51 protein-coding genes, 1 pseudogene and 2 riboswitches (2 of these 54 only partly in view) are annotated in these 55,881 nt (G+C 68.3%); of the genes and pseudogenes, 17 read left to right on the forward strand and 35 right to left on the reverse strand.

Annotation, left to right across the window (positions count from 1 at the left end):
- The 21 genes from SGCZBJ_RS12575 to SGCZBJ_RS25650 form a co-directional block, all read right to left on the reverse strand.
- Nucleotides 1–133, reverse strand: partial view of a hypothetical protein gene (locus SGCZBJ_RS12575; protein ID WP_101718337.1) — the beginning only. Its footprint begins 287 nt before the window's first position; only the first 133 of its 420 coding nucleotides appear in the window; it begins with the start codon at nt 131–133; its stop codon lies off the left edge, out of view.
- 198 nt (nt 134–331) lie between these two features.
- Nucleotides 332–748, reverse strand: coding sequence for a GTA-gp10 family protein (locus SGCZBJ_RS12580; protein ID WP_101718338.1), 417 nt, complete (start codon nt 746–748; stop codon nt 332–334).
- On the reverse strand, nt 748–1,206 hold the full coding sequence (locus SGCZBJ_RS12585) for a phage tail tube protein (protein WP_101718339.1): 459 nt from the start codon (nt 1,204–1,206) through the stop codon (nt 748–750). The genes SGCZBJ_RS12580 and SGCZBJ_RS12585 overlap by 1 nt, the downstream gene beginning before the upstream one ends.
- Before the next feature lie 78 nt (nt 1,207–1,284).
- Complete coding sequence (locus tag SGCZBJ_RS12590; RefSeq protein WP_101718340.1) at nt 1,285–1,710, reverse strand: DUF3168 domain-containing protein; 426 nt, start codon at nt 1,708–1,710, stop codon at nt 1,285–1,287.
- Nucleotides 1,703–2,041, reverse strand: a complete 339-nt coding sequence (locus SGCZBJ_RS12595) for a phage head completion protein (RefSeq protein WP_101718341.1) — start codon at nt 2,039–2,041, stop codon at nt 1,703–1,705. The genes SGCZBJ_RS12590 and SGCZBJ_RS12595 overlap by 8 nt, the downstream gene beginning before the upstream one ends.
- Before the next feature lies 1 nt (nt 2,042).
- Nucleotides 2,043–2,255 carry a hypothetical protein gene (locus SGCZBJ_RS12600; protein ID WP_101718342.1) on the reverse strand — a complete coding sequence of 71 codons (213 nt, stop codon included), beginning with the start codon at nt 2,253–2,255 and terminating at the stop codon, nt 2,043–2,045.
- 24 nt (nt 2,256–2,279) lie between these two features.
- Entirely contained in the window at nt 2,280–2,570 is a 291-nt protein-coding gene (locus SGCZBJ_RS12605; RefSeq protein ID WP_101718343.1) for a head-tail connector protein, read from the reverse strand.
- Nucleotides 2,570–3,031 carry a hypothetical protein gene (locus SGCZBJ_RS12610; RefSeq protein ID WP_101718344.1) on the reverse strand — a complete coding sequence of 154 codons (462 nt, stop codon included), beginning with the start codon at nt 3,029–3,031 and terminating at the stop codon, nt 2,570–2,572. Before SGCZBJ_RS12610 ends, SGCZBJ_RS12605 begins: the two co-directional genes overlap by 1 nt.
- Before the next feature lie 61 nt (nt 3,032–3,092).
- Nucleotides 3,093–4,346 carry a phage major capsid protein gene (locus SGCZBJ_RS12615; protein ID WP_101718345.1) on the reverse strand — a complete coding sequence of 418 codons (1,254 nt, stop codon included), beginning with the start codon at nt 4,344–4,346 and terminating at the stop codon, nt 3,093–3,095.
- Nucleotides 4,347–4,417: 71 nt separating this feature from the next.
- Complete coding sequence (locus SGCZBJ_RS12620; protein WP_101718346.1) at nt 4,418–5,134, reverse strand: head maturation protease, ClpP-related; 717 nt, start codon at nt 5,132–5,134, stop codon at nt 4,418–4,420.
- Nucleotides 5,100–6,380: a phage portal protein gene (locus SGCZBJ_RS12625; RefSeq protein WP_101718347.1), complete on the reverse strand. Its 1,281-nt coding sequence runs from the start codon at nt 6,378–6,380 to the stop codon at nt 5,100–5,102. Before SGCZBJ_RS12625 ends, SGCZBJ_RS12620 begins: the two co-directional genes overlap by 35 nt.
- Nucleotides 6,380–8,161 carry a terminase large subunit gene (locus tag SGCZBJ_RS12630; RefSeq protein WP_205685377.1) on the reverse strand — a complete coding sequence of 594 codons (1,782 nt, stop codon included), beginning with the start codon at nt 8,159–8,161 and terminating at the stop codon, nt 6,380–6,382. Before SGCZBJ_RS12630 ends, SGCZBJ_RS12625 begins: the two co-directional genes overlap by 1 nt.
- A 1-nt stretch (nt 8,162) precedes the next feature.
- Nucleotides 8,163–8,789 carry a P27 family phage terminase small subunit gene (locus SGCZBJ_RS12635; RefSeq protein ID WP_101718348.1) on the reverse strand — a complete coding sequence of 209 codons (627 nt, stop codon included), beginning with the start codon at nt 8,787–8,789 and terminating at the stop codon, nt 8,163–8,165.
- 108 nt (nt 8,790–8,897) lie between these two features.
- Nucleotides 8,898–9,125, reverse strand: a complete 228-nt coding sequence (locus SGCZBJ_RS25875; RefSeq protein ID WP_205685378.1) for a hypothetical protein — start codon at nt 9,123–9,125, stop codon at nt 8,898–8,900.
- A gap of 261 nt (nt 9,126–9,386) precedes the next feature.
- Nucleotides 9,387–10,157, reverse strand: a complete 771-nt coding sequence (locus SGCZBJ_RS12645; RefSeq protein WP_101718349.1) for a hypothetical protein — start codon at nt 10,155–10,157, stop codon at nt 9,387–9,389.
- 312 nt (nt 10,158–10,469) lie between these two features.
- The gene (locus SGCZBJ_RS12650; protein ID WP_165799312.1) at nt 10,470–12,023 is read right to left on the reverse strand and encodes a DNA primase family protein; all 1,554 of its coding nucleotides are present in this window, start codon (nt 12,021–12,023) and stop codon (nt 10,470–10,472) included.
- Nucleotides 12,024–12,082: 59 nt separating this feature from the next.
- The gene (locus tag SGCZBJ_RS12655) at nt 12,083–13,882 is read right to left on the reverse strand and encodes a bifunctional DNA primase/polymerase (RefSeq protein ID WP_101718351.1); all 1,800 of its coding nucleotides are present in this window, start codon (nt 13,880–13,882) and stop codon (nt 12,083–12,085) included.
- A complete protein-coding gene (locus SGCZBJ_RS25400) occupies nt 13,879–14,709 on the reverse strand; it encodes a hypothetical protein (RefSeq protein ID WP_133149249.1) in 831 nt (276 codons plus the stop codon). The genes SGCZBJ_RS12655 and SGCZBJ_RS25400 overlap by 4 nt, the downstream gene beginning before the upstream one ends.
- On the reverse strand, nt 14,706–14,909 hold the full coding sequence (locus SGCZBJ_RS12665) for a hypothetical protein (RefSeq protein ID WP_101718353.1): 204 nt from the start codon (nt 14,907–14,909) through the stop codon (nt 14,706–14,708). Before SGCZBJ_RS12665 ends, SGCZBJ_RS25400 begins: the two co-directional genes overlap by 4 nt.
- A 30-nt stretch (nt 14,910–14,939) precedes the next feature.
- A complete protein-coding gene (locus tag SGCZBJ_RS12670; RefSeq protein ID WP_101718354.1) occupies nt 14,940–15,377 on the reverse strand; it encodes a hypothetical protein in 438 nt (145 codons plus the stop codon).
- Complete coding sequence (locus SGCZBJ_RS25650) at nt 15,374–15,652, reverse strand: hypothetical protein (protein WP_165799313.1); 279 nt, start codon at nt 15,650–15,652, stop codon at nt 15,374–15,376. Before SGCZBJ_RS25650 ends, SGCZBJ_RS12670 begins: the two co-directional genes overlap by 4 nt.
- A 117-nt stretch (nt 15,653–15,769) precedes the next feature.
- Between SGCZBJ_RS25650 and SGCZBJ_RS25265 the strand changes: the two genes are divergently transcribed.
- The gene (locus SGCZBJ_RS25265; protein WP_205685379.1) at nt 15,770–16,444 is read left to right on the forward strand and encodes a S24/S26 family peptidase; all 675 of its coding nucleotides are present in this window, start codon (nt 15,770–15,772) and stop codon (nt 16,442–16,444) included.
- Between the two features lie 82 nt (nt 16,445–16,526).
- On the opposite strand, the gene SGCZBJ_RS12680 is transcribed toward SGCZBJ_RS25265, so the two are convergent.
- Complete coding sequence (locus tag SGCZBJ_RS12680; RefSeq protein ID WP_101718356.1) at nt 16,527–16,913, reverse strand: hypothetical protein; 387 nt, start codon at nt 16,911–16,913, stop codon at nt 16,527–16,529.
- 197 nt (nt 16,914–17,110) lie between these two features.
- Between SGCZBJ_RS12680 and SGCZBJ_RS12685 the strand changes: the two genes are divergently transcribed.
- Nucleotides 17,111–17,431, forward strand: coding sequence for a hypothetical protein (locus SGCZBJ_RS12685; protein WP_101718357.1), 321 nt, complete (start codon nt 17,111–17,113; stop codon nt 17,429–17,431).
- Nucleotides 17,432–17,554: 123 nt separating this feature from the next.
- Here the strand turns inward: SGCZBJ_RS12685 and SGCZBJ_RS12690 are convergent, their stop codons facing one another.
- Complete coding sequence (locus SGCZBJ_RS12690) at nt 17,555–17,914, reverse strand: hypothetical protein (protein WP_101718358.1); 360 nt, start codon at nt 17,912–17,914, stop codon at nt 17,555–17,557.
- Nucleotides 17,915–17,946: 32 nt separating this feature from the next.
- On the opposite strand from SGCZBJ_RS12690, the gene SGCZBJ_RS12695 reads away from it, so the two are divergent.
- From SGCZBJ_RS12695 to SGCZBJ_RS12720, 6 genes are all read left to right on the forward strand, one after another.
- Nucleotides 17,947–18,267 carry a hypothetical protein gene (locus SGCZBJ_RS12695; protein ID WP_133149252.1) on the forward strand — a complete coding sequence of 107 codons (321 nt, stop codon included), beginning with the start codon at nt 17,947–17,949 and terminating at the stop codon, nt 18,265–18,267.
- A 173-nt stretch (nt 18,268–18,440) separates the two neighbouring features.
- Entirely contained in the window at nt 18,441–20,348 is a 1,908-nt protein-coding gene (locus SGCZBJ_RS12700) for a ParB/RepB/Spo0J family partition protein (RefSeq protein WP_101718360.1), read from the forward strand.
- Nucleotides 20,349–20,351: 3 nt separating this feature from the next.
- On the forward strand, nt 20,352–20,546 hold the full coding sequence (locus SGCZBJ_RS12705) for a hypothetical protein (RefSeq protein ID WP_101718361.1): 195 nt from the start codon (nt 20,352–20,354) through the stop codon (nt 20,544–20,546).
- Nucleotides 20,536–20,871 (forward strand): hypothetical protein, encoded by a 336-nt coding sequence (locus SGCZBJ_RS12710; protein ID WP_101718362.1) that lies wholly within the window; start codon nt 20,536–20,538, stop codon nt 20,869–20,871. The genes SGCZBJ_RS12705 and SGCZBJ_RS12710 overlap by 11 nt, the downstream gene beginning before the upstream one ends.
- Entirely contained in the window at nt 20,868–21,209 is a 342-nt protein-coding gene (locus SGCZBJ_RS12715) for a helix-turn-helix domain-containing protein (RefSeq protein WP_101718363.1), read from the forward strand. Before SGCZBJ_RS12710 ends, SGCZBJ_RS12715 begins: the two co-directional genes overlap by 4 nt.
- A 9-nt stretch (nt 21,210–21,218) precedes the next feature.
- Nucleotides 21,219–22,382, forward strand: coding sequence for a tyrosine-type recombinase/integrase (locus tag SGCZBJ_RS12720; protein ID WP_101718364.1), 1,164 nt, complete (start codon nt 21,219–21,221; stop codon nt 22,380–22,382).
- A gap of 113 nt (nt 22,383–22,495) precedes the next feature.
- Here SGCZBJ_RS12720 and SGCZBJ_RS25405 read toward each other — a convergent pair whose 3' ends face one another.
- Nucleotides 22,496–23,044 (reverse strand): hypothetical protein, encoded by a 549-nt coding sequence (locus SGCZBJ_RS25405; RefSeq protein ID WP_133149253.1) that lies wholly within the window; start codon nt 23,042–23,044, stop codon nt 22,496–22,498.
- Nucleotides 23,045–23,407: 363 nt separating this feature from the next.
- Between SGCZBJ_RS25405 and SGCZBJ_RS12725 the strand changes: the two genes are divergently transcribed.
- From SGCZBJ_RS12725 to SGCZBJ_RS12735, 3 genes and pseudogenes are all read left to right on the forward strand, one after another.
- Nucleotides 23,408–23,722 (forward strand): hypothetical protein, encoded by a 315-nt coding sequence (locus SGCZBJ_RS12725; RefSeq protein ID WP_101718365.1) that lies wholly within the window; start codon nt 23,408–23,410, stop codon nt 23,720–23,722.
- Between the two features lie 231 nt (nt 23,723–23,953).
- Nucleotides 23,954–24,712 carry a hypothetical protein gene (locus tag SGCZBJ_RS25880; protein WP_205685380.1) on the forward strand — a complete coding sequence of 253 codons (759 nt, stop codon included), beginning with the start codon at nt 23,954–23,956 and terminating at the stop codon, nt 24,710–24,712.
- 186 nt (nt 24,713–24,898) lie between these two features.
- Nucleotides 24,899–25,267 (forward strand): annotated as a pseudogene (locus SGCZBJ_RS12735) (autotransporter outer membrane beta-barrel domain-containing protein); the annotation flags it as partial.
- Between the two features lie 79 nt (nt 25,268–25,346).
- On the opposite strand, the gene SGCZBJ_RS12740 reads toward SGCZBJ_RS12735, so the two are convergent.
- From SGCZBJ_RS12740 to SGCZBJ_RS12750, 3 genes are all read right to left on the reverse strand, one after another.
- Nucleotides 25,347–27,296, reverse strand: coding sequence for a S9 family peptidase (locus tag SGCZBJ_RS12740; protein WP_101718368.1), 1,950 nt, complete (start codon nt 27,294–27,296; stop codon nt 25,347–25,349).
- A 159-nt stretch (nt 27,297–27,455) separates the two neighbouring features.
- Nucleotides 27,456–30,164 carry a TonB-dependent receptor domain-containing protein gene (locus tag SGCZBJ_RS12745; protein WP_101718369.1) on the reverse strand — a complete coding sequence of 903 codons (2,709 nt, stop codon included), beginning with the start codon at nt 30,162–30,164 and terminating at the stop codon, nt 27,456–27,458.
- A 137-nt stretch (nt 30,165–30,301) separates the two neighbouring features.
- Nucleotides 30,302–30,393, reverse strand: a riboswitch (glycine riboswitch).
- A gap of 3 nt (nt 30,394–30,396) precedes the next feature.
- A riboswitch (glycine riboswitch) is annotated at nt 30,397–30,485 on the reverse strand.
- Between the two features lie 252 nt (nt 30,486–30,737).
- On the reverse strand, nt 30,738–31,829 hold the full coding sequence (locus SGCZBJ_RS12750) for an ABC transporter substrate-binding protein (RefSeq protein ID WP_101718370.1): 1,092 nt from the start codon (nt 31,827–31,829) through the stop codon (nt 30,738–30,740).
- 57 nt (nt 31,830–31,886) lie between these two features.
- On the opposite strand from SGCZBJ_RS12750, the gene SGCZBJ_RS12755 reads away from it, so the two are divergent.
- Together SGCZBJ_RS12755 and SGCZBJ_RS12760 are read left to right on the forward strand one after the other, a co-directional pair.
- A complete protein-coding gene (locus SGCZBJ_RS12755) occupies nt 31,887–32,549 on the forward strand; it encodes a response regulator transcription factor (protein ID WP_101718371.1) in 663 nt (220 codons plus the stop codon).
- Entirely contained in the window at nt 32,546–33,910 is a 1,365-nt protein-coding gene (locus tag SGCZBJ_RS12760) for a sensor histidine kinase (RefSeq protein ID WP_101718372.1), read from the forward strand. Before SGCZBJ_RS12755 ends, SGCZBJ_RS12760 begins: the two co-directional genes overlap by 4 nt.
- Here the strand turns inward: SGCZBJ_RS12760 and SGCZBJ_RS12765 are convergent.
- From SGCZBJ_RS12765 to bcsA, 5 genes are read right to left on the reverse strand one after another with little or no spacing between them, the layout of a single operon-like run.
- Nucleotides 33,907–34,233: a hypothetical protein gene (locus SGCZBJ_RS12765; RefSeq protein WP_101718373.1), complete on the reverse strand. Its 327-nt coding sequence runs from the start codon at nt 34,231–34,233 to the stop codon at nt 33,907–33,909. The two genes, SGCZBJ_RS12760 and SGCZBJ_RS12765, sit on opposite strands and share 4 nt — an antisense overlap.
- A gap of 32 nt (nt 34,234–34,265) precedes the next feature.
- A complete protein-coding gene (locus SGCZBJ_RS12770; protein ID WP_165799315.1) occupies nt 34,266–35,264 on the reverse strand; it encodes a family 8 glycosyl hydrolase in 999 nt (332 codons plus the stop codon).
- A 10-nt stretch (nt 35,265–35,274) separates the two neighbouring features.
- Entirely contained in the window at nt 35,275–35,748 is a 474-nt protein-coding gene (gene bcsD / locus SGCZBJ_RS12775; RefSeq protein ID WP_101718375.1) for a cellulose biosynthesis protein BcsD, read from the reverse strand.
- Entirely contained in the window at nt 35,745–39,701 is a 3,957-nt protein-coding gene (locus SGCZBJ_RS12780; RefSeq protein WP_133149254.1) for a cellulose synthase subunit BcsC-related outer membrane protein, read from the reverse strand. Before SGCZBJ_RS12780 ends, bcsD begins: the two co-directional genes overlap by 4 nt.
- Nucleotides 39,702–39,715: 14 nt before the next feature.
- A complete protein-coding gene (gene bcsA / locus SGCZBJ_RS12785; protein WP_165799316.1) occupies nt 39,716–44,044 on the reverse strand; it encodes a UDP-forming cellulose synthase catalytic subunit in 4,329 nt (1,442 codons plus the stop codon).
- A 539-nt stretch (nt 44,045–44,583) separates the two neighbouring features.
- Here bcsA and kdgD point away from each other — a divergent pair.
- The 3 genes from kdgD (at nt 44,584) to SGCZBJ_RS12800 (ending at nt 48,181) form a co-directional block, all read left to right on the forward strand.
- A complete protein-coding gene (gene kdgD / locus SGCZBJ_RS12790; protein ID WP_101718378.1) occupies nt 44,584–45,501 on the forward strand; it encodes a 5-dehydro-4-deoxyglucarate dehydratase in 918 nt (305 codons plus the stop codon).
- A 151-nt stretch (nt 45,502–45,652) separates the two neighbouring features.
- Nucleotides 45,653–46,561 (forward strand): LysR substrate-binding domain-containing protein, encoded by a 909-nt coding sequence (locus tag SGCZBJ_RS12795; RefSeq protein ID WP_165799317.1) that lies wholly within the window; start codon nt 45,653–45,655, stop codon nt 46,559–46,561.
- 54 nt (nt 46,562–46,615) lie between these two features.
- Nucleotides 46,616–48,181, forward strand: a complete 1,566-nt coding sequence (locus tag SGCZBJ_RS12800; protein WP_101718380.1) for a carboxylesterase/lipase family protein — start codon at nt 46,616–46,618, stop codon at nt 48,179–48,181.
- 167 nt (nt 48,182–48,348) lie between these two features.
- On the opposite strand, the gene SGCZBJ_RS12805 is transcribed toward SGCZBJ_RS12800, so the two are convergent.
- The 3 genes from SGCZBJ_RS12805 to SGCZBJ_RS12815 all read right to left on the reverse strand — a co-directional run bounded on the left by SGCZBJ_RS12805 (nt 48,349) and on the right by SGCZBJ_RS12815 (nt 53,145).
- A complete protein-coding gene (locus tag SGCZBJ_RS12805) occupies nt 48,349–49,863 on the reverse strand; it encodes a right-handed parallel beta-helix repeat-containing protein (protein ID WP_101718489.1) in 1,515 nt (504 codons plus the stop codon).
- Between the two features lie 121 nt (nt 49,864–49,984).
- Nucleotides 49,985–51,829 carry a DUF8034 domain-containing protein gene (locus SGCZBJ_RS12810; protein ID WP_101718381.1) on the reverse strand — a complete coding sequence of 615 codons (1,845 nt, stop codon included), beginning with the start codon at nt 51,827–51,829 and terminating at the stop codon, nt 49,985–49,987.
- Nucleotides 51,829–53,145, reverse strand: coding sequence for an MFS transporter (locus SGCZBJ_RS12815; RefSeq protein WP_101718382.1), 1,317 nt, complete (start codon nt 53,143–53,145; stop codon nt 51,829–51,831). Before SGCZBJ_RS12815 ends, SGCZBJ_RS12810 begins: the two co-directional genes overlap by 1 nt.
- Before the next feature lie 339 nt (nt 53,146–53,484).
- On the opposite strand from SGCZBJ_RS12815, the gene SGCZBJ_RS12820 reads away from it, so the two are divergent.
- On the forward strand, nt 53,485–55,881 hold the 5' portion of the coding sequence (locus SGCZBJ_RS12820; RefSeq protein WP_101718383.1) for a TonB-dependent receptor. It continues 390 nt past the right edge of the window; the window shows 2,397 of its 2,787 coding nt (coding positions 1–2,397); the start codon lies at nt 53,485–53,487; its stop codon lies off the right edge, out of view.

Consider the following 55,881-nt stretch of genomic DNA (forward strand, 5'->3'; position numbering starts at 1 on the left):
CGGCCCTCTTTTGCCGCCCCACCAGCTGGTCGACCTTTCGATAGAGCCTGCTGTCGACCTCTTCCTTCACAGCCGGCGGCAGGCGCTTCATGCGCGCCAGCGCCCGCTCGATGTTCTTCATGCGGCGCGGCATGGCGTCATCCCCACTTGGCCATAAGGGCGTCGTGCTCTTCGGGTGTGGGCGGCTTGGGTGGTTCTTCACCGCAATTGGCCGCCTTCCAGCCGGAGATGGCGGCGGCCAGTTCCCATTCGGTCAGGTCGTCGACCTGACGCGGCGAAAGGCCGATGACAGCGCCAAGGCCGTACAGCTGGGCGAAGTCGGTGAGAGCGGTCAGGTCGCGGGGCTCTCCCCCGCCATCGGCTCCCCCGGCTCTTCCTCCTCCGGGGCTTGCCGCGAAGCCCAGAGGACCTCCAGGGCGGTCGTCGCGTGGTCGAGCAGCCCCTGGATCCCGCGCTCGTCGATATCGAGGCGAACCAGGTTCGTCGCGTCCTTGCTGGTCATGCCGGCCCCCAGGAGGCCCTGGTAGATCGGCGCCCGCACGTCCTCGGCGTGGAACTCGACGCCGGCGGCCAGCGCCTCGATGCCCGAGTATTTCGAGAGGGCGAAAACGGCCCGAGCCAGCCGGCGCAGCACTTCGCCGATGCCCGTTCCACAGGCTTTCTCGATGCGGCGGATCTCGCCGAGGCGGATACGGAAGTCCCGCTCCTCCCCGGCGAAATCGGCGGTGCAGTGACCCGAGCCGTCCATCAGCTGCCCGCCTGGATCACGGTCATGGTGATCTCGCCGTCGGAGGCCAGCGTCATGGACGTCTGGGCCTTCTCGCCGACGTTGCCGGTCACGGAGAAGTTGGACAGATGATAGAACCCTTCCCACAGGACGCCGCCGTCAGCCGCCGGGACGTCCATGATGATCTGGCACTTCACCGGGTCAGGCGACTTCAGCCAGGTCCACATGCGCGGCAGGTCCGGCAGGTTGAGAATGCCGGCGCCGGTGAAGGCGCTCGACAGCGACACCTTCTCGCGCACCAGCCAGGACAGCAGATCGGTGTCGGTGCAGTCGGGCAGGTTGAAGTCGTTGGTCGCGGCCTCGAAGGTCAGTTCGCGCTCGGCGTTGATCGAGCAGATCCCTTCGAAGGTTTCGGGGTTTCCGCCCGCGCTGACCTTCAGCACGAGCTTCACGCCCCGCGCATGTTTAACGCCCGCCATGACGGGGCCTCCTATGAATGTTGGTGGACGCCCTACCCGGGCCAGGATCGGGGCGAGCCCCGGATGTCACGCGCCTGGTCAGTCCAGGGCGGTTGTCTCGTAGCGATAGGCGACGCGGCCCCGGCTCGATTGGTCGGGGTCGGTGCCGTAGGTCTCGGGCGTTTCCATCTCGGCTAGCACGACCGCGTGCCCCTCGATCTCCAGGGCCTCGCCCAGGGCCTGGACGATCGCCGCGCCCATCAGGCGGGCCACGTCGGAGCCAGGCACGCCGGCGACGATCTTGGTCCACCATTGCACGGTCGAGACGATCTCATGCGCCTCGCCGCAGCCGTCGGACTGATCGTCGATTTCGTGCTGGCCGAGGACCACGTAGGGCAGCGGCGCGTTCGTCGGCACCTCGGTGTAGAGCCTCACCTCGGCGAGGCCCATGGCCGCCTTCAAAGCGGCCGATGCCCGCAGCGCCGCCTCCTCCGCGCGCTTGAAAGGAAGGGCCGGGCTAGCCATCGGTCCCTCCGGTGTCGCAGGCGAAATCGAGGACACGAGCGCGGCGATCGAGGATCCTAGAGCGGATCGCGAACACGTCGCCCGTGCCCAGGTCGACGACGCGGAACGCCGTCGTCACCGTGGCCAGCAGCTGCGAGATCCGCACCCGCACGACGACGGGCTGCACGCCCTGGAGGCGGGCGTTGATCGCGGTCTCACCGCCGCGCAGCCAGGTGAAACCGGCGGCGGTCTCGAAGGCCGGATCGGCGACCCAGTCGCCCAAGCGGTCGCCGTTCCGGTCGAGGCCCCGCTGTTCGAAGCGGACCCGTTCGGGAAATTGTCCGGCCCGCATGTCAGCCCTCGCGAACCGGGTTCGCCTGGATCAGGCTGACGGGCTGCTGGCCGCGCCGGGGCGTGGCGATCCGATGGGCCTTGCCAGCGGCGATCGCCGCCGTCGCGCAAGGCGTCGTGACCAGCAGGATATGCCCGGGAAGGTAGACGGTGGTTCGCCGGCGATCCTTGGGCGGCGTCCAGTCGAAGCGGGCGGTGAACTCGACCCACGGCATGGCACAGCCTCCTGGTGCTGGCGGTCAGAAATTGGGGCGTGCGTACTTGCGCAGCAGGTTGGCTACCGTGGCCGCGCGCTTTTCCCCGTCGCTCATCGCCGGATCGAAAAGCTCCTCGACCTTGAGGAGCACGGCGGCCTGAACGGCCGGCGGCGGCGGGCTGGGGATCTCGTGGCTAGCGCGGACGTCGTCGCTGGCGGCGTTGAGGTACAGCGTGATCAGGGCGTCGTGGTCGCCGCTGCACACCGCCAAGTGGACCTTGGCCATGTCCAGAGAGACGAACGGCCCGGCCGAGGGTTCGACCGGGTCCGCCATCAGCCTTGCCCTTCGCCGGCGGCCGTCAGCGCGGCCAGCTGGCCCGCCAGACGATCGGCCGTGGCCTGGACGTTCTCCAGATCCTCCAGCGCCGTCAGGCGCTCTTCCTTAGCCGTGGCGAGGTCCGCCTTCAGCGCCTCGACTTCGGCCGCCAGGGCCTCGTTCGTGGCCTTGGCTTCGGCCACTTCCGCAGCGGCCGCTTCCAGCCTGCCCGAGACGGCCGAGAGGTCGGCCCGCAGCGCGATAAGCTCGCCCTCGGCCGTCTTCAGCTTCTTCACCGCCTCTTTGGCGACGCCCGCCTGCCTGGTGGCCTCGGCCTCCAGCACGTCGGACGGCTTGGTCTCTTCGGCAAGGCCGGCTTCGATCCAGGCGCGGCCGATAGCCGACTTCACTTCGACCACGTCCCCATGGCCATACGAGAACGAGGCTCCGGCCATGGCCGTGAGCATTTTGACGTACATGGCGTCTTCCTGTTCTTGGGAGGGGGCCGGCCAGGATCAAGTCCCGGCCGGCGAGCCGCGCTTAGGCGGCGGCGTTGACGTATTTGCGGATCGACTCGTTGGAAGCGTCGATCAGGTCGCCGTCGTGACGCGACCAGGCCAGGAAGCCGATCTGCCCCTTCTCCAGGTACTTGGAGTCAGCGAAGCGGAAGAGCGTCACCGCCATCACGTCGCGGATCTTGTACTTCTTGAAGTCGCCGAACAGCAGCGAGGTCGCGCCGGCCGCCATCTGCGCCATGTGCTGGTTGATGGTGTAGCCGTAGCCCAGGATGTCGTTGGGATCGCCGCCGGTGACGCCGGGGCGCCACAGCGGGCGGCCCTGGCCGTCCTTCAACTTCTTGATCGCCTTCAGCGTCTGGTCGTGGAACATCCACGTGCCGTTGCGGCGATAGGCCGGATCCAGCGAGTGCTCCATGTCGACGAAGTCGTCATAGGTGATGCTGGCCGTCTGACCGGCGGCGCCGGTCTTGCCCAGCGCCGCCGCGACCGCCGCGCCGCGCGGCTTGTTGTTCCCGTCCCCGACCGTGGTGTGCCGGTTGGTGATACGGGCGATACGCTCGGCCAGGGCGCCGTTCACATAGGCCTCGATGTCGACCCGGGCGTCTTGGATCAGTTCGATCGGAACGGTCACGACCTTCGAGCCGTACTTGTAGGCGCCGATGTCGGTGGTGCCGAAGGTGATGTCGCCACCCGTTGCCGCCGTGCTTTCGCCGACCAGTTCGCCCTCCTGGCCGCTCTCGTCCACCGTCGGGAAGTCGATGGAATTGCCGCCATCGGTCTGGAACACGTCGGCGACCGCGCGCATCCCGCCGTAAGCGGCCATCTTCTCCAGCAGGGTCGCCGAGAAGTCGCGCGGGACCAGGAAGCCGCCCTGCGCGCCGGTGCCGACCGACTGCGCGCCGTAGAGGCGTCGGCCCTCCTCCCGGCGGTTGGCCACGTACTGGCGCTGTTCGTCGTCGAGACCGTCCAGGCCGCCCCGGCACCAGGCGTCGAAGATCGCCTTCTCGGTGGCGACGTTGTTGGTCTCCTCGTCGACCGAACGGCCCGAGCGCTCCGACCGGCCGGCGCCGCGGCCTTCCAGGCTGTCTTCGATCTGCAGGGCACGCTCGAAGCGCTCGATCTGGCCGTCCAGGTCGTCGATCTTGGCGTACAGGTCGTCGACCTGCTTGGCGGCCTCGGGGGTCCAGTCCTTGCCGGTCTTGGTGTCCAGGATGTTCCGGGCTTCCTTGGCATGGGCCGCGCGTTGTTCCCGCAGGGCCTGAATGGCTTTCGCCATGGGTAGTCTCCATGAAAAAAGCCGCCGGGAGATCCCAGCGGCTTGAGGGGTGGCGCCCTTGCGGGGGCGGGCTAGGCGGCGCGCTCGTAGAGGGCGAGCCGGGCTTCGTAGCGCTGGCGGTCGTTGGCCATCGCGTCGAAAGTCGTCTCCGGCGGCTCGGTCAGAGCCTTCGGGGTATTGCTGTAGGCGGTGAGGTCGAACGCCGACAGGCGGGCGTCGACCTTCGGCTTTTCGGCCAGTACGTCGGCGAAGCCATGGTCGATCGCCTCGGCCGAGGTGAACCACGTTTCGGCCGCCATCCACGCGCCCACCTGATTGGCGTCCTTGCCGGTCTTGGCCACGTAGTCGTTGACGATCGAGCCATCGACCTTGTCGAGCAGATCGGCGGTCTCGCGCATCTCCCGGGCGTTGCCGATCGCCAAGCCCCAGGCGTTATGGATCATCACGAACGCGCCGTCGGCGATCCGCACCTCGTCGGCCGCCATCATCAGGAACGACGCAGCCGAAGCCGACAGGCCGTCGACATGGGCGATGACCTTCGCGGGGTGTTGCTCCAGCGCGACTTTCATCGCCCTGGCGTCGAACACGTCGCCGCCGGGCGAGTTGATGCGCAGATGGATGGTCGAGGCCTTGACCGCCTTCAGGTCGCGGACGAAGTCGCCCGCCTCGATCCCCCACATGCCGATCGCATCGTAGAGATAGACCGTGGCTTCATCGCCGGCGGTCTCGGCCTTGGGACGCGAGCCGCGATCCTTATTGCTGGCCAGCATCTGGATCAGCTTTCGCATCACCTTCTTCCTTCTTCTGTTGAGGGCCTGCCCAGGCGGTCAGCTTGTCCGCGTTGGGGTCGGTGCTGCGCGGCAACTTGCGCCGGCGACGCACCTCGTTCTGGGTCTCGACGCCGGGGCCGGACGATCCGCCCAGCGCGATCCTGTCGGCCTCCGACCGGGTCTTGGTGTCGGCGCGGTCCAGCGCGGCCGGGTCGTGCTCGCAGTAGATGTTCCACGGGCCGAAGAGCTTCCAGCTGCACTCCTCGTTGATGGCCTTCCAGTGCGGGTCCAGGGTGTGGGTGCGGAAGAACACGTCGAGCACCAGCGTGCCCGTGCCCCAATTCGTGCCGTCCATGGCCAGGTGGGGGCGCGGCACACCGAACAGCCGGCCGATGTCCTCGACCGAGAACTTTCGTGTCTCCAGCAGCTGGGCGTCCTCGGCGGTGATCTCCAGCTGCTTGATCTCGCCGCCCTGGTCGAGGACGGCCGGCCCGGAATGCCGGTTCTTTCCGCCGAAGCGGTTCTTCCAGTACGTGCGGATCTCGTCGGCCTGGCCCGAAGCGTTGGCGAACTTCTCGGGGTAGCTGATGTAGGTCGGCGGGGAGGCGTCGTTCTCAAAGAATGCCTCCGCATAGCGGTCGGCCTCGAGGCCGATCCGCACCGACCTGGCCATTGCCTGGATCGGCGTCTTGCACTTCAGGCCGTCCCACTCGACCGACCCGGGGAAGTGCAGCACGTCGTCTTGGTCGGCGATCACGATCTGGCCGTCGTCGAGCGTCATCTGGTAGCGCAGACGCCCGTTGCGCAGGCTGATCGCCACCCGGCTGAACGGGATAGGCCACAGCGCCAGCGGCTGGCCCGACGGCTTGCGTTCGATCCAGGCGATGCCGTTCCCGCGCAGCAGCATGTTCGCCACGATCTGCCGCCAGAAGATGGTCGGCGTCATGCGCGGGTTCGGTCGGTCCTTAAGCAACCGCGCCGTCGGATGATCCAGCATCACCTGGTCGAAGCCGTCGGCGCCGCGCTGATAGGTCAACAGCGGGGACATGGCCGTAGCGCCAGCGATCAGCGCGACGCAGCGGTAAACCGCCCCGTGGCGCATCGCCGTGTCCGGGCTTACGCCCGAACCGAGATCCGGGAAGACGCTATGCCAGGCCTCCTGGTCGGACGACACGAAGGTCGTTCCAGCCTGGGGCCGCCCCTCGGGGTCACCGAGGACGAGGGGCTGATAGCCGCCGGCGGCGGACTTGGGTCGAAGGCGCATCAGACATCCACCACGCCGCCGGTGATCGATTTGTCCTCGGGCTCCTCATGGAAGGCCAGGACGCAGCCCATGACCGCAGCCACGATGCCGTCGATCTTCTCGCGCGACTTCTTTTTCGCCGGAGCGAAGTTCATGTTTTCGTCGAAGCGGACGACGGTGTTTTTCGCCATCCAGCGCAGGACGGGGTTGCCCCCGTGGTCCATCTCGCCGGCGTACACCAGGCGCTCGAAGTGCTTGGTGCCTTCGCCGAGCGAGGGGATGCCCTGGCGGATCTCAACGAACTTGTCGGGATCCACGCCGTCGCGCTGCAGGTCGGTGACCAGCTTGCGGGCGTTCCAAGGGTCGAAGCCTATTAGCTCAACGTCGTAGTCGCCAAGCGCTTCCTGGATCGCCAGCATGACGACGTTCTGGTCGACGTAGTCGCCGTCCGTGGTCTCAAGCGCCTTGGCGGCGACGAAGCGGTCATACGGGACGCGGGCGTCGCGAACCCGGTTCGCCATGCTCTCGGCCGGAACCCAGAAACGACAGATCAGCTTCCACCGCTCGCCCGGCTTCTCCGGCGGGAAGGTCAGCACCAGGGCGGTGATGTCCTGCGTCGACGAAACGTCGATGGTCAGGAAACACCGCCGGCCGCGCAGTTCCTTGGGGAACCTCTTCCAGGCCGCCTTGTCCTTGGCGCAGGCGTCCCATCGCTTGATGTTCAGCCAGCTGACGAGGCTGTCGACCCACTGGTTGAGGTGGTAGCGCCGGAAGTGCGCCTCGGCCCGTGGGTTGTCCTTGGCCAGGGCCGCCTCACGGCGAAGGAAGGCGATCGTCGGCGACAGGCCCAGCGACGGGTTAGCCCCCGGCCAGTTCTTTTCGTCGAACGGGTCGGCCTCCGGGTCGGCCGCGAAGATCACGACCAGCGTGGTCGGATCGTCGATCCGGCCGTCCAGGATCCCCTGGCTCTCCTCCCACAGGCTGTATCCGACGACCTTGTCCTTCAGGCCGGCGGTCGAGGCGTAAAGCTCGATGGGCTGAAGGCGGGCGCCGGTGCCCTGACGAAGCGTCGTCTCTAGCTCCCGGCTCTCCCATTCGTGCATCTCGTCGCCGACGATGACCGTCGGCGAGCGCCCGTGCTTGCCCTCGGCCTTGCCGGTGAGCAGTTCGAACACCGCACGCAATTTCGGGATGAACAACGACTTCTTGAAGCCGTGAACGTCCTTGGCCAGGGGCGGCTTTTTCTTGTCGAGCCGCTCGCCGAAGATCATCGCCTTCATCTTGTCGAAGACGATTTTCCCCTGCTTCTCGTCGCGGGCGAACGCGAAGCCCTGGCCCGCCATCGTGCCGTCGAGCACGAAGAACAGCAGGGCCAGGGCCGACAGGAACTCGCTCTTGCCGTTCTTGCGCGGCACCCAGAGCATGAGCCGGCGGTAGAGCCGGACGTGGATGACCGTGGGCTGGCCGGTGAGCGCGTCCTTGACCTCGGCCGGGATCTTCCAGCCGACCAGCAGGCGAACGATAAGCTCCTGCCAGAGCACCAGGCGGAACGGAGTTCCGGCGAAACGGTCCTCGGTGAGGGTGAAGATCGTCGGCCAGAGGTCTACCGCGCTCTGGGCCTTGGCGTAGTCGAACCACGCGCCGGGAACGGCGGCGGCTCGCTTCCACTGTGTGACGAAGCCGGCATAGGTCGGATCGTCCTGGACGGCCTTCAGCCAGTCGGGCAGCGGCCACAGGCCCTCGCCGTGGCCAGCCTGCATCGCCGCCGACGAGACGTCGGCCGGCGCGCTATCGGCGCTCATGTCAGTGCGGACGCGGCGGCGCCGAGTCCATGCGGCCGAGGATCCCGATCGGGTCTTCCGTCGGGGTGGCCGCCGCAGGCTGTTCGGGTGGCGGGCCTGCGCCGGCGGCCGATTGCGAGCCACCGAAGAGGCCCAGCTGGACAACCGTCTGCTGGGTCTTCATCAGGGCGTACTCGTCCTGCGGCGTGAAGCCGAAGTGCTCGGACAGTTCCATCACCGCCGAGAAGGCGGTGGCCCGACGAGCGACCGCTGGGCGGTCAACCTCGCGGTTGGATCCCGAGACATTCCTGATCACCTGGGTCGGCCCCTTGGTGATGATCTCTTCGTTCGCGGTGACCCACTCGCCCATGTAGACGCAGAAGAGCGCGAAGGTGTGCCGGTGCATGTCGCCCAGGCGGTTCGTCGCGGCCAGCTTCGGCGCGTACTCGCGCCAGATCACCAGGGCCGGGGCGAAGCGCTCATCCAGGAACGCGGGCGGGGCCAGCGGATCTTCGCTCGACGCGGGCGCGGCGGCCATCAGGCCGGCGATCCGCTCGCTCTCTTGCCGCTGGCGATCGGCTTTCGACAGGCGCTTGCCGGGATTGCCCTTGGCGTGTTGCTCGGCCGCGGATTGGGGGCGTCTGCCCATGCGCGCCTCCCTCTAAAAAAAACTTCCTGGGAAAAAATATCGCGGAGTTTTGCGCGTCCTTAGCGTGCCGGAGTCCACCGTTTAGGCGGCCCAACTTTTCGCCCCCCCCTACCCCCGAAAGGGCAGGGAGGGGGTCGGCCCGCGCCGCTTCGCGGCGGCCTCATCTGCCTGCTTGGTGCTGTCGTGGCACCGCTTGCAGAGCGACTGAAACGGCCCCGCGAAGAACCGCTCCTCGTCGCCCCCGTGCCGCTCGACGTGGTCGCAGACCGTGGCCGGGGTGACCCGCTCCTCGCGCTCGCAAAAGGCGCAGAGCGGGAAGTCACGCAGCTGGCGCACGCGGATCTTGTGCCAGCGCGCCGTCGAGTAGAACCGACGCCAGGAATGCCGCGCTTGGCGGGTGGCGTCGTACTCGCGGCGGGCTTCAACACGCGACCTCGCGCCGCCCGGTCGAAGGACACGGGGACGAGACGGCATCGAACAGACCTCGGGAAGGCCGCCAGGAAGCGCGCACGAAGAAGCCCGCCACGGCGGGACCGGGCGGGCTCAAGGCGCATCTCTGTGCGTGGGCAAATGGCTACGATTAAAGGCCCGTTATTGTCAATCCTGGGCATCGTAGAAAACCGACATGCGCTCCAGGGCCGCTTCGACGATCAGGGCGGTAGCCGTGCGCATGTCCTTCTCGCCATTGGCCGGGCCGCGCAGGCTGTCGCCGATCAGAGCCCAGCCCACATCGGTCGCGGTCATGCCCAGGACGAGGAAGCCCCAGGTCGCCGCTCGCTCCTTGCGGGTCAGGCGCTCTAGCGCTCGGCCCAGGCGGTCCAGGGCCTGGAGGATACGCAGCGGCTCGGCCGTGGCGTTACCGCCGCCGCCGCTCTCGCCGTAGGAGGCCGTCAGCCGGCCGATCGTGGCCCGCTCGACGTCCATGGCGAACATCTCGGCCGTGCGCGCCAGCTTCTTGTCGACGCCCGTCGCTACCAGCACCTCGGCCATCGTCTTTGCCCGCATCACCGGCCGGACGGTGAACTCGCCCGCGTCGGCCACCTGGACCGAGGCGACGGCGATGTCCTCGCGCAGCAGGCGCTCCAGGGTCGGGACCACGCCGTCCTTGCCGCCCAGGCGAGCCCCGGTCTGGCGAAGGGCCACAGCGCGTCGAACCGTGTTCGCCTCTTCCTTGGTCGCCTCGCGGGCGATGACCTCGCGAACGGCGGCTTGGCGACCCCGGTCCAGATCGGCGGGCAGCGGGGCCTCGATCGCCCGCAGCGCGGCGCGGCTGATCGCCAGCCGGGCCTCGGCGGCCGACAGTTCCCGCAGCCCACTGGCCTTCCGGCCAGGCTTACCCTTGGTTTCTTTCTTGATGGATTTGATCATCTCAATTCTCCCGACTGACACCCAAAACGCAGCGCCAAAACGCACCGCCGAACACCCGAACAGATACGCAGCCTACGCACCCACAAACGCCACGCCTGCCCGCACCCACCGCATGGACCCCGAACCCCGCCCAACTAGGCCAACTGTTCGGAACCGTTCAGACCCCACACCTTTTCAATGACTTACACTCCGAACAGTCTGGAGGGTCTGAAGGGTTCGGACTGTTCGGGCGGCCCTTGTTCGCGCCCCGCGACTGTTCGAACTGTTCAGGACTGTTCAGAGACCGGGTCGACGCGAGGCCGCCCGCGACGGCTAGTCCTCCTCGTCATCCGGCGGCAAATCGAACCCGCCTGACGGCGGGTACTGCTGGCCACCGGCGTCGCCGTCCTTCGTGTCCACCACGTCGGCGGCGCGCTCCGCATCAGTCTTCAGACGGCCGCCCGAGCGCAGCACGCGGCCGACGCCGTCCCGGCCGCCACGGATGACCTGGAGGTCGGCCAGCGCCCGCCCGAAGGCCGTCTGGGACATGGGTTTTTCATCGCGCTCGGTGATGAAGGCCTTGTAGCTGGCGTAGAGCTCGGACGCCGGGGTCGAGGCCCCTTTGTCGAGCACCAAGTAGTCGCTGACCCATTCGGCGAACGGCGAGGCCCCCTTGCGATACTCGTCGATCGCCTCAAGCACCCGAGGCGGATCCTGAAGCCCCTCGACCATCCAGCGCTGCACGCCCTCCACGATCCAGTTCAGGATCCCGGGCCACTCGGCCGCCAGCTTGCGAGGCAGTTCCTTGTCCTCGGTCCCCTTCTGGATCTGATTTTCCCAGAGGAGCAGCTTCAGACGTCGCCAGATCCCTTCGTCCGAGCCCTGGGGCTGGGGCCGGGCGTTACATTCCATGAAGACCTTGCCGACGGGCTCAAACTCGAAAATCCCCTCCCGGAGATGCCGCGCCGTGATGTTGCCGCCGCCGGTGAAGCTCTTGATCCGGTCGTCCGACAGCTTGGCGTTCTTGGGCGGCTCGGCGGTCGAGACCAGGCGCGTGTCGCCGGCCAGACGGGCCAGATCGGGGCTGGCGTCGCCGCCGCCCTTCATTCCAGTCTCCAGGAAGGTCTTCACGTCGGCCGTCGCCGCGTAGCTGCCGAACAGCTTGCGCAGCATGTTCATGAACGTCGATTTGCCGTCCCGACCCTTCCCCTGGAAGATGATGAAGGCCTGTTCGGTGGTGTCGCCCGTCGCGCCGTAGCCGGTCAGCACCTGGAGATAGCGCCGCAGCGCTTCCTGGGGCTGCCACGTGGCCAGCACGGCGTGGAACGTCGGCGCCTGGGCGGTCTTGTCGTAGGACACGTCCGCCATCCGGGTCAGACGATCGGCCGGGTCGTGGCGGTCCTTGAACGTGACCTCGGCGCGAACGACCTTGCCCTGGGCGTCCCGAACGCGGCGGAAGAACAGCGTGCCGTTCTTGACGTTCAGAGCGAAGGGATCGAGGTCGAAGCTGTCCAGCTCGACCTCCAGATACGTCTTGGCCACCTTCAGCATGGCGTCCATGCGCCCGCTGTTGCCGCAGCTTTCGGCGAAGTCGTAAGGGGCGTCGATTTCCTTCTTCGCCAGCTTCTTCTCGATCGCCTCGTCCGACAGGATCTTGGCCTGGTCGTGCATTCCCCGGGCGACCTTGGCCGCCCATTTCCGGGCCAGGCCCTCGCCGGCCTTCAGGTCCCAATGCTGGCCGTTGAACCCGACCCAGCCGTGATTGCGGACATAGAGGACGGTCGCGGCCGACAGGTCGCTGACCTCGCCGTCCTTGTCGACCTGGCCGCCTACGTTGCGGATAAACCGCAGGGCGTTGCCGAAGTCGTTCAGCGGGTACGCGCTCAACTCTTTTGCCGACGGGCCGCCGCTCAACGGCGACGCGCCCAGAAACTCACCATCGGCCACTAGGATTGCCCTCCTGTGTTGAAGCCGGCGCTACTCGCCGGGGCCACGAGGCGAACCCGGTTCGCCGCCGTGAAATCGGTGGAATTGGTCGACCAGGCCTGTTCAGCCAGGCCGCCGAAGAAGCGGGCCGCTGCGTCGCCTTCCAACTGGAAGGGTCGCGTCCCGCCGGCGAAGGCCCGCGCCCGCATCGGCGGTCCACGAAGATCCCGGCGAACGGCCAGGACGACGTGCGACTGGCCGCTGGCGCGCCACGGCGGAGCCGCAGGATCCAGCGCCGGCGCATCGGGATTGACCCTGCCCCAGCGATCCCCCAGGGCGACGCCGGCGAAGGTCGACAGGCGCGGCGCCACCACGGCGCCGGCGTCCATCTCCTCGGCCCAGGCGTTGGTCAGCAGGTGCCAACCGTCCTGGATGTCGATCGCGACAATCAGCACGTCGGGTCGGCGATCGGTCGACAGCGGCGTCAGGAACGCCACCTTGCCATCGGTGTCGCCGACCAGGTTGGTGAAGCGGTCGGCCTCGAAAGGCAGGACCGCCAGGGCCTCGACGGGATCGCCGTCGGCCTTCAGCAGCGGGACCAGAAGCGCAGGGCCGTTGCGGCCGTCACCCAGCGGCGCGGCCGGATGAACCCGAAAGCGGGTCAGCACGTCGGTACTGCCGCCGGGGGTGCTGGACAGTCCCCGCGCCTCGAACCACTTCGCCGAGGCCTTCACCCACGGCGATCCGGCCGAGGCCCACAGCCGAGCGGCGAACTCCCGCTGGCTCAAACCCTCGTCTACCCCTTCGGCCGCCGGCGCCCCCCCGCCTTGAGGCGGCGACGGGCGGCGAGCCCGATCCTGGGGCGCGCGATCCGGCGCAGAGCGCGGTTGGCCCTCTCCCCACAACAGGGCGCGGTCGACCTGGCGCTCCAGCTGGGCCGCCGTCATGGCGTCGGGAACGTGCGCCATGCCGGCGTCGATCAGCGAAGCCCGTGCGTAGTCGCGGTCGATTTCGCCGCCGGCGACGAGACAACCGATCGAGCACGCGCTTCGATAAACGGTGGTGTCGCGTTGGCCCTTGGTCGCGCCGAGGATGGTCCTGACCGCGCCGTCCAGGGCGGCCTCGCCATAGGGGCTTGCTCGACCAGCCGCCGGCGCACGGGGTTTCACCGGTTGGCGCGGGGCCACCGGCTCAGGGGGCGGGCAGACCAGATCCAGCAGCCAGGCCGGAGCTGGAGCGAAGTCGATCTCCAGCGGCGAGCGGCCTGGCGTCCAGGCGTAGAGCCGGCCTGGGGGTATGCCCTCCTCGGGCTTGCCGGGGTGAACCGACGGCGGCGCGACGATGTAGCCGCCGTCGCCGCGCACGTCGATCTTGGCCCCGATCCGCTCTTGGCTGCGCTTGCTCATGTTGCGCACCGGGAAGTCTGGGTTCCAGGCGAAGCACAGGTGACGGCCCCGGCCCGTCGATTGCTGGACCGTCGCGGGCAGCGCGCCGTGCTCAGCTTCCAGGCGCGCGATCGCGGCCTCGGCCTCCGGCCCATCCAGGTCCAACACCCAGAAGCCGGAGACTGCGCCGGTGGCGATCCCGATGTTGCTGTCAGGCCGCGCGCGGACCGGCCGCCGGTCCTTGGCGGCCGGCTTCAGGTCGAGTGGGCAGTTGCCGCGCCACCAGTCGCCGACCACGGCCGGCATGGACGACGCGCCTTTGAAGCCCGTCGTCCGGGCGTAGGGCTCTTTCGTCCGGGGGCGCAGCGGGAACACCGCAACGCCGCGCCGGCCATAGGCCAGGGCGTGGTCGATCAGGCGAACCGGGTTCGTCATTTCGCGCCACCTATGGTAGCGCTTGGGCCATGGACGAAATTGCTTTCGTAAAGTGGATTGGCGGCAGCTCGGCCCTGGCGTCTTGGGTTCAGGCCGTAGGCTCGATCGCCGCGATTGCCGCCACCGCTCTCGTGACGATCCACGGTACGCGAGAGACCCGTCGGGCGATATGGCGAGAACAGCGCGACGCCGTTTCCCGCCATATCGATGCACTCGATTTGTTGGGTAACAAGCTGTTTTCCCCCACCGGCCAAAGAGCCATCAGATCGCCCATCGGCGGCATCATCATCATTCTCGTGCACCTGATCTTCAAAGCAGCAGGCACCTCGGGGCGAATTGATCCTCGAGAAAAGGTGAAACTTAACCAGTTTATTGATGTCGCAAACGAGCACTGCGAGGCGGCCGAAGGATACAACTTTCCATCGCACTACGACCGCATGAGAGCAGTATCTACACTTCAGCGTTTCGCAGCCAGAGCTCGCGCCATTATCTATGACATTGAGGTCGGCACTTACTCTTCCCGCGATGGTCAACACTATATTTTCGTCGACCTGATTGAAATTTGCGTCGATATTAACGAAGAGCGCAGGGCGTTCAGGGCGCTCCTTCGGTCCATGCGCTAAACTATCCGGCGCCCGGACACCGTGCTCGATCAACACATCCTCGACGTTGGCCACTACGACAGCGGTCGCCATCGAGTGGTTCCGCCAGTTGCCCGTATTGTTGGCCGCATCGCCCAGCGACCGCACGCCAGCCCAGCGCAACACAGCGCGCGAGCGGTCGGCCAGGTCAGCGATGTCGTCGATGTGCAGGTTACGCGAAATCATGCGGCCTCCCGCCGCTTCATGGCTTCCAGCGCTTCGGCCGGGGTCCTGCCCAGCAGCATCCAAAGCGCCCAATCGATGTCTCGGCGGGTCGTGCCCAGCATCTCGGCCAGCTGGTCGAGATCGCCGCCCAGACGGTTCAGCTGGCGCAGGTGATCCAGCGCCGCGACCGTCCAACCGGAACTGTGTGTGCCCCCCGCCATGCCCCTATCCGCCCGTGCTCAGCTGCTGGATCATTCGGCCGCCCCCGGCTTCAGGGCGGCGGCGGCGTCGGCCAGTCGGGTCGCGTGGTCGGCCAATGACCGGGTGACCTTCTGGACGTCGCGGATCTCGCCGGGGTCGCGGTGGCCGTCGGCGTCCATCGTGTGGACGCTCTCCAGAGCGGCCGCGCTGGCCGCGACGGCGCCAACGGCGGCCGCCACGATCGACGAAGGCGTTTCGCCGGTGATCGCCCGGCTCGCCGCGCCAGTGACGATGTCACGACCCGCGACCGCTTCCAGGGCGCAGATCTGAAGCATCGTCATCTGGTCGTCGTGCCGGATGTTCTGCAGGGTCGAGACGCGCTGGACGGAGACGCCGAGGATAACGGCCGCGGCCTCCAGGCCACCGACGGCGGCGACCAGTTGGCGCACGTGCGCCTTCAACTCGCCGGGCGTGAGCGACCGGCTCATTGAATTTCTCCTCTTTTCTCAATGGTGGAGTTCGGTTCGGTATCGGCGAGGTTGTCCCCCGCAATCGACGGGACGGTGGGGGGCAATTGGGGACCGAGACCTTGGGCGGCCAGCAGTTGGTCGAGGTGATGCCGCGCGGCCTCAAAGTTACGCAGGGTCGGCGACACGGCGCCGATCTGCCAGCGACGCCAAAGGGTGGGGTGGATCCCAGCGCCCTTGAGCACAGCCGTGGGCGCCACGCCCGCACGGGCGCAATCAACTTCGAACTCGGCCAAGAGGCCTGGGCGTTCCGAGACGGTCATAGTGAGCTTGAATGCTGCATTAATGCTGTTCGCGCAAGTGCATTCATGCTGCTACCTCGCACAGCATTCCCGCTGCATGGTCCGCCGCGCATGGACGCGCCGCAAAAAATCCGGGAATGGCTGGAAGAGATCATCCACAAGACAGGATGGTCGGCCGCGCATTGGGCGTCCGAAGCTGACGTAGCCGCGTCTACGGTTCAGCGGGCACTGAAGCCCGAGTACCCCTTTGTTACGTCCAGTAGAACGCTTTCCAAGCTTGCCGCCGCCGCCGGCGTTTCGCCGCCCGACCTTGTCGATCCCGCGCCCAACGCAAAGCCCGCGACGTTCCTTGAGATCCGCTACGAAGTCGGCGCCGGCATGTGGCGGCGAGTGGATGACGTTCAAGAATCATACGGGTCTGGCCCCGTAATGGCCGACCCGACCTTCGCCGGCTTTCCCCAGTGGCTTGAGCGGGTAGTCTCCGACAGCATGGACCTGGAGTACCCGGTGGGGACGCTCCTTCACGTGGTCGATGCGATCCCCATCCACTACTCGATCCGCCACGGCGACCATGTAGTGATCGAGCGTAAGCAGATGGGCGGATCGATGGTCGAGCGGACGGTCAAGGAAGTCGTCGTCACGCCAAAGGGCGGCATTCAGTTCTGGGGGCGCTCGCGGAACCCCAAATGGAACCAGGCCCTGCCGATGAATGGCGATGGTAGCGACGAGACAGAAGAGGTGTCGATCGCCGCGCTCGTGCTGGGAAGTTACCGCCCACGCAGGTGAGCACCACGCGAGCAAAAATGAGAAAGGCCCCGCCGTAAAGCGGGGCCTTTGCATATGTAGCGCTAGACCATCTAAGCGAACACTATTCGCCAGAGAATACATCCCCGAAGAACTGCCCGATCATAGCAGGAAGGCTGGCGCTTTCGGCCCCGCACCTCTTCGTCGCCTTCGCGTTATTCAGCGCCACGACGCGATTGTTGATCGCCTTTTCGGCATCGGCCTTCGCCATGGCGTTGCCAATCCCGTAATCGCCGAGGAAACCGGCAACCGACCGCCAATCAGTCTTGGCTGTGTCCGTGATCTGCTTGCGAACTTCGTCGGCGCGGATCAGCTCCAGGTCGATTTCACGGCAGCTCAGCGCGGACGCTTCGGCCGCACCTAGGCCGGTCGCGATAGGATAGCGCTTGGTAGCGCAGCCGCTTGCGACGCAGGCGATAGCGATCACGCCGAGAACAATAGTCTTCCTCATAGGTCCCCCCTTACCCACCCGATCGGTGGGCGAATAGCAGCGTTCTACGTTAGCGGACGCGAGCTATCAACAGATCTACCGCGTAAGGCGATTAGGGCACCTCGAAGGTGCCCGAAACCCGAATGCAGCATAAATGCTGTTGCTCCGACGCAGCATTAATGCTTTTTTGCACCCGTAACCAATCGGGGAGCGCTTCAGTGCAGGTCACGAGCACCACACAAGACGCCGTCGACACCCTCGTCGACAGCGTCCTCCTTTCCTCGCCGGGCTTTAAGATCGCGGCCATCAAGGCCGAGGCCCGCGAGATCCGCGGCGCCCCACAGGGCATCGTCCAGTTCACCTTCGGCGGCATCGAGTGGAAGCTGGGGGCCGACGCCGCCCACGCCGCCGCCCAGGATCTTTCCATCGCTGGCGCAGTGATCGAACAGCCCCAGGTCGCCCAGGTCGGCCGGCGGTTGGCCATCGCCGCTTTCCAGGCCAAGGCCGCCGCCGCCTGCTTGATCGTGAGGGCGGCATGATGCGCCCGGTCCCGAAAGCACTGCTACGCGCCCTCATGACCGGCCGCGTTATCCTCGCTGCCGAGCCGGCCAAGGGCGCTCGGCTGTCGGAGGAAACCGTCAAACGGGCAGTGCCCGCAGGCTCTACGCCTCGCCCTCCGGAGACGCGCTCGTGAGCGCCGCCTTCGCCGCATCGGCCAGTGCCGCAAGCCCCTCCCAGTCGAGCAGAAACGTCGCTGTGTGGTCGCGGATGTCGACCGCCAGCCGGCCAGGCGCGCCCTGCTCCGGAGCCGAAACAACGATCCGCTCGACGAGCCCCGCGAAGCCGGGGCGATCGGGCCGCCGCTCGACGATGGAAACGAGGCGCTGGGCCAAGGTTAGTGCCGCGACGTCGTCGATGAGCATCACCGTGGGGTCCTCTTCGGTACCCACCCAAACCGCTACCCGACCGTCTTCCATTCGCTGCACGGCGGGTGTTCCCGCCACTTGCACGACTACGCCCATCCGCAACGCCTCCTCGAAAAAGGAGCGCCACCATGGCTGATTCCAAGTCCCCCAAGAACGCCCCGCCCATGTTCACGCTGATCCGCGACTGGGCGGGCGGCGTCGAGCATCACCAGAACCTCGACGGCCTGGCGCTGCGGATCCAGGCGATCCGCGCCCGTCGCGGCCTCACCATCACGCCGTGCATTGGAGCCCACGACGCCGGCGACGAGTTCGAGGGCTTCAACGTCTCTGTCACGCCCCGAGGCGGCTCGCCCGAGTGGGTGGCGACCATCGTCCTTCCCCACGCCCAACTGGACGCCCTGAAGGGCGCGATCCAGCGCGCCGCCAAGCCGCTGCAAAGGGCCGCCTGATGACGGACGAGATCCTCGACCTCTACCTGTCCGCCATCGGCGAGGCCTGACGCCCATGCGCCGCCGCCCTCGCCGCCACTTCCGCACCTTCACCCCGCTCGCCATCGCCTTCTTCGGCCTCGGCGCCGTCTCCACCGCCCTCGCGGTCATCGTCTTCATCACGCAGGCCTGACATGGACATTCAACTCGCCTTCCAGAACGCCGACGTCCTGCGCGCGATCATCGCCGCCGGCCCCGCGATCCAGCTGGGGCAACTGGCCACGGACACCGGCAAGGACCAGTCGAACCTGCGCCGCACCATCGAGCGGATGGAAAAGGCCGGTATCGTCACCCGCGAACCCGGTTCGCTGACGGTCGTCGCCGACGCCCTGCGCGTCATCGCCGCCGCCGACGTCGCCGAGGGCAAGGCGAACCCGGTTCGTGCGCCCGAAGGCCACGCCTACCGCTTCCATCGCCAGATCCGCATCGGCGAGTTCAACCCGCGCAAACACTTCGACGAAGAAGCCCTCGACCAGCTGATGCACGACATCGTGGATCGCGGCCTGAAGACGAACCTGGAAGTCCGCGCCGACGACGCCGAGCCCAATGCCGAGGGCCTGTCGACCAACGAACTGATCGCCGGCGAACGCCGCTGGCGCGCGATCGGCCGCGCCATCGCCCAGGGCTTCCTGCCCGATGACTTCCCGATCCTGGTCAAGGTCGAGAACGTCTCCGACAGCGAGCACGCCCTAGCCGCGCTGCTCGAGAACCTTCAGCGCGTCGACCTCAAGCCGCTGGAAGAGGCGGTGGCCTTCGACCGCCTGGTCAACATGAACGGCTGGACGACCGCCCAGGTCGCCGACCGGGTGAAGAAGACCCAGCGCTTCGTTCAGCTGCGCCTCTCGCTGCTGAAGCTAACCGAGGACCAGAAAGCCCGCCTCGACAAGGGCGAGATGACCGTCAAGGACGCGCTCAAGGCGCTCGCCAATCGCCCCGACCCGGTCGAGGCGTCAGCCGTCGACCTGCTGGTCTTGGCTCTGATCTGGACGAATGCCAACCCAGCGCCGGAGAAGTACCTGAGCTACTGGCGCAAGGGCGAATGCCATATGTCGGCGGCTGATCAGCCGCTGATCGCCTCGCTCATTTCGCGCGGCATGGTCGAAACAGAGGAACCGACCAAGTGGGAACCGAAACACCGGATCGGCACCACCTGGAAAGGCTTTCAGGCGCTGGAGCAGCACGCCACTGAGCTGGTGAAGGCGGACACAACGGACGCCCGCAAGGGCGCGATGATGTCGGTCGACAACAACGCCTACGCCGCTGACAAAGCGGCCAGCACCGAAGCCATGGGGCTCAACCAATGGCTCGGCAAGCCCATGCTCAATTCGCCGATCGTGCAGAGGCTGATCGACGAGAAGGCCGCCGAGGACCTGGCGCGGGCCGAGGCTGAGCGCGAACGGCAAGCAGCCATCGCCGTAGCCGAGGCGAAGGCTGACGCAGCCGAGGCCATCGCCAACGGCGTGATCGACCGCATCCGCAAGCTGGAACTCGATGAGCCCGCGCTGGACCGGAAAGAGTTCGGCGCGGCGTTTAACGCCCTCATTGAGAGCCTGGGCTACCAAGGCCCCTTCCGGCTCGAACTGCGCTCGCCGGGGCTCGACCGTTTCAACCAACCGCTGCCGGAAACCTACGTCCTGGTCGATGCACGCGGCGAAATGCTTTCCGCCAGCGGCGCGCGGTTCGTTGCCGTCCGTCGCCTCCAAACTGTGGCGCTGAACTACGCCATGGGTCTCGCTGATGTCTTCAGCGGCCATGACATCATCCGCCCCTCGGACGAGGAGACCGACAGCGAGGACGAAGCTGAGGATCCGCAGAACGAGGTCGAGTTTCTAGACGCCATCGCCGCCCGCTTCCGGGACCACTGCGGGGTGGAAGCGGCGCTGGCCATAGACCTTGCCCACAAGGCGTATGCCCGCAACTTCGAAGGCGAGGAATGCGAGTACGGCGACGAGCGCTTCACCTGGGATCTGCTTGACGCCCAGCTGATCGCCGACGGTTGGGCCGAGGACTACCCCGAAACCCTGTCCGCGACGGAGGCCTGATCCATGGACCTCCTCCTCACCGTCCTCGCGATCGCCGTGGTCGGCATCTGGGCGGCCGCCTCGGCCTACATGCTCGATGTCGCAACAGAGGCCGCCGACCAGCAATGCCGCGCCCTGGACGCCTTCGACTGGCTCCAGATCGCCCTCGGGCCAATCACCTACATCACCCTCCTGGTGGAGAGCCGCCATGACCGATAATGCCAGCCTTAAGACCTTGCCGCTCGCCGACGCCGTCCGCCAGGTCTCGGCCTGGCTGGAAGATTGCGAAGATCTCCTCGGCTTGAAGCCCGACCGCGATCTTCCCCGGCCGCCCTTCCGCCTGGACGAGGCCTGGGTGGTCGTGCGCCTCGCCGCCGACCAGCTGGCCGTGCCCACAAAGGGCGAGATCCCCCACCAGCTGGTTGGCATCGCCCAGCATCTGGAGACCGAGCGCGGCCCCGACTTCCCTGCCCGCCGCGCCGTGCTGCTGGAAGCCGCGCGGCAGCTGTCGGCCGGCCAGGATCCTCAGCGAGCCCTGCGATGACCGCAGATCAGCCCCGCGGCTTCACCTACCTTGGTCCGACCACGGAGGCCCGCTTCGCAGCAGCCTTCGCCGTAGCGGCCGTCATCACCGCCAAAGCCGCGAGCGAACTGCTGGGGCTTGACGCCGACACTCTGTCCGCGATGACTGACGCCGGAGTGATCAGGGCTGTCCGCAAAGGCCGGGTGCGCTCCTACACCGAGCGGGATCTCCGCACCTACCTGACCGAGGGCCCTGATGCGCGCGTCGCGTCTGATAGAGAACCGAAGAGTAAGGCCGCGCCCGTCCGACAAGGCAAGGTCGTGCCATTCTCGGCCCGCAAGGGAGCCAAGGCCCGCTAGGCCTCGTCCATGAGCGTCTATCTGCCGAAGAAGAGCCGCTTCTACGCCTACGACTTCGTGAAGGGCGGGAAACGCTACACCGGATCCACCGGCGTCGAGACCCTGCGCAAGGCCCAGGAAGTCGAGCGCAAGATCCGCAACGACGTCGCCTTGGGGCTGCACGACACTCAGGCCGGCATGACCCTCGACCAGGGCGCTGGCCAGTGGTGGTCCGAGGTCGGCCAGCACCTCAACACCGCCGAGGACGCCGAGCGCCGGATCGAGATCCTGCTGCGCCTCATCGGCAAGGACACCCGCCTCGTCGACATCACCACCCGGACGGTGGCCCGCGCGATCGAGAAGCGACGCGGCGAAACCTACGCCAAGGGCAAGGACCGTCCAGGCGCCCCGGCCAAGCGCTACCCGATCTCCAACGCCACCGTGAACGCCGACATCATCGTCACCCTGCGCCGGATCCTGCGCCGCGCCGAGGTCGTGTGGGAGGTGAAGCCCCTCCCGGCCATCGACTGGAAGGTGCTGACCTTGAAAGAGCCTGAGCCGGAAATCCGGCTCTACACGGCCAAGCAGCGCGCGGCCTGGGCGGCCGGCTGCGACGTCGCCTGTCGCTTTCCGTTGAAGATGCTCATCCGCTACGGCCTGCGCCTCAACGAACTGTTTTTCCCGCCTGAAGCCTACCTGCCGGCTGACGAGGAGTTCGGCCCCAGGCTGGCCATCAACAAGCGCAAGCGCGGCGTCATGCTGCTGCCGCTGCGGGAAGACGACGCGCGCGAGATCGCCGCCCGGGTCAGCCGCGCCCAGGCCCTCGGCCTGGAAAGCATCTGGTACGAGGAAGAGGCCCAGCCTGCACGCGGGCGTTACAAGGCCAAGAAGCCCGGCGACCCGATCACCTATTATGGCCTGTCCCAGCGGCTCAAGAACGGCGCCAAGCGCGCCGGCCTCAAGATGCCGCGTCTGATCCACGGCGCCCGCCACCACGCCGGCACCGTCATGCTGGGCAAGACGGGGAACCTGAAGCTCACCCAGCAGCTGCTAGGCCATGCCGACATCAAGTCGACCCTGCGCTACGCCCATGCTCTGGAGAGCGACCTGCGCGCGGCGTTGGAGGACGACGGCATCCGCGCCCCCACTGATCCTCAGTCGGGTAAGCAGGCTCGGGGCGGAAACAGGGGTTAGCGCTCTAATGCATGTAGTCGGCGGATCGAACAGCCGTCGCCACGATCAGCGACCGGCTCGGCCATTGCCGAGAAGAGCCGGTGGACGGGTCTGCTAAGGGTGGTGAGCGGAAGTTAGCGAACTAGCCCTGGCGGCCACGGGATCGGCATCGAGGTATGGCGCTTCGGCAACCAGTCGAGCAAAAAGTCCCAAGCAGGCTGGTTCGAGACAGATGCCAAACCTCTGATCGTCTCTGACTGGAGGTGATACGCCTGAACAAGTTCGTCCAGAGACGTTGGAATTCTCTCCAGCCTGACTTTCACCCGCTCGACCCATTCGCTGATCGGCACATCCTCTCCGGAAGCAGCGAGAAAGTCGAAATCTCGATCGTTCCCCAAATGCCACCCGACGAATGTTGAGCGGAATATTCCTTGATCGGCAGACGGGTAATTAGCATCGAGCCAAGAGCGAAATTCTAGCACTTCGATCGCGATCACTCCCGTCAGGTTAAAACCCCAAGGATGTCTAATTTCATGCGGGAAGTATTGCGGCTTGATCGCTCCCTCGCTGGGAACTTCCCAGCCTGGCTGAACCTGGGGCCGCAACTTCCTACGAGAAAGGCCATGCGCTTTTAGGGCGTCGCTTAGCCCCGCGCGGAAATCCTTGATGTTGTTCGGGGTCATTCGTCGCCTGCAAGCTGCACCGCGACGTTGTGCCAATTTGCGGGGAGTCTGCAACGGGTCGGGAGCGGGAATTAGCGCCGGCGCTGAACGCGGACATGGCGCCCGTCGCCAACGAGCGGACTATTCTGGCGTCAGCTGGGGGTGGATTGCGGACCCGTGCCGGTCTAGCGTCGCCTTATGAATAAGCGCTGGATAGTTGTCTTAGCCGTTGTCCTCCTCGGGCTCGCTGCGTCGGCCATCTACGTTCGGTTCTCACCGGCTGTGGCCCAGGATGCTTGCCTCGATGGAGGTGGAGCATGGCGGAATGGTGAGTGCATCCGCGAACAAAAGGCCGCGCACTCCGCGGTTCCTGAGGACGCAGTCATGCAAGGGGCATTGACGCGAAACGGCTCGCTGGACGGGCGGGCCGCGTTCGATATTGATCTGCCTGACGACTGCAGAATGACCACCAAGGGCTTCATGGTGGACTATCAGGTGTTCAAGGTCACCTGTGGCAAAGGGGATTACGCCGGGGTCTATGTCGGCAACTTCGGAGATGAGACGGTCCCGAGAAGCCGGACCCTTCGCACCCAGTTTGGCTGGCCGACCCAAGTACAAGTCTGGAGCAACATCGTTCCAGGTGATCAAGCCCGCGCCGACGCTATCGCCGCATCGGTGCGGCTAAGAGCGCTGAAATAGCGGGGCACCTGTGCGATTGTCATCGGACATTCCCGAAGCCGGCTAAGGGTCGGGACGCCATAGCGCGGGATTTCGAGATCGTCCGCAGTCACACTGGCAAAAGCGATAGATGAGCTGAGTATTCACTGAACGGTCGGAGTCGACCGCCAGCGCAAAGGGCGCCGCGGGCGCAACTTTACCAACTTAACAAACTTTTCAAATTGTCCTACCATGGCCTATCGGAGGCGGGTCATGGCGAATTTGGACAGAGAGGGGCCCGGTAACCCCGGATGGCAGAGCCGAAAAGTTGACGAAGCGGCCGAGGGTCAACCGACATACGAGGAAAGCGCGCCCCCTGCTGCGCTTAATAAGATAACAAAGCTCGGCATCCAGAGCACGGAAGCTGTACAAGCTTTACCCAACAAGGACCCGGGCGGCGTAGCAATGCTATTGCATGGCTATAGCATCGCAATCGAACGATCCCGAGCGCTTGGACAACCTGTCAACTTCCTTGTGGAAGTTTCCCCTGATGGACTGGTCGCTTTAACTCCCATTGCAGAGGGAACTGTCGCGTCCGAACACGGGGATCCAGAGTCTCGAGCATCGGATTTTAGCCGATCAGATCCCTTAGCCGCCGCACGCGAGCGTGGTCGGCTTAGGGCCGCAGAAATCCTAGCCGGCGAGGAAATGGTGAGCGCCGACGTGTTTGCAACGCTTCTCGGCACAACGCGCGTAACGGTGAATACGAAACGTCAGGGTGGACTGCTATTAGGCCTCGACGGTGCCAAGCGTGGCTTTCGCTTCCCATTATGGCAGCTCGATGCTGATGGCGTGCCTTACGCCCAAATCTCGGCGCTTCACGAACGGCTAGGCGGCCCCTGGGCTGTTTATCGCTTCTTGATGCAGCCGCACGGCGAACTCGGAGGCTTGACCGGATTGGAGGCGCTAAAGCGGGGTAAAAGCCTAGCAGTTATTGACGCCGCAGAAAGCGTCACAAGAGGCTCCCATTAGCTCCAAGAGAGTTGCCACCTCGTGCTATCTCCGGGCGCCGAGCCGCTGTTAGGGCGTTGACGTGGAAATCGCTCCGCTCTTAGCTGCGCCGGCTAACTAGCCAAAGCCACCAAAACTCAACGCCCGCGGCGCTGGGAAGCGCCGCTCTTAACTGGATCCGATACGCGTGTCGCGGTCACCCGCGACGCGCTCGTCGAGCAAGGCGGTGGCGCGTTCGGCCTGGCGGTGGCCGGCGACACCAGCACCGACTGGTTCGTCGAGGGCCGGCTGGAGCTGATCGGCGGCCAGGCCGCCGGCGAACGACTGCACCCCTATGCCGCGGTCGGCTTCCGCTCACGTGTCGGCGGCGACGAGGCCCGGGCCTCGGGAACGCTGGTCGGGCTAGCCACGCCGTTGTCCGTCACCGGCCTCGACCAGGACGGAACCCTGGCCACGCTCGGCTTCGGCGCGGCCTACGACCTGTCGCGCGGCTTGACCGTGTTCGGCGGCTACGACGGCGCGTTCGGCGACAACGGCCGCCAGGCGGCGTCGCTGGGCCTGCGCTGGGCGTTCTGACCAACGCTCGCCCCGAACGAAAACAGGGCGCGGAACCTAGGTTCCGCGCCCTGCTCTCTTCCGGCCTGATCCTCAGGCGCTACTGGCCCAGCAGCGTCTTTCGCCAGAACATGATGCTGCTCCAGAAGTAGTAGTCGGCGTTTTCCTTCTTGCGGAAGACGTGGCCGTCGTTCTTGGCCAGCAGGTGCCAAGCCTCTCCGCCCTTTGCGCGGACGGCGGCGATCATCTGGTCGGCTTCCGAGGCGGGCACGCGCGGATCCGTGCCGCCGGTGGCCACCAGCAGCGGGATGGTGATCTTGTCGACGCTGGTCAGCGGCGAGATCTTCATCAGCTGGGCGCGCTGCTTGGGATCGCGCTCGTCGCCGTATTCCACGCGGCGCAGGTCGCGGCGGTAGGACTGGGTGTTCTCCAGGAACGTGACGAAGTTGGAGATCGCGACGTAGCAGTTGGCGCCCTTCAGGCGCGGGCTGTAGTGCGTGGCCGAGGCGTAGCACATGTAGCCGCCATAGGAGACGCCGTTGACCGCGAAGCGGTCGGCGTCCAGGGCCGGCTCCTTGGAGAGGGCGTCGAGGAAGGCGCCGACGTCCTTGACCGAGTCCTCGCGCTTGAACGGCCCGTTGTCGAGATTGACGAAGCGCTTGCCGTAGCCCGACGAGCCGCGGACGTTGGGGAAGAACAGCGCCACCCCCAGCTCGTTGACCAGGTAGTTGTTCCCGCCGAGGAAGTCGGGACGGGTCTGGCCTTCGGGACCGCCGTGAATGTCGACGATCAGCGGGCGCTTGCCCGGGAACCTGGCCGGATCAGGCTGGTAGAGGAAGCCCGAAACCGTCTCGCCGTCGAAGCTCATGATCTCCACGAGGCGCGGCTCGACGTTCCTGGCGGGGTCCAGACCGCCGGTCTCGCTGTGGGTCCACTGGGTGACCTTCAGCGTCTTGGCGTCGATCGAGAAGGCGTCGCCGGCGACCTTGGCCGAGGACATCGACAGGCCGATGTCGCCCCACGGCGAGATCTCGATGGCCGGGCCGATGCTGTAGGGGATGACGCCCCCCGGCAGGCCCTCGACGGTGCGCACCGCGCCGCTGGCTAGGTCCATGACCCGCACCCGCGACACGCCCGCCTCGTTGATGGCGTAGACCGCGAAGCTTCCGTCGGGGGACAGGGCGAAGTCGGAGACGTCCCAGCGCGCTTCCTTGCTGACGGGAACGAAGGCCTTGGTCTTGGCGTCGAGGCGCCCCAGGCGCAGGAAGTCGCTGTCCTTGTCCGAGGTCAGCCACACCGAGCCGTCGTGCGCGTAGTGGGGATCGACGAACGAGGCCTTGGCCTTGGGGTCGGTCAGCGGGGTCATCGCGCCGCCGGCGAGGTCCAGCTCGTAGACCATGGCCTCGTTGATCGACATGCGATTGAGCACCAGGGCCTTTTTGCCGTCGGCTGAGAAGTCGGCGATGTTCCAGCCGCCGCCGGTGACCTTGGCGACCAGGCGGTCGGTCTTGGGATCGCGCGGGTCGACCACATAGAGGTCCATGTCCGCGCCGTTGCGGCGCGAGGAGGCGTAGCCGACCTGCTTGCCGTCGGGCGCCCAGGCGCCGAACCAGTTGCGGCTCTTGCCGTCGGTCACCAGGCGCGGGCGGCCGTCGACCAGCAGGTAGAGCTGGTAGAACTCGTCGCCGCCGACGTCCTTCTGCAACACCAGGGCGTCGCCGGCCGGCGACAGGGCGGCGGCCAGGATCGGCTCGGCCTCGAAGCTCAGCTGGCGGCGGTCGGCGTCGGGCCCCGCCACAGTGTGCACCTGGTCGGTGCCGCCGAAGCGGGTCTTGATCAGCATCGAGCGGTCGGCCGCGTTCCAGCCCAGGAAGTTGGCGTGGCGGGCCTGGAGATAGGGCGTGGTCGCCGAGACCAGCTCCTGCGGGATCGGAGGCAGGCCGTCGGCGACGATGGCGGCCGGAACGGCGGCGACGGGCGCGTTTTGGGCCATGGCGAGGCCGCCGCTCGCCGCCAGCAGGGCGAGCGTCAGGGTGAGGCGCGAGATCATGGGAAAATCACCAATCTGGGGGTGAGGCGCCGCCGGTCCGGAGGGAGGGCCGGCGGCGCGGGTATCGGCCGGGCCCGGAGCCTTTGGGGGAAGGCTCCGGACCTCGCTGGGTCTGGCGCGGCCGGCGGGGGCGACGGCGCGCGCCAGGTCCTAGCGTCCCTAGAAGCGCATCCGCGCGCCCAGGGTCACGTAGCGACCGATGACGTCGTAGTAGGGCGAGTAGAGCGAGCCGATCGGCGGCTCCTTGTCGAACAGGTTCGTGGCGTTGGCGTAGAGTTCGACATTGTAGCCGCCCACCTCAGGCAGCTTGGCGCGCACGCCCAGGTCGACATAGGTGTAGGCCTTGATGTGGCCGTTCACGAGATCGACGGTGTTGTTGTAGTTGCCGGGCGAGATGTAGCGGGCCCGCAGGTTGGCCCCGAACACCGGACCCGAATAGTCCATGCTGCTGACGACCCGGAACTCCGGCACGCCCAGGCCGAACGAGTAGCCCTGCGAGCGGACGTAGTCGATCTCGCTGACCCCGTCGTTGGTGGTCAGGTTGTTGACCCAGGTGCCGACCGTGCGCAGGCGCAGGCGGCCGTCCAGGCTCGAGTGCACGCGCGAGGCGTCCATCGAATAGGACATCTCCACGTCGACGCCGTCGGTCTTGTAGTTCGACAGGTTGACGTAGGTGGAGACGATCCGGGTGATGGCGTTGGTGGCGCTGTCACGGGTGATCCGCGAGCACATGTCCTGGTTGCCGGCGGCGCAGCGGGTGACGATGTCCTGGGCGCCGATCGTGGTGATCACGTCGTCGATGTCGATGTTGTAGTAGTCGACCGAGACGTTGAAGCCCGGCAGCTGCGGCGGCGAATAGACGAAGCCGGCCGTGAAGGTCTTGGCCGTCTCGGGCTGCAAGGCCTGGTTGCCGCCGCCGTTGGTCAGCACATAGACGCTGGAGCTGGTCACCGGATCGACGATGGTGTTGTACCCCGTCGTGCTGGTGGTGAAGAGCTCGGTCAGGTTGGCCGAGCGGATGTCGCGCGACTGGGTGATCCGGCCCCGGAAGCCGGGGAAGAACTCGTTGGTGGCGCCCAGCTTCCACGACCAGATCGAGCCGGTGGTGTCGTAGTCGCTGATACGGGCGGCGGCGTTGACTTCCAGCTTGTTGAGCACCGGCACGTCGCGGACGACGGGCACCAGCACTTCGGCGAAGGCTTCCTTGACCGTGAAGCTGCCCGACATCGCCGAGAAGCTGAACGAGGTGAAGGCCTTGGCCGTGTCGAGCGCGCCGACCGAGCGGTCGACCGACTCCTTGCGGGCCTCGCCGCCGACGGCGATCGAGACGGGACCGGCCGGCAGTTCGAAGGGCTCGCCGCGCAGGCTGAAGCCGCCGACGTCGAGCTTGGAAGTCTCGCGCATGCTGGGCGTGCCGGTGACATAGGCAATGGCTTCGGCCGACGGCGCGCCTTCGCCGAACAGGTTGATCGGCACGCAGTTGCTGGTCGGGTTGGTCAGGGCGACGCGGCAGACGGCCTGGCCGGTGGTCGGGCTGATCACCGAGTCCACGGCGTTGGCGTAGTTCTGGGTCAGCAGGAACCCGGGGGTGTCGATGTTGTTCTCGTTCTCCCCGTGGCTGTAGTAGGCGCTCCAGCGCCAGCCGTCGCCGAACGAACCGTCCAGCGCGATCGTGCCTTGCGTCGCCACGCGTTCGAAGTCGATGGTCGAGTACGACAGGTCGCTGTTGAAGCGGCCCATGGTGAACTGGGTCTCGCCGGCGTTGGCCAGGGCGGTGCGCACGGCGGTCGGCAGGAAGGCGTTGTCGGCCTTGATCGTCAGGTTGCCGCGGTTGTGGTCGCCGAACCAGACGTAGTCGTTCCACATCCGCGAGTGGCGCAACTCGGCGGTCAGCTTGACGCTGTCGGTCAGGTCGTAGGTGACGCTGGCCATGGTGGCGTAGCGGCGCTGGGGCGTGACCAGCGGCGACAGGTCGTCGTTCGAGGGGCCTTCGCCGCCGATCGAGTTGGTGCCGCTGACCGTGCCGTAGTCGAAGTCGCGCAGGCTGCCGTCGGGATTGAAGGCCTTGCCCTTCAGCACGCCCGACATGATCAGGCCGCCATAGGCCGCGTTCGAGAAGCCGACGTCAGGCGCCAGCTTGTAGCGGCCGTCGCCGTTCGGAACCGTGGCCCAGCGGCCGATGTCGGGACGGCTGTTCTTGGGAACCACGCCTTCGTTGTTGAGGAACTCGCCGCCGATCACGAAGTGGCCGCGGCCGTCGGCGAAGCCCGTGCCCCAGGCGCCTTCGACACGCACCTGCTCGGCGTCGTCAAAGGACGAGATGCCGCCTTCGACGCCCAGCTTTCCGCCGGTGAAGTTGCGGTCGATCATGATGTTGGCCACGCCCGCCACGGCGCCCGAGCCCCAGGCGGCCGAGGCGCCGCCGGTGACGACGTCGACGCCCTTGACCAGCACGCTGGGCACCACGTTCAGGTCGTTCTCGCCCGAGAAGCGGCGGCCGTCGATCAGCACCAGGGTGCGGCTAATGCCCAGGCCGCGCAGGTCGAGCGGCGCATTGCCGGCGCCGGTGTTGGTGCCGGTGGTCTGGGCCGAGGTGGTGGCGCGGAACTGCGGCAGGTCGTTCAGGGCCGCGGCGATGTTCGGGCGCGCGCCGACGGCCAGGTCGGCATCGGTGACGCGGACGGTCGGGGTCGGGGCCTGGAAGCCGGCGCGGTCGATGCGCGAGGCGGTGACGACGATCTCGCCGACGCTGTCGTCGGCCTTGTCGCCCGAGGTCTGGGCCAGGGCGGCGCCGTGAAGGGCGAGCGCCGCGGGCAGGATGCTGGCGCCGATCAGCAGGGCGCGGCGGGAGTGACGTGAAAATGCCAAGTGAGATCCCCTCTCAAACATGCAGTCGACAGTCGCCCCCGCCCCGAGCCGTCCATGATCTGGACGGTCCAGCAGCCGCGATCCGCCAGCGGCGCACCACGCGCCGCTCGCCAGATCGCAAGGCGTTCCTCTGCCCCCGCTGTCCTGTTGGCCTGAGAGATTCGGAACGCACCGCGCCCTTGCTCCTTCGGCGAGACGCTCCTCGTGGAGGCGCGCCTGCTTTCCAGCGTCCTTGTGCTCCGCGGTCCTTTTGCCTGAGCGTTTCCGGGGCGGTTGCGCCTTCGGCGTCGGGTAGAACCTGATCTCTTCCGCAAGAGCGAGGACCAGTTAGGCCGGGCGTTCCGATGTCGGCAAAACCGCCGGAAGCGGCACGTTTTCGCCGCGCCTCGACCGATGCGCGGGCACGTTCTTCCTGAAGTTCAACCCAGGGGATCGCGGCGTCGCCCGTCGGTTTCAGCCGATCGGGGCCCCGTGACAGGTCGGTGACAGCTTCACGGCGCGGACGTCCGGCATAAAAATGGGCTGGCGCTCGGCCCGGCAGGCCAATTTGCACAAATAAAGATCAGAAATTGATCAATCCACGGGCGCCTGATTGCGATCGCCCCGGGCGCGACGCCAGCGGGCCAGCATCTCCTCGCGCCTTCCCTGGTCGAAATTCGCCAGCAGGGCCGGTCCGACCCGGATCGGCCGGCCGCCCGGCGGCGGGGCCGCGCTCAGCCCCTCGCGGATGGGCGTCAGCCGCGCCTGCGCCAGACGCCGCTGACCCTCCTCCGACATCAGGTAGTCGAGGAACAGGCGCGCGGCCTTCGGGTGCGGCGCCGACCGGGTGATGAAAGCCACCCGCGCGATCGACAGGTAGTAGTCGCTGGGCGTGACATAGCCGATGTCCGGCCCCTGCCCTCGCGCCCACCAGTCGGCGTAGGAGCGGTTCATGTCGTAGGCCAGCAGGTGCTGGCCGGCCGTGACGCTGGCCAGGATCGGCGCGCCGGGCACATAGAGGCCGGGATCCGAAGCGGCCAGGGCGTCGTACAGCGCCCAGGCGTCCGGATAGACCACCGTGTCGCTGGACATGTAGAGGAACCCGACCCCGCTCTTTTCCGGGTCGTACATGGCGATCCTGCCGCGCCAGCGGGCCGGGTCGTCGCGCAGGGCCCCCAGCAGCGCCGCATGGCTGCGCGGCACGTCCTCCTCTTTCAGCAGGCGCTTGTTGTAGGCGAAGACGATCGGCTCGGCGGTGACCCCGAAGCCCTGGTCTCGCCACACCGCCCAGGCCGGCAGGTGGCGGGCCTCGGGGCTGCGATAGGTCTGGGCGTAGCCGTCGTTGATCAGCTTGACCTGGATGTCCATCGACGAGCTCCAGGCCACGTCGGCGACGGGCGCGCCGCTGTCGGTCTCGGCCATCACCCGCGCCTGCAGGGGGCGGGCGGCGACCTCGACCATAGTCAGCTTGATCTTGGGAAACCGCTTGCGGAACCCCTCGGCCACCGGGCCGTAGACGCCGGTGTTCACATAGACGACCACCTTGCCCTCGCGATGTGCGCCCATCACGTCCCAGCGGCTGGTCGCCTGGCCCTCGACGCGCGGCGCGCAGCCCGCCGCCAGCGCAGCCAGGCCCGCCGCGCCGATCAGACCCAGCGCCCGGCGTCTCTTGACCTCGACTGTCAATCGGCGTCGGATGGCCGGCGCTCCCCTCGTTTCGCGTCGTGACCCGCTACATCCCCGATGAAGATACTCGTTGTCGAGGATGATCCGCCTCTGCGCCGCTCGCTGACCGCCACCCTCGAGAGCGAGGGCCACCAGGCGATCTGCGCCGAGACCGGCGAGGCGGCGCTCGCCCTGGCCCTGCCCGGCGACTTCGACGCCATGATCCTCGACATCGGCCTGCCCGACATCGACGGCTTCGAGATCCTGTCGCGCCTGCGCCGTGAGGGCTTTTCCACCCCGATCGTCGTGCTGACCGCCCGCGACGCCGTGCAGGACCGCATCGCCGGCCTGGACATGGGCGCCGACGACTATGTGCTCAAACCTTTCGACCCGTTCGAGCTGGTCGCCCGGGTGCGCGCCGTGGTCCGCCGCAAGAGCGGCTATGCCGCCCGCATCGTCACCCTGGGCTCGCTGACCTGCGACTGGGAGGCCGGCGCGGCCTGGGTCGGCCAGCGGCGGCTGGACCTGCGCCCCCGCGAGTGGGCCGTGCTCAAGGCCCTGGCCATGCGTCCCGGACGGGTGGTCGACCGCGGCCAGCTGGCGGCCGAGGTGTTTCCCGACGAGCAGCCGGCCTCGCCCAACGCCCTTGAGGTGCATGTGGGCCGGCTGCGCCGCAAGCTTCAGCCCGACGGCCCGCAGTTGCAGACCCTGCGCGGCGCCGGCTACCGGCTGGATCCGTGAGGCGGCGGCGCCCGCCCAGCCTCGTCGCCCGCCTGCTGATCGCCCAGGTGGCGCCGCTGGCCCTGCTGGGCGCGGCGCTGGCCCTGGCCGGCGCCCTGGCCGCCCACCAGGTGGTGGAAAAGACCTCCGACCGGCTGCTGGCTGGTTCGGTGGCCTCGATCGTCGCCCAGATCGGCGCCGAGGACGGCCGCGCCAAGGTCGCCCTGCCGCCCTGGTCGCTGGGCCTGCTCGACAGCCCCGAGCGCGACGCGGTGTTCTACGCCGTGCGGCAGGGTCCGAGGCTGGTGACCGGCTATGACGACCTGCCCCATCCGCCGGCCCCGCCGCCCAACGAGACCGACTTCGCCTACGCCGACATGCGCGGCTATCCCGTGCGCATCGCCCAGGCGACGGTGATGGTGCCGGGCGTGGCCGACCCCGTGGTTGTCGCCGTCGCCCAGAGCCTGGACTCTCGCCGCGCCAGCGTGCGCGAGTTGCAGTTCAACTTCATCATCCTGCCGCTGCTGCTTGTGCTGGTCGCCGCCGCCCTGGTCATCCCGGCCGTGACCTGGGGCCTGGCCCCGTTGCGCAGCCTGACCGCCGACCTGACCCGCCGCGCCCAGTCCTCGCGGCCCGATTTCGCGCCGGTGCGCGACCTGGACGCCCCGGCCGAGCTGTCGCCGGTGGTGGCGGCCTTCAACCGCCTGATGCCGAGCCTTGAGCGCTTCACCAAGGCGCTGGAGCGGTTCTCGGCCGACGCCTCGCACCAGCTGCGCACGCCGCTGTCGGTGATCATCGCCAACCTCGCCCTGGTCGAGCGCACGATCGACGCAGAGCCGCAGAAATCGCTGCTGAAGGACTCGATGGCCGCCGCCGCCAACCTGCGCCAGGTGCTCAGCCAGCTGCTGGCCCTGGCCCGCTCTGAGGCCGCCGCCGTCGAGGGGATCAGCGACCTGCGGCTGCTCGTCGAGACCATCGCCGCCGAGGTGGCGCGGGACTATCCGGACGTGGTCTTCCGCCGCCGCCTGCCCGAAACCGCCATCGCGGCCGGCAATGCGGTGCTGGTCGGCGAGCTCCTGCGCAACCTGGTGTTCAACGCCTGCGCCTATGGCCACGGAAGCGTGTCGCTGGTGGTCGCGGCCGACAGCGCGGGACTTCGGCTGACGCTCTGGGACCACGGCCCCGGCGTTCTCCTTGAGGAGATCGGCCGCATCTTCAGCCCGTTCTTCCGGGGCAAGAGCAAGACCGAGACGAACGGCGCGGGCCTTGGCCTGGCGATCGTGCGCTCGATCGCCCAGCGGCTCGACATCGGCCTGGCCGCGCGCACGCGCGCGCCGCGGCCGGGGCTGGTGGTGGAACTGCGGTTCGCCGCGGCCGACTAGGCCCGCTCGACCATGCGGCGGAAGATGTCGTCCAGGCGCGCGCCGGCCGGCTTTTCGGCGACGGGGGCGGCGGCCTTGATCGGCTCGGGCGTCGGCTCGCAATAGGCCTTCAGGAAGCCTGACTCGACGGTCACCGCGTCCTCGTTGGCGGCCGGGGTGCAGCCGAAGACGTTGCGCAGGGCCAGGGCCATCGCCTCGCCCTCGCTGAGGGCCGCCTGGGCCTCGACCACCGGCGCCGCATCGTCGAAGACCTGCTCGAACACCTGGTAGGGCAGGTTCGCCTGGTTGATCATCGAGAACAGTCGGTTGACGTCGCCAGCCATGGTTCGGCTCCACCGCTTCCAGCGGTACGGGGTTAAGGTCGTTCTCGTCCCTTCTCCCGACCCGCCATTTCGGCGAGCAGGCCAAGGGCCGAAGAATAGTACGTGCGATCCGGCGACGCTCCCCGCAGCGCCTGGATCGACGGGTCGTTCAAGGCCAGGGCGGCGATGGCGACACCGCCTCCAGATAGCGGAAAGTCGGCTTCCCGCCCGTCGGACATATTGACCCATGCCGGTGGCGCTTTTTGGGCTTGAATCTTTCCGCGCCAATATGCGGCGGTCTCGCGCGCCAGCGAATCTTCGCCTCCCCAGGCCAGGTAAAGGGGCACGCGAATGGCGTCAAAGCCGAATAATGGAGGTTTTTCGGGCGCTAAGGCCAAGCTGCCGTCATTGCGCACCAGAAGCCAGTCGGGAGGCAGCTTCTGCGCGCCGAACCGCCCCTCGCCGGCCAGTTTCACCCCATCGGCGACCAGGGTGCGCCAAGGCGCCGCAGGGCCGTCCTCGGCGGCGAAGTCCTTCAGCGCCGGCAGCACGAAATAGGATGGGTTGACGACTACCCCCGCCGGGCTGCGAAAGCCTTCCAGGCCAGGCAGCAGTACGGTGCGGCCGCCGACCTCGACCACCAGCCGCTCGGACACCGCCTCGCGCATGGCCTTGGAGGCGGCCAGGTATTCGTCGTTCTTCCAGCGCCGACCGGCCCGCAGCAGCGCCCAGGCCGCCAGGATGTCGCCGTCCGACGCGTTGTTCTCGTCGGCGACGGCGGGCTTCGTCCGGGGGTCGTAGCGCCAGGCCAGCAGCGGCGCGTTCTTGCGGACGAGATTGCTCCGCGTCCAGGTCCAGGCCTTGTCGAAGGCCTCGCGGTCGCCGCGCCCCTCGGCCAGCAGCATGGTCCAGCCCTGGCTCTCGCTGTGGCTGACCCCGCCGTTCTCGGGATCGATGGTGCGGCCGTCGGGCTGCACATAGGTCGCCTTGAACTGCGCCCAGCCGTCCGGCGGCCGAGCGCAGGCGCTCCCGGCGGCGGTGATCAGCACCACCGCCAGCAGCCTAGACGCGGTGCTCGAACACCAGCGGAGAAGCCAGGGGATCGCGGCAGGTGGTGACCCCGCCCGGGCTTCCCTGCGCCGCCAGCCAGGCGCCGTAGGCGCCCGCCAGAAGCTCGGCCATGAGCGGCGGCCAGGCGCGCTTGTCGTCGTCTTCGAGAACATTCGGACAGGCCCCATGGGTGATGAGGATGTGGTCTTCGGCCACGGCGAGCTGCACCCAACCCCAGTCCATGGCGTCCAGGATCTCGTTCAGCCGCACTTCCAGCTCGTCCAGCGTCTCGAGCTTGGGCAGGGCGTGGCGGCGGGCCATCCGCTCGCCGGTGGCGCACAGGAAGCGCTTGACCGCGCCCTTGTCGGCGACGGCCGCCAGCTCGTCGGCCAGCGCCGCCAGGAACGGCGCCCACTGGCCGCTGACCCGCCGCCGACGCAGGTAGCCGAGATCCTTGGACCGGGGATCGAACTCGCTGGCGCTCATCGGCCGCCTTCTCCACCGAGGACCTGCTTCACGCCCACGCTGACCGCGGTCTCGTTGTAGACGCCGAAGGTGTTGAAGTTGACCGCGCCGCCGATGCTGGCGCCGGGCCGGAACTGGTAGTCGGCCGACAGCCCGCCCGAGATCCCGAAGCCGCTGGCGCTCTGGGCCAGGTAGCGCGGGAAGACGTCGGTGTCGGCCTGGGCCAGGGTGGTGAGCTCGCCCTGCAAGGCCGCGTCCATCGGGAAATAGGCCGCGCCCGCCTGGTTGTAGGTCTGGTAGCCGGGGGCGATCGCGCCCTTGAACTTCCACGCGCCCTGCCGGGCGGTGACGCTGATCGGCGCGGTCAGGCTGGTGAAGGTCTTGGGGCTGAAATAGCCGCCGTGGCCCAGGCTGAAGAAGTTCTGGTTGTTGTCGAAACCCTGCTGGTTGAGGTTGAAGCCGACCTGCACTTCGGTTTCGCCGCGGCGATAGGGCCGGATGTAGCCGCCCAGATTGACCTGGTAGCCGTCGTTGTCGGCCACGTGCTCGCCGTCGTAGTGGCTGTAGCTGGCGTCGCCATAGAGGCCCGAATAGCCGTCGTCGTAGGACAAGCTGACCCCGCCGCCGGTGCGCATCACCTTGCCCCAGCGCTGGCCGGTGACCGGGTCGCGGGCGCCGGCATAGGCCACCACGCTGTCGGTGACCGGGCGCCGCTCGATCCAGGCCTTGCCCTGGCCGTTGGCGCCCAGGCGCGGCGAGAAGGTCGCGCCGCCGGCCACGTCGACGTCGCCGAAGCCGATCGGGGTCGTGCCGATGTCGGCCTTCAGCGGCCCGGCTTCCATGGCGAGATTCACCGACGCGCCGGAGGCGCTCTGCGGCGAGGCGGCGCGATAGACCGGCGCGAATTCCCCGACGATGGCGCGGGCGTTGACGATCTGGTTTGCGCCATAGCGCTGCTCGGCCGAGCCCGAGGGCGTGCCGCCGTCGATGCTGACCGGCGAGATCGAGGCGGTGAACCGCGCCTCGCCCAGGTTGGCGGATGCCGAAGCGGTGGCCGACAGCTCGTGCAGCCGGCCCAGGCCCGCCTCGCCCGAGCGGGTGCGGATCTGGGCCGAGCCGGAGACCTGGGCTGCGGTGCGGGCGGTGATCTCGGCGATCTGGCGGTCGATGTCGCCGACCACCGGGTCACGCGCGGCCGGAGCGACGAACGGATTGCCCGGCGCGGGCGCCACGCTCGTGGTCGGACGCGGCGAGGCCGCCTCGCCCGCGCGGCCGTTGCGGCCGGTGAACGGGAAGGCGACGCCGGCGAAGTTGCGCTCGCCATTGGTCGCGTACGAGGGCGCGGGCGCGGCGGCCGGGGTCAGCACGCCCGCCAGCTGGTCGCCGCCCGAGGCGACGTCGACGCCCAGCAGCGGCGCGGCCGCGGCAGAGCCCATCAGGTCGTAGCGGCTGGCCGCCACCGGCAGCACCGGCGAGGTGCGGGCCGGGACGCCGCCGCTGGTGAACGGGTTCGGGCCAAGGCCCCCGCCAGGCGTCGCATTGGAACCGCCGGGCGCCAGCACCGCGTCCAGCCCCGAACCGAAGGTCGGGCGGCGCTCGCGCAGGAGCTTGGCGGTACGCAGGGCCTCCAGCGCCCCGCGCTCGTTGCCGGCCTGGCGCTCGACCCGGGCCGAGGCCAGATAGAGGTCGGCGTCGCGCGGCGAGGCGGCGATGGCCTGGGCCAGGGTGCGGCGGGCGCCGACCAGGTCGCCCTTGCCGGCCGAGGCGTCGGCCAGACCGATCAGGGCCTCCTTGTCGCCCGGCTTGGCGCGCAGCAGCGCGCCATAGGCCTGGGCGGCCTCGCCGTACATCCGGCCGTCCAGATAGACCCGGCCCAGCGGGGCCAGCAGGCGGGTGTTCTTGGGGGCCACCGCGAAGGCGGCCGACAGCACGTCGAAGGCGCTGGCTAGGTCGCCGGCGGCGCGCAGGCGGTCGGCCCGCTCGGCGCCCAGGGTGGCGGTCAGGTCGGCGACGGCGCGCGTTCCTTCCGGCGAGGTCCCGGCCCGGGTGGCGGCCTGGCGGATGATCGCGGCGGCCTCGGCGTCGCGGCCGGCCTTGGCCAGCACCGCGACCATGCCGTCATAGCTGGCCGGCGTCTCGGTGACGCCCTCGACCAGGGTGCGCTGGGCGATGGACAGCGCCGTCTGGCGGTCGCCCAGGTCATAGAGGGCCGAGGCCAGGCGCCCTTGCGCGTCGACCGACAGGCCGGGACGGGCCGCCAGGCCGCGAAGCTGGACCACGCCCCCGCCGTCGCGGGCCTGGTCGATAGCCGCGTCGATCTCCAGCCGGCCGCGCAGGGACGTCATCTCGGGCGTCATCCGCCCGACCGGCGCGCGGCTGAGCAGCGCCAGGGCCTCGGTGGGGCGCCCCTGCTGGTCGGCGAAGACGGCGGCGGCGTGGATCTGTTCGGGGTCGCCGCCCCCCGAGACCTGGGACATCAGCCCCTCGGCCGCCTGGGCCTCGCCCTGCCCGGCCAGGAAGCGGGCGAAGTCGAGCCGCACCCACGGGTCGCGCGGCGCCGAGGCCAGGGCGCTCTCGAAGGCCGCGCTGGCCCCTGACAGGTCGCCGTTGGCCCACAGCTGGTTGGCGCGCTCGTGGTCGATGCGGCCGCGCAGCAGGTTCTGGCCGCTGGCGTCGGGCGCCAGGGCCGGCGAAGCGGCGGCGACCGTCTCGGCCTCGGCCGTGCGGCCCTGGTCGAGCAGCACCTGGACAAGGCCCTGCTGGGCCTCGGCCTGGGTCGGGGCGGCGGCGAGGATCTGGCGATAGACGCCTTCGGCGTCGGCGGCCTTGCCCTGGCGGCGCAGCGACTCGGCCAGCAGGTTCGAGGCCAGCAGGCGGTCGGGATAGGTCTGAGCGGTCAGCGGCCGCAGGGCCTGCTCGGCCTTGGCCGCCTGGCCCTGGTCGAGGGCCGCCTGGGCGGTCTGCAAGCCGGAATAGAAGCGGGCGCTGGTCAGGGCCTCCTTCCAGCGGCCGGCGCTGGCGGGGCTGGCGCGACCGGCCCGGGTCAGGAGATCGGCGGCCTCGGTGAACTGCTGAGCCTGCAGGCGCACGAGACCCAGGCCGCCCAGGGCGTCGGCGTCGCTCGCACGGCGCGACAGGGCCGCCTGGAAGCGACGCTCTGCCTCGGCGACGTCGCCAGCCTGCAGGGCCTGGAAGCCCTTGGCGCGGTCGCCGGCCGACGGGTCGACGGGGGCTGCGGCGCTGGCCTTGGGCGCCACCTTGGCGGCGGCCAGCTTGCGCGAGATCTCCGCGTCGTTGGGACGGGCGGCCAGGTAGTCGCCGAACAGGTCGGCGTTGCGCGGGCTGTCGTCCATCCAGGTCAGGGCCTGGCGCCAGGCGCTGGCGGCCTTGCCCGACACGGCGCCGCCGCCGCCCGCCAGGCGGGCCAGCAGGGCCACGCCCTCGCGGCGGCTGCCCTCGCGATAGGTCAGGGCCTGGCCCAGCGCCAGCTGGACGTTCTGGTCGCCAGGCTTGCGGGCGGCCAGGCCGCGCAGGCCGGTCTGGGCCTGGGCGACGCCGCCGGGGGCGCCGGCCAGGGTCTGGTAGTATTCCAGCGCCAGGGCGTCGGGCGGATTGGCGCCGCCGAAGGCCTGGCGATAGGCCGCGGCGGCCGCGGCGTTGTCGCCCTTCTGGGCCAGGGACCGAGCGCGGGCCAGGTCGCCGCCGCCGGCCGCCGGGGCGCTGGCGCCCGGACGCTGGGGCGCGTCCAGCGCCGCCAGGCCGCGCTTGGCGGCGGCGTTGCCGGGATCGGCGGCCAGGGCGCGCTTATAGGCGTCGGCGGCCAGGTCCTTGCGGCCCTTCTGGCTCCAGAAGTCGCCCTGGCGCACGAGGGCCGACACTGCCGCCCCACCGGGCGCGCTTCCGGTCTGGGCCTCGGCGACGCTCGCCGTCCCGCCCGCCATCAGGATGGCGGCCAGGGCGGCCTCTACGGACATGCGACGCAGGGTCTTCACTGGTGGCTGCCCCCTTCGAGGCGACGGCGCGCGATGGACTTCAGCGCGAAGATGATCGGGAACGACAGGGCCAGGCCAACGCCGAAGATGGAGGCGGCCAGCAGCAGCGGACGCTGGCTCAGCCACCACATCATGTAGACCCACCAGGGCAGGTCGCCGGTGTGGAACTGCTTGCCGACCTGGAAGCTGGAGAAACCGTCCTCGGTGACCACCGCCAGGTCGCCCTGCACGCGGGCGTTCTGGGCCGGATCGTCCAGGCGGGCCAGCACGGCGGGCAGGCGGGTCGGATCGCTGGCCAGCACGGCCACCACCGCCCGGTCGCCGTCATAGGGCGAGCGGAAGCTGACCAGGCCCTCGAAGCCGTCGCCGGCCACCAGCAGCTCGTCGGCCTTGCTCCGCGCCTTGGCCGCCTCGCCGTTGGCCATCAGGAACACCCGCTCGGCCAGGGCCGCGGTCTTCAGGCGCAGGCGGTCGGCGTCGAAGGCCACCGGCGCACCGGCGAACAGGCCCGAAAGGCGCCGCGCGGTGTCCGGCCGGCCGATCAAGAGCACGTCGCGCCCCTTCAGCGAAGCGGCGTCGGCGGTGCGCGAGATCGCCACCCGCGTCACCGGCGCGCCGGTGACGTCGCCGAACCGGCCCATCAGGTTCAGATAGGCCTCGATGTCGGCCGGGGCCGGATTGGCGTCCAGCACCACGGTCGTCTTGTCGAGGTCGGCGTTGCGCGTGAACGGGAAGCCGGCGCTGGCGAAGAAGGCCAGGTTGGGCAGGGCCGCGAAGTGACGGCCGCCGCTGAGGTCGATGGTGCTGTCGGGGTCGACGCCGCTGTGGACGTTGGTCGGCAGCTGGCCTTGGCAGGCGCCGGTCTTGTTGCTCTTGATGTCGAAATAGAACTGCAGCTGGCTGGCGCCGAACAGCAGGTAGGGCGGCAGGTCCAGGCTGTGCTCGTTGCGGGCGAAGCGGTTGAACAGGCCGCGCACCTCGGCGGTGCGGTCCTGGGCGCTCAGCCGATAGGAGCGCAGGTATTGGCCGTTCAGCGACACGTCCAGGCGCGACTGCTCGCGGTCGAACCACGGCCCCTTGGGATAGCGGTAGCGCACGCGCATCGGCGCGCCCTGCACCGGCCACAGGAAGAGGTCCGGGGCCACGCGGAACGGTACGTTGACGGGGGCCGGCGACAGGCCGGGCGCCTGCAGCAGCTGGGCGTCGACCAGCTCGCCCATCCGCACCGGACGGTCCATGCGCAGCCAGCGCGGCGCGTCATAGGGCGCGCGCGGGGCGATCAGGGCGGTGTCGACCTGGGCCATGGCGCCGCTGAGGCCGCCCTGCGAGATGCTGAGCGCCAGGGCGGCGCGGCGGATCTCGGAGGTGTCGCGGCCGACCACCAGCAGCAGCCGATGATCGGGCGCCTGCGGGTTGGCGACCACCGCCAGGGTAGGACCATTGACCTGCGGCAGCGCAAGGCCGCCGATCACCTGGCCCGACTGGCCGAACACCACGCCCTCGCCCTGCGGCAGGGCGCCGATCAGGGTCGGGAAGGCAAAGCCGCGATAGCTGGCCCGCATGCCGAAGTATGAGGCCGCCGCCCCCGCCCCGCGCAGCACGGCGTCGGACGGGGTCTCGGCGAAGATGAACGGCAGGACCAGCTTGCCGCCGCCCTTGTCGAAGAACGGTCCGGGCAGTTGCGACAGGTCCGGTTGGGCCGGCAGGCGCGAGACGGTCAGCTCCAGGCGCGAGCGCTGGTTGGAGACGTTCATCCACAGCGACGAGTGCTGCGGGTCCTCGCAGGCGCGGGTGTAGTGGCCGATGAAGCGGAGATTGAGGTTGTTGTCGCGCAGGAACAGGGCCGGGTCGATCGGGATCGACCACTCGGTTCCCGCCGCGCGGTCGGGGGTCAGCATCACCGTACCGGCCGGCTCGCCGTTCAGGGTGACGGCCAGCTGCGACAGGTCGCCCAGCAGCGACGGCGAATAGGCGCCGTTGACCACCAGGCGCGCGGCCGTGACTACCTCGTCGCGGCGCAGGGTGAAGTCGACCCCGGCCTCGCCCTGCACGCCTTGCAGGCGCACCGGCTGGCCGAACCCCAGGTCCTTCAGCGTCAGTACGCGGGTAGAGCCGGCAGGCGCAGGGGCTGCGACCTCGGCCGGCAGAGCCTGGCCCCTGGCCTGGCCGCTCCAGCCCAGGGCGCCGGCCAGCAGGGCGCCGGCCAGGATAACGGCCGCGCCGCCGTCCGGCCCGCTGGCGCGCGAGCGCGGCGTCAGGGCCGCCGGCTTGGCCGCCCGCCACCAGAACAGGATGCTGGCGCTGGCCCGCACCAGACCGGCCAGGGCCGCCAGCGGCCGCACCGGCGCCCAGTGGGCGTTGGGCTGCCAGGCGTCGGCCCGGCCCACGACGTTGCGCACCAGGTCGCGGCGTTCGGCAAAGCCGAGCGGCAGGAACTGCACTCTAAGGACCCCCTTGTCGAACATGACCGCGCGCGCCCTGAACTGGCGGGCGCGCTCGTCATGCAGGAATTCAACCGTGTCGATGTGGCGGTCGTTCCCCCAGAAGCCGTCGGGAACGATCGCCGAAAGGCCGCCCATCGAGACCTCGCGGGTCTCCACATCCAGCACCTCGCCGTTGGTCAGGCGCAGGCGGGCAGGCAGGAAGGCCTCGATGCGGACATGCTGGCGCACCTGGCGGGTCTCGCGGCCGACGGCGATGGCCGTCAGCAGCACCAGCAGGCTGAACAGCGTCCAGAAAGTGTTGAGCACCAGGGTGCCGAACAGGACGATATCGGGCTCGGCGGTCACCAGCTTCCACATGCCCCAGCACAGGCCGGCGATCAGAAGGGCCGCGACCACCACGTGCGGCCACATCAGCGACCAGTCGAAATAGCCCTTCTCCAGCCGCCCGCCCTTGTCGGTGACGTTGAACTTGCCGCGCTTGGGCGCGAACAGGGTGACGATGGTCGGGGCCACCAGGTGGAAGGCCAGCAGGGTCTCGTAGATCTCGCCCCAGAACGCCATGCGTTCCTCGCCCTGCATGCGGTTGTTGGTGACGATCGAGTGCACCAGGTGCGGCAGGGCGTAGACCAGGATCACCGGCGCCGAGGCGCTGATGATGTTGAAACCCAGCAGCAGGAAGGCCAGCGGCGAGGTCAGGAACACGATGCGCGGCAGCGGGAATTGGAAGTGCAGCATCGCGTTCAGGTAACAAAGCCGCTGGGCCATGGTCAGGCCCTTGCCCAGCAGCGGATTGTCGACGCGGAAGATCTGGGTCATGCCGCGCGCCCAGCGGATGCGCTGGCCGATGTGCAGGGCTAGGCGCTCGGTCGCCAGGCCGGCCGACAGGCGGATCTCGAGGAAGGCGGTGTTCCAGCCCTTGCGTTGCAGCTTCAGCGCGGTGTGGGCGTCCTCGGTGACCGTCTCGTGGGCGAAGCCGTGGGTCTCCTCCAGGGCCGAGCGACGGATCACCGCGCAGGAGCCGCAGAAGAAGGCCGCGTTCCACAGGTCGTTGCCCGGCTGGACGACGCCGTAGAAGAGGTCGCCCTCGCCCGGGATGTCCTTCACCGTCTGGATGTTCCGCTGCACCGGATCGGGCGAATAGAAGTGGTGGGGCGTCTGCAGGAGGGCCAGGCGCTGGTCCTCCTGGAACCAGCCCAGCGTCATCTGCAGGAAGGCGCGCGTGGGGATGTGGTCGCAGTCGAAGATGCAGACCAGCTCGGCGTCGGTCTGCTCCAGGGCGTGATTGAGGTTGCCGGCCTTGGCCCCGAAGTTGTCGGGGCGCGTCATGTAGATCGCCCCGGCGCGCTCGGCGAATTCCTTGAACTCGGGACGGCGGCCGTCGTCCAGCAGGTACACCTTGAAGCGGTCGCGGGGGTAGTCCATCCCCAGCGCGGCCAGCACCGTGTCCTGCACGATCTCCAGGCTCTCATTGTAGGTCGGGATGTAGACGTCGACCGTCGGCCAGCTGGGCGGCGCGCCCTCCAGCGGCCGCACCGGGCGCTGCAACGGCCAGGCGGTCTGCAGGTAGCCCAAGAGCAGGATCAGCCAGGCGTAGATCTCGGCCAGGTACAGGCCCGTGCCGAAGAACGCCTCTGCGGCGTTGCGGAAGTGCAGGGTCTCGGTCGTGCGCCACCACAGATAGCGCGTGCTGACGATCACCGAGACGACGCACAGGGCGATGGTCAGGTGCTTGGACTGCGACAGGCGGTTGGCGACGACCACGCCGACGATGGTCGCGCCCGCGAACAGCGCCTGGTCCTTGAAGCTCAGCGGCATGACGATCGCCACGACGGCGACGGCCAGGAAGGCGGCGATCAGAAGGACGACGCCGACGCGCAGCATCGTTCGCTCCAGGAACGACTTAGACGAAACCCCGCCCGTCATGCCAGCACTCGCAAGTCTTGGCCCTCGGACGACGGCCATGGCTGCACTGCTGTCATCGCCGAAGAACCTTCCACTCTATAGTCAAGCTTTCCAACGAGCGCGGACGGCCGATGCTATCTGTTACGCGTATGGACCTACAAGCGAGGCCGTATGGCTGATTGAGCAGCAGTGCCAGAGGGTGTCGCCGCGACCAAAGGCCGCATTACTTCCCGAAACGGGAAAACGATGTTTTCGACAACCGGACTACAAAGATGAACGCCAAGCGATACTTGCGGGCAACTCTATCCGCGAGTTCAAACCCAGAGGCACGCCCGAAGGTGGAATTCACCGCGCAGGCGGGGTTCGGGGAACGGTTTTCAGCGTCCGGCCATCGAGCCAATTCCGGTATCGGTCGATAGCGCCTTTGGCTTAGACCCCGGCGGAGCGGCTCTCTACCGTCAGCCTCAAGAAACGGCCTCCCGGCGTTCGGGAACAGGCCGTCGCTCGGAGAGGACTTCATGAGCCAGATGTCGCCGACGGACGTGGCCCGCCAGCTCGGCGGCGGCCTGCTGTCGTTCCCCGTCACCCATTTCGACGCCCAGCACCAGTTCCTGGAGGCGCCCTATCGCCAGCACTGCGCCTGGATGCTGGACCACGAGCTGGCCGGCCTGTTCGCGGCCGGCGGCACGGGCGAGTTCTTCTCGCTGCGTCCCGACGAGGTGGGCAAGGTGGTGCGCGCGGCGGTCGCCGAAACGGCCGGCAAGATCCCGGTCATCGCCGGCTGCGGCTACGGCACCGCCATCGCCACCGACCTGGCGCGCGACGCCGAGGCCGCCGGGGCCGACGGCCTGCTGCTGCTGCCGCCCTACCTGACCAACGCCACCCAGGAAGGCCTGCTCGCCCACATCGAGTCGGTCTGCAAGGCCACCAGCCTGGGCGTCATCGTCTACAATCGCGACAACGCCATCATCAACGAGGACACCCTCGAGAAGCTGTGCGACCGCAACCCCAACCTCGTCGGCTTCAAGGACGGGGTCGGCGACCTGGAGTTGATGATGCGGGTCTATGCCCGCATGGGCGACCGCCTGACCTATATCGGCGGCCTGCCGACGGCCGAGACCTTCGCCCTGCCCTATCTGGAAATGGGCGTGACGACCTACTCGTCGGCGATCTTCAACTTCCTGCCGGAATGGGCCTTGAGCTTCTACAAGGCCGTCCGCGCCCGCGACCGCGAGACGGTGATGACCGGCCTGCGCGACTTCGTGCTGCCCTACATCGCCCTGCGCAACAAGGGTAAGGGCTACGCCGTCTCGATCGTGAAGGCGGGCATGAAGGCCGTCGGCCGCGACGCCGGGCCCGTGCGCCAGCCGCTGACCGACCTGACGCCCGCGGAGTTCTCCGAACTTCAGGGCCTGATCGCCCGCGTCCAGGGCTGAGCATGACGGGGTCGATGCGTCCGGCGTATCGACCCCCGCCGCGCCCGCGATGACCGCGCTCTCGACCCTGCCTGGAAAGAAGGCCCTGGCGATAGGGCCGAACGAACGTCTAGCCTCGCGACTCCAGGGTGTTGTCGACGGGCGCTTTCCGATGTTCGAACTCAGCCAGCTTCGCTGCTTCGTCGCCACCGCCGAAGAGCTGCATTTCGGCCGCGCCGCCCAGCGGCTGAACATGACCCAGCCGCCGCTGAGCCGGCAGGTGCAACTGCTCGAGCGCATCCTCGGCGTCACCCTGCTCGACCGCACCAGCCGTTCGGTGCGCCTCACCCCGGCCGGCCGCGCCTTCCTGCTCGAGGCCCGCCGCATCCTGCGCCTGGCCGAGAGCGCGGCCCTGGCCACCCGCCGCATCGCCAGCGGCGACGCCGGCCAGATCGCCATCGGCTTCACCGCCGTCTCCGGCTACAGCTTCCTGCCGCGCCTGGTGATCCTTTCGAACGCCCGCCTGCCCAACGCCGACCTGACCCTGCGCGAGATGGTCACCCGCGAGCAGGTCGAGGCGCTGCTGACCGGCCGTATCGACATCGGCCTGGTGCGCCCGCCGATGGACCGCGCCGAGTTCGCCACCGCCCGCGTGCTGAGCGAGCCCCTGGTGGCCGCCCTGCCCAACGGCGACCCTCGCCTGGTCAAGGCCAGCCTGACCCTGGCCGACTTCGACGCCGGCCCGCTGATCATGTATTCGCCGGAAGGCGCGGGCTATTTCTACAACATGCTGACCACCCTGTTCGACGCCCACGGCGTGGCCCCGAACTACGTGCAGCACGTCACCCAGATCCACTCGATGCTGGCCCTCGTGCATGCAGGCCTGGGGGCGGCGATCGTGCCGGAGTCGGCCATGAGCCTGCACTTCGACGACGTGCAGTTCCGCCCCGTCGAGACCACGCCCGACCGGCCGGTCGAGCTCTACATGGCCTGGCGCAAGGACAACGAGAGCCCGATCCTTCAGACCTTCATCGACCTTTGCCTGGCCGAGGCCTCGCCGGCGGATCCGGACGGGCGCTGACGCCCCCCCTCCCGTCGGCCGCCGCGGCCCAACGATAAAAGACGGGAGAACACCATGACCCTCGATCGCCGCGCCGTGCTGGCCGGAGCCGTCGCGCTCGCCGCGCCCCTGAAGGTCAACGCCGCCGGCCCCGCCGCTCCGGTCGCGACCACCACGGCGGGCCGGGTGCGCGGCGCCGAGGTCGACGGCATCACGGTCTTCAAGGGCGTGCGCTACGGCGCCGACACCTCGGCCCGGCGTTTCCAGCCGTCCGAAGCGCCCCAGCCCTGGAAGGGGATCGCCGACGCCCTGGCCTATGGCCCAGCCTCGCCGCAGCTGAAGACCGACGAGCCGACCTCCGAGGACTGCCTCTTCCTCAACATCTGGACCCCGGGCCTGGCCGATGGGCGCAAGCGACCGGTGATGTTCTATGTGCATGGCGGCGCCCACGCCAACGGTTCGGGCTCCAGCCCGCTCTATGACGGGACCTGGCTGGCGAAGACATATGACGTGGTGGTGGTGACGGTGAACCACCGCCTCAACGCCTTCGGCTACAGCTATCTCGCCCGCCTGGGCGGGCCCGAGCTGGCCGACAGCGGCAATGCCGGCAATCTCGACCTGATCCTGGCCCTGCAATGGGTGCGCGACAACATCGAAGCCTTTGGCGGCGATCCGGGAAACGTCACGACCTTCGGCCAGTCGGGCGGCGGGGCCAAGTGCGTGACCCTGATGGCCATGCCGCGCGCGGCGGGCCTCTACCACAAGGTCGCGACCATGAGCGGCCAGCACGTGACCGCCATGGGGCCGATCCACGCCACCATCCGCGCCCGCGCCTTCATGGAAAAACTGGGCCTGAAGCCCGGCGAGACCCACAAGCTGAAGAGCCTTCCCGCGGCCCAGCTGGTCGAGGCCCTGAAGATGCGCGACCCGCTGGAGCGCAAGGGCGGCATCGTCTTCTGGTCGGTGGTGGACCACGGGGTGCTGCCGCGCCACCCGTTCTATCCGGACGCCCCGCGCGAGAGCGGCCACATCCCGATGATCATCGGCAACACCCACGACGAGACCAAGGCCTTCCTCGGTGGGGATCCCAAGAACTTCGCCCTGACCTGGGACGAGCTGCCGGGCCGGCTGGAGAACGAGCTCGTCCTCGACATGTCGCCCGAATACCTGGTCGGCCGCTATCGGGCGCTCTATCCGCAGGCCAGCCCGTCGGACCTCTTCTTCGCCATCACCACGGCCGGACGCTCGTGGCCGGGCCACCTGATCCAGGCCGAGCAACGGGCCCGCATCGGCGCCCCGGTCTGGATGTACCAGCTGGACTTCGGCGCCCAGACCGATCCCCGGATGGGCGCCTACCACAGCTACGACATCGCGCTGGTGTTCGGCACGCTGGACGCCAAGGGCTCGATGACCGGCACGGGCCCGGCGGCGACGAAGGTGCGCGACCAGATGAGCGCCGCGTTCGCCGCGTTCGCGCGAACGGGCGACCCCAACTGCGCGGCGATCCCCGCCTGGGAGCCATACACCCTGCCGCGCCGGCCGACCCTGGTGGTCAACGAGACCTCGGCGATGGTGGACGATCCGCGCAAGGAAGAGCGCGAGATCTTCGCGGTCGCGCCGTTCATGAAGGAAGGAACCTAGGGGGCTAAAGGAACCTCCCCCTGTGGGGGAGGCGATGGCGTAGCGATCGGTGGGGGGCGGTGATGATCTTCCGATACCTCGAAAGCTGAAAACGCCCCCCTCCGGCCCTCCGGGCCACCTCCCGCAGAGGGGGAGGATCTTGAATGGCGGGAGCCGTCGCGAAGCGTCTACCGCCCCAACGCGACCGCCGCCGAGAACGCCGAGGTCGCCCCAGCCGCCGTGGTGACCGTCGCGGTGATCGCCGAGCCGGCCGCCGCACCATCGACCTGGCCCTCGAAAGCCGCCCGCCCCTGGCCGTCGGCGAGCGCCTGCACCGTGCCCAGATAGCGCTCGCCCTCGCCCCCCCCCTTGGGACTGGCGAACAGTTCGACGAACACCACGCCATTGGCCGGAGCCAGAGCCTCGCCCTTCACGGCGGTCTTGCCGCCCACCGCGCGAGCGGACGTCAACTTCGGCGGCTGGAGCCCGAACTGCGGCGCCGCATGGCACTTCTCCGGCGTATTCTTGGCTGTGCAGACCTGGGCCGCGCCGGCCTTGTCGAACACCACGCCCATGCCGCGCGAGCCGACGAAGCTGGCGTGCTCCAGTCCCGGCGGGCCGATGACGACGCCGCCGCGCGCCATGGCCGGATCGCAGGAGCCGCCGGCCGAGCACAGCCTGATCGGCTTGCCGTTGCCGAAGATCGCGTTCCGGCTGATGCGGTTGGCGGCGACCTTGGCCTCGGGCCGTACGGCTATGCCGATCCCGTTTCCACGGATCTGGTTGCCGGAGATCATGTTGCCTTCCCCGCTGACGCTGATCCCGAAGGCGTTGCCGGTGAAGACGTTGGCGCCGATGTAGTTGCGCGCGCCCCAGTTCAGTTGCAGCCCGTCGGAATAGTTGGCGAAGCGGTTGCCCACGACGGTGTTGTCGTTTCCCCACAGGATCTCGATGCCTTGCGAGGGCTCCAGGTTGTCGGTCCCGCCGTCGAAGCTGTTGTCGGCGATCAGGTTGAAGGCCGCGCCGCGCGTCAGTTCCAGGCCGTCGCCGTTCTCGACGAAGGCGTTGCGCAAGACCTTGTTGTCGAGCGTGGTGTGCGAGGTCGAGCCGCCCTTGCCGTCGTCGCCGCTGAGCATCACGCCGGCGCCGCCGATGTTCCGCACGATGCGGTTGTCGGCGATCACCGCGTTCGAGGTGCGCAGCACCAGCACGCCGATGCAGAAGCCCCGGATCTCGAGCCCGCGCAGGGTCACGCCCCGGGTGTCGACCAATGCAAAACCCGGATTGCTGGCGGTGCGGACATTGGTCCCGTACTGGCCCTGGACCATGCCGGGGCAGGACTTCAGGTCGCGCGGCAGATAGCCCGAGCCGTCGACCACGTTGTGGCCGCCGGTGCGGGCGAAGGCCTGGCCCTCGATGGCCACCGGCCCCTTGATCGGCGGCAGGGCCGATTTCAGCACGATGGCCTGGGCGGCGATCTCGATGCGGTAGCGGCCGGGCTCGGCGTTGCTGGTCTCGATCGCCCAGCGCAGCGAGCCCCTGGCGCCGTCGTCGGCGTCGCGGTCGACCAGCAGAAGCTCGGTCGCCGCCGCGCCCTGGGCCGGCCCGCCGGCGGCGACAGCCGCGATCGGCTTGGGGTCCTGGGCCAGGGCCGGCGAGGCCAGCAGGGCCGCGACGATCGCGGCGGACGCTACACGAACCATCGGTCCCTCCATCTTGTCGTGCGGGTCCTCGTCCTTCGACAAGCTCAGGATGAGGACCAATTCAACGACCGCACAGTCGAAACCTCACCCTGAGCTTGTCGAAGGGCGAGGTTGCGCCGGCTCAGACCACCCTGTCCCAGGGAAAGCTCAGCGTCGGCTGGTTGGCGTGGCGCTTCATCTTCAGGGTCAGGCGCGCGCCCGCGCCCGGCGCCAGGCGCAGGGTGAAGGCCGAGGCCTCGACCGCCTGGGGCGCGCCCTCGCCGATCGCGGCGCTCCGGATCTGGTGCTCGCCATAGGCGCCGCCCTGGATCGTCACGGTGCGCGGGGCCACCGGACTGAGATTGACCAGGCTGACCACCGTCTCGTCGTCGGTCAGGCGCTCGACCAGGGCCGCCACATCCTGCGGAACGCCGGCCCGGCGCCGTTCGGGATCGAAGTAGCGCAGGCGCGCATAGTGCAGCGCGCCGCCCTGCGAGGGCGAGGACTTCGACCACGGCGGCCGGGCGATATGGATGCCGCCCTCCATCAGCTGGATCAGGGCGGTGACGCTGGCCGGATTGATGTCGAGCGCGGCGTCGGCCAGACGGGTGTCGGGGGTCGAGCTATCCTCGCGCTGGGCCTGGGCCCGGGCGCGCACCCGCTCCAGGTCGCCGCGCAAGGCCTTGGCAGGATAGGAGGCATCCTTGCCATCCAGCCAGTCGAGCCAGGGATGGGCCGCCGCGCGCGCGCGGTCCGAGCCCTTCATCGACAGGTACCAGATCTCCAGCCCGTTCAGCTGGTACTCGCCGGGCGCGTAGGCGTACCAGCCCTTGGGCCCGTACATCCGCGGGGTCGAGACCTTGCCGTCCTCGACCTTCTTCTGGGCGTTGATGACGTCGTTCTGGCGACGCCACACGTCGAGATACTTGTCGTCGCCGGTCAGCAGGTAGGCGTTCATGAAACCGACCACGGCGCGCGGCACGCGGTTGCGGTCCTCGCGCTGGCCGGTGTGCGGTGCCACCGGCGAGAAGCCCCAGCCGTAGGTTCCGCTCCACCACCGGCCCTTGGGGACCTGGCCGTCGAGGCCGACCTTGCTGGGGATCACGTCGCCATTGGCCCGCGCCCGCTCGATCCAGCCGTCCACGTACTTGAGGATCCAGTCGCGGTACCTGGCCTCGTGGTCCAGCATGTAGGCGTTCATCACCAGGCTGGTGGCCTGCAGGTTCAGCGGGCTGTCGCCGACCACGTCGCCGTACTCGTCGTAGTGGCGCAGGGTCTCCTCGTACGAGCGCTCGCCGTGCTCCATGTAGAAGTGGGTCACGTCGAAGGGATCGCCGGCCCAGTCCAGGGGCGTGGCCTTGCGCAGCATCGGGCCCCGGCTGCCGGTGATCATGCTGCGGATGATGTTGAGCTTGGGATCATAGTTCGGCGTGGTGGGGTCCTCGCCGGTATAGAAGCCCGAGAACCTCTTCGCCCGCTCGCGGAAGCGCGGATCGTTGGGCGCCGACAACCCCAGCAGGTTGAACACCGACAGCCCCTCGGACAGGTGCTGCCAGTCGCTCATCACCGGGAATTCGCGGAAATACATGCCCTCGCGGGCGAACGACACGTCCTTGGTCTTGGCCGCCGTATACTGGCGGACATTGCCCTCGAAGGCCTTCTGGGCCAGCTCGAGCACCCGGTCGCCGGCGCCCAGGGCGTGCAGGGTCGGCCAGTCGTTGACGTTCTCGATGGCGTCGTCGGGGCCGTCGTTGGCGCCCCAGCGCTCGAAGGCCAGCAGGTAGCCGCGATCGTCGAAATAGCGGGCGAAGAAGGCCTCGCAGGCCGCCTCGTTGGCCTTGAGCAGTTCGCGTTGCAGCAGCGCCCATTCGGGCGCGGCCATCGGCGTCGTGACGGTCAGGGCGGCGGGCGCGGCGCCGGCCGCGCGGCCCACCCCTGCGAGAACCAGGGCCGAGGCGCCGGCCAGGACGTGGCGTCGAGAGAGCATCAGGCCGCCTTCAGTTGCAGGCGCTGGATCTTCCCGACGATCAGGAAATAGGCCAGCACGGCGATCAGGCAGTGGGCGCCGACGAAGATCAACGCCCCGTCGAACGAGCCGGTGGCCTGGACGATGTAGCCGATGACGATCGGGGTCACGATGCCGGCGGTGTTGCCGAAGGTGTTGAAGACCCCGCCGGTCACGCCGGCCATCTCCTTGGGCGAGGTGTCCGACACCACCGCCCAGCCCAGCGACGCCACGCCCTTGCCGAAGAAGGCCGCGGCCATGATGACGATGACCAGCCACTCCTGCTCGACGTAGTTGCAGATGACGATGCAGGTGGCCAGGATCATGCCCAGCAGCAGCGGCGTCTTGCGGGCGATGTCGAGATTGCCGGTCTTCTTCAAGAGGTGGTCCGAGATCATCCCGCCCAGCAAGCCGCCGGCGAAGCCGCACAGGGCCGGCAGGGCGGCGGTGAAGCCCGCCTGCAGGATCGACAGCCCCCGCGCCTTGACCAGATAGATCGGGAACCAGGTGACGAAGAAGTAGGTCAGCACGTTGATGCAGTACTGGCCGATATAGACGCCCAGCAGCATGCGGCTGGTCAGCACCTGCTTGACGTTGGCCCAGGTGAAGGCGGCGCCCGCATTGGCGGTCTTGTCCTCCATCCGCACCAGCCCGCCGCCGGCCTCGATATAGTCGAACTCGGCCTTGCTGATCTTCGGGTGCTCGACCGGGCTGTGGATCAGCTTGACGAAGAAGAAGGCCGCGACGATGCCGATCGCGCCCATGACGAAGAACACCGACCGCCAGCCGAAGTCGTGGGCCAGCCAGCCCATCAGCGGCGCGAAGGCGACCAGCGAGAAGTACTGGGCCGAATTGAAGATCGCCGAGGCCGTGCCGCGCTCCGAGCCCGGGAACCAGGCGGCCACGATGCGGGCGTTGGCCGGGAACGACGGCGCCTCGGCAAGGCCCACCAGGAAGCGCATGAAGAACAGGGCGACGGCGGCCGCCAGGCCGGTGAACACGCCCGAGAAGCCCTGCAGCAGGGTGAAGCTGGACCACAGCACCAGGGCGGCGGTGTAGATCTTCTTGGAACCGAAGCGGTCGAGCAGCGCCCCGCCGGGGATCTGGCCCAGCACATAGGCCCAGGCGAAGGCCGACATGATGTAACCCATGGCCACCGGATCGAGGCCCAGCTCCTTCGACGCCGACTGGCCGGCGATCGAGAAGGTCGCGCGGTCGGCGTAGTTGATCGTGGTGATGATGAAGAGCGTCGCGATGATCAGCCAGCGCACGCGGGTACGCCTGGTAGTGTCGGTCATGGACGCTCTCCCTTGGCGCCGCTCTGTCGTCGGCGCTTTGGGAGGACGCTAAGCGGCGTCGGGGCCCAGGTCTAAGTCAAATCGCCTATGGACCGATCCACGGGCGACATGGATCGAACCGCGGTACGCATCGAAACCCAAGGCTGTCAAAGGATCGCCCGCGCGCGAGGCGGCAGGCGCCGTTGCGGAAACCTGTGGATCGGTGCACATCGCGCATAGGTCCATACCTGATTGGGATTGGCCCTCTGATCGAACCCGTCCCTATGGTTCAGGCAACGAAGAAGCAGGCTCAGCCGGCTTCCAAAAGCGGCCCGCGCAGACGGGCATCGGGAGGGACAGATGACGTCCAACAGGAATCTCCGCCTGCGCGCCATGCTCGGCGCCAGCGCTTCGGCCTTCACCATCCTCGCCGCCGGCGCCGCCATGGCCCAGGAGGCCCAGCCGCCGCCGGCCGAACCCGCATCCGACGAGGTCGAGGCCATCGTCGTCACCGGCTTCCGCGCCAGCCTGCAGAGCGCCATCAACCTCAAGCGCAACGAAAGCGGCGTGGTCGACGCCATCAAGGCCGAGGACATCGCCCAGTTCCCCGACCTGAACCTGGCGGAGTCGCTGCAGCGCATCCCGGGCGTGTCGATCTCGCGCATCAACGGCGAAGGCCGCCAGATCACCGTGCGCGGCCTGGGCTCGGAATACACCCGCGTCCGCATCAACGGCATGGAGGCCATCTCCACCACCGGCGGCACCGCCAACAGCGGCGGCACCAACCGCGGCCGCGGCTTCGACTTCAACGTCTTCGCCTCGGACCTCTTCAACAGCATCGCCGTGCGCAAGACCGCCTCGGCCGACGTCGAGGAAGGCTCGCTGGGCGCCACGGTCGACCTGACCACCGCCAAGGCCTTCGACAGCGGCAAGCCCCAGCTCGTGCTGTCGGCCGGCGCCAGCTACAACGACCTCTCGGAAAAGACGACGCCGCGCGTCTCGGTGCTGGCCAGCAACGTGTTCTTCGACGGCAAGGTCGGAGCCCTGCTGTCGGTGGCCTACGAAGAGCGCCACCTGAAGGAGGAAGGCGCCAACATCACCCGCTGGGCCACCGGCGCCAGCAACGGCGGCTTCAACAGCGCCTCGACCGTGCCGGGCTACACCATCGCCCAGATCAACAGCAGCAGCCTCTTCGCCCCGCGCATCCCGGGCTATGTCAGCTACGACATCGAGTCCAAGCGCCTGGGGATCGCCGGCTCGCTGCAATACAAGCCCACCTCCGACACCCAGGTCACGCTGGACGCCCTCTACGCCTACCTGGCCGGCACGCGGAAGGAAGCCCAGCTGCAGGCCATCGGCCTGTCGCGCGCCAACACCGGCAAGCCGCAGACCATCATCCGCGACGGCGTCGTCGAGAACGGCAACCTGGTCTACGCCCGGATGGACAATGTCGACCTGCGCACCCAGGCGGCCTATGACGAGCTGAACACCGAGTTCAAACAGTTCACCCTGTCGGGCACGCACGACTTCAGCGCCAACGTGCGGGTGGGCATGCTGGCCGGCTATTCGGACTCGACCTTCACCCAGCCGATCTCGACCATCGTCACCTTCGACCGGGCCAACAGCCAGAACTACCAGTACGACTTCCGCAAGGGCCGCGCGCCGCAGATCCTGCTGGGCTTCGACCCGACCGATCCGGCCAACTGGGCCTCGACCAACGGCACCTCCGAGGTGCGCATCCGTCCGCAGTTCGTCGAGAACCAGTTCTCGACCGCCAAGGTCTATGGCGAGTGGGACCTGAACGACAACCTGCGCCTCAAGGCGGGCCTGGACTGGCGCAAGTTCGAGTATGACAGCTACGGCCAGTACCGGACCAGCGAGACGGTGGTCCAGACCCTGACCCCGGCCCAGCTGGCCTCGGTGTCGAAGGTGTTCACCGGCTTTGGCAGCGGCATGAGCCTGCCGGAGGGCAACTTCACCTCCTGGCTGATCCCCGACATCGACAAGTACGCCGCCCTGCTGGGCATCTACAGCAACAGCGGCATCTACGCCCTGACCGACACCAACAACTCCAGCGCCCGCGGCCAGTACGGCGCGGTCGAGGAACAGGACTACGGCGCCTACGTCCAGGCCGAGTTCAAGTTTGACGCCTTTGGCCTGCCGTTCCGCGGCGACGCCGGGGTGCGCCGGGTGCACACCAAGCAGGAGTCGGCCGGCTACGCCGCCGTGGCCGGCGCGATCCAGCGGGTCGACGTCGCCCGCGACTACAATCTGACCCTGCCGTCGTTCAACCTGGCGGCCGATCTGTCGGACACCGTCGTGGCCCGCGTCAGCGCCGCCCAGACCATCGCCCGTCCGGGCATCGGCTCGCTGTCGCCCGGCGGCGACGTGGCTGTGCAAGGCGCCAACCGCACCTACAGCTCGGGCAACCCGTACCTGACGCCGACGAAGTCCGACAATCTCGACTTCTCGCTGGAATGGTACCGCGAGAAGGGCGCGATGATCGCGCTGGGCGTCTTCTACAAACGCATCGACACCTTCGTGGCCACCCTGCGCCGAGAGGCCGTCTACAACACCCTGGGCCTGCCGGACTCGCTGCTGACCGGCACCGGCGCGACCACCGACCAGGTGTTCCAGGTCACCCAGCCCGTCAACAGCGACGGCGGCGACCTGAAGGGCTTCGAGATCAACGTCCAGCAGCCCTTCACCTTCCTGCCGGGCTTCTGGAGCAACTTCGGCGTGGTGGCCAACTACACC

It is taken from the genome of Caulobacter zeae (genome assembly GCF_002858925.1).
Taxonomy (GTDB): domain Bacteria; phylum Pseudomonadota; class Alphaproteobacteria; order Caulobacterales; family Caulobacteraceae; genus Caulobacter; species Caulobacter zeae.

Bases quoted from the DNA above. Each gene is read 5' to 3' on its own strand.
- kdgD (WP_101718378.1), top strand. From the start codon at position 44,584: ATGAGCCAGATGTCGCCGACGGACGTGGCCCGCCAGCTCGGCGGCGGC.
- SGCZBJ_RS12620 (WP_101718346.1), bottom strand. From the start codon at position 5,134: ATGCGAAAGCTGATCCAGATGCTGGCCAGCAATAAGGATCGCGGCTCG.
- SGCZBJ_RS12645 (WP_101718349.1), bottom strand. From the start codon at position 10,157: ATGATCAAATCCATCAAGAAAGAAACCAAGGGTAAGCCTGGCCGGAAG.
- SGCZBJ_RS12710 (WP_101718362.1), top strand. From the start codon at position 20,536: ATGACCGATAATGCCAGCCTTAAGACCTTGCCGCTCGCCGACGCCGTC.
- SGCZBJ_RS12725 (WP_101718365.1), top strand. From the start codon at position 23,408: ATGCAAGGGGCATTGACGCGAAACGGCTCGCTGGACGGGCGGGCCGCG.
- SGCZBJ_RS12720 (WP_101718364.1), top strand. From the start codon at position 21,219: ATGAGCGTCTATCTGCCGAAGAAGAGCCGCTTCTACGCCTACGACTTC.
- SGCZBJ_RS12590 (WP_101718340.1), bottom strand. From the start codon at position 1,710: ATGGCTAGCCCGGCCCTTCCTTTCAAGCGCGCGGAGGAGGCGGCGCTG.
- bcsA (WP_165799316.1), bottom strand. From the start codon at position 44,044: ATGCTGCGCGTCGGCGTCGTCCTTCTGATCGCCGCCTTCCTGGCCGTC.
- SGCZBJ_RS12655 (WP_101718351.1), bottom strand. From the start codon at position 13,882: ATGACGAACCCGGTTCGCCTGATCGACCACGCCCTGGCCTATGGCCGG.
- SGCZBJ_RS12805 (WP_101718489.1), bottom strand. From the start codon at position 49,863: ATGGTTCGTGTAGCGTCCGCCGCGATCGTCGCGGCCCTGCTGGCCTCG.
- SGCZBJ_RS12610 (WP_101718344.1), bottom strand. From the start codon at position 3,031: ATGTACGTCAAAATGCTCACGGCCATGGCCGGAGCCTCGTTCTCGTAT.
- SGCZBJ_RS12585 (WP_101718339.1), bottom strand. From the start codon at position 1,206: ATGGCGGGCGTTAAACATGCGCGGGGCGTGAAGCTCGTGCTGAAGGTC.
- SGCZBJ_RS12815 (WP_101718382.1), bottom strand. From the start codon at position 53,145: ATGACCGACACTACCAGGCGTACCCGCGTGCGCTGGCTGATCATCGCG.
- SGCZBJ_RS12595 (WP_101718341.1), bottom strand. From the start codon at position 2,041: ATGCGGGCCGGACAATTTCCCGAACGGGTCCGCTTCGAACAGCGGGGC.
- SGCZBJ_RS12780 (WP_133149254.1), bottom strand. From the start codon at position 39,701: ATGTCCGTAGAGGCCGCCCTGGCCGCCATCCTGATGGCGGGCGGGACG.
- SGCZBJ_RS12600 (WP_101718342.1), bottom strand. From the start codon at position 2,255: ATGCCGTGGGTCGAGTTCACCGCCCGCTTCGACTGGACGCCGCCCAAG.
- SGCZBJ_RS12795 (WP_165799317.1), top strand. From the start codon at position 45,653: ATGTTCGAACTCAGCCAGCTTCGCTGCTTCGTCGCCACCGCCGAAGAG.
- SGCZBJ_RS25400 (WP_133149249.1), bottom strand. From the start codon at position 14,709: ATGATTTCGCGTAACCTGCACATCGACGACATCGCTGACCTGGCCGAC.
- SGCZBJ_RS12695 (WP_133149252.1), top strand. From the start codon at position 17,947: ATGGCTGATTCCAAGTCCCCCAAGAACGCCCCGCCCATGTTCACGCTG.
- SGCZBJ_RS12615 (WP_101718345.1), bottom strand. From the start codon at position 4,346: ATGGCGAAAGCCATTCAGGCCCTGCGGGAACAACGCGCGGCCCATGCC.
- bcsD (WP_101718375.1), bottom strand. From the start codon at position 35,748: ATGAGCGCCAGCGAGTTCGATCCCCGGTCCAAGGATCTCGGCTACCTG.
- SGCZBJ_RS12625 (WP_101718347.1), bottom strand. From the start codon at position 6,380: ATGCGCCTTCGACCCAAGTCCGCCGCCGGCGGCTATCAGCCCCTCGTC.
- SGCZBJ_RS25880 (WP_205685380.1), top strand. From the start codon at position 23,954: ATGGCGAATTTGGACAGAGAGGGGCCCGGTAACCCCGGATGGCAGAGC.
- SGCZBJ_RS25405 (WP_133149253.1), bottom strand. From the start codon at position 23,044: ATGACCCCGAACAACATCAAGGATTTCCGCGCGGGGCTAAGCGACGCC.
- SGCZBJ_RS12765 (WP_101718373.1), bottom strand. From the start codon at position 34,233: ATGGCTGGCGACGTCAACCGACTGTTCTCGATGATCAACCAGGCGAAC.
- SGCZBJ_RS12810 (WP_101718381.1), bottom strand. From the start codon at position 51,829: ATGCTCTCTCGACGCCACGTCCTGGCCGGCGCCTCGGCCCTGGTTCTC.
- SGCZBJ_RS12755 (WP_101718371.1), top strand. From the start codon at position 31,887: ATGAAGATACTCGTTGTCGAGGATGATCCGCCTCTGCGCCGCTCGCTG.
- SGCZBJ_RS12800 (WP_101718380.1), top strand. From the start codon at position 46,616: ATGACCCTCGATCGCCGCGCCGTGCTGGCCGGAGCCGTCGCGCTCGCC.
- SGCZBJ_RS12700 (WP_101718360.1), top strand. From the start codon at position 18,441: ATGGACATTCAACTCGCCTTCCAGAACGCCGACGTCCTGCGCGCGATC.
- SGCZBJ_RS12705 (WP_101718361.1), top strand. From the start codon at position 20,352: ATGGACCTCCTCCTCACCGTCCTCGCGATCGCCGTGGTCGGCATCTGG.
- SGCZBJ_RS12715 (WP_101718363.1), top strand. From the start codon at position 20,868: ATGACCGCAGATCAGCCCCGCGGCTTCACCTACCTTGGTCCGACCACG.
- SGCZBJ_RS12740 (WP_101718368.1), bottom strand. From the start codon at position 27,296: ATGATCTCGCGCCTCACCCTGACGCTCGCCCTGCTGGCGGCGAGCGGC.
- SGCZBJ_RS12680 (WP_101718356.1), bottom strand. From the start codon at position 16,913: ATGAGGAAGACTATTGTTCTCGGCGTGATCGCTATCGCCTGCGTCGCA.
- SGCZBJ_RS12670 (WP_101718354.1), bottom strand. From the start codon at position 15,377: ATGAGCCGGTCGCTCACGCCCGGCGAGTTGAAGGCGCACGTGCGCCAA.
- SGCZBJ_RS25265 (WP_205685379.1), top strand. From the start codon at position 15,770: ATGGACGCGCCGCAAAAAATCCGGGAATGGCTGGAAGAGATCATCCAC.
- SGCZBJ_RS12635 (WP_101718348.1), bottom strand. From the start codon at position 8,789: ATGGGCAGACGCCCCCAATCCGCGGCCGAGCAACACGCCAAGGGCAAT.
- SGCZBJ_RS12690 (WP_101718358.1), bottom strand. From the start codon at position 17,914: ATGGGCGTAGTCGTGCAAGTGGCGGGAACACCCGCCGTGCAGCGAATG.
- SGCZBJ_RS12665 (WP_101718353.1), bottom strand. From the start codon at position 14,909: ATGGCGGGGGGCACACACAGTTCCGGTTGGACGGTCGCGGCGCTGGAT.
- SGCZBJ_RS12605 (WP_101718343.1), bottom strand. From the start codon at position 2,570: ATGGCGGACCCGGTCGAACCCTCGGCCGGGCCGTTCGTCTCTCTGGAC.
- SGCZBJ_RS12580 (WP_101718338.1), bottom strand. From the start codon at position 748: ATGGACGGCTCGGGTCACTGCACCGCCGATTTCGCCGGGGAGGAGCGG.
- SGCZBJ_RS12630 (WP_205685377.1), bottom strand. From the start codon at position 8,161: ATGAGCGCCGATAGCGCGCCGGCCGACGTCTCGTCGGCGGCGATGCAG.